The 57,671-nt window shown below is 56.4% G+C and carries 37 protein-coding genes and 6 pseudogenes; 23 read left to right on the top strand and 20 right to left on the bottom strand.

The features are described from left to right. The first annotated feature begins 358 nt into the window (after positions 1-358). Entirely contained in the window at positions 359-1,642 is a 1,284-nt protein-coding gene (locus DPA2511_RS12895) for a nitrate regulatory protein (protein WP_015854191.1), read from the top strand. 127 nt (positions 1,643-1,769) lie between these two features. On the opposite strand, the gene DPA2511_RS12890 is transcribed toward DPA2511_RS12895, so the two are convergent. The 4 genes and pseudogenes from DPA2511_RS12890 to DPA2511_RS12870 form a co-directional block, all read right to left on the bottom strand. Continuing rightward, a complete protein-coding gene (locus tag DPA2511_RS12890; RefSeq protein WP_015854190.1) occupies positions 1,770-2,285 on the bottom strand; it encodes a GrpB family protein in 516 nt (171 codons plus the stop codon). 251 nt (positions 2,286-2,536) lie between these two features. Then, the gene (locus DPA2511_RS12885) at positions 2,537-4,021 is read right to left on the bottom strand and encodes a hypothetical protein (protein WP_015854189.1); all 1,485 of its coding nucleotides are present in this window, start codon (positions 4,019-4,021) and stop codon (positions 2,537-2,539) included. 374 nt (positions 4,022-4,395) lie between these two features. Next, positions 4,396-4,569, bottom strand: a pseudogene (locus DPA2511_RS21750) (GNAT family N-acetyltransferase); the annotation flags it as partial. 356 nt (positions 4,570-4,925) lie between these two features. After that, positions 4,926-5,822, bottom strand: a complete 897-nt coding sequence (locus tag DPA2511_RS12870) for a LysR family transcriptional regulator (RefSeq protein ID WP_015854188.1) — start codon at positions 5,820-5,822, stop codon at positions 4,926-4,928. A 641-nt stretch (positions 5,823-6,463) separates the two neighbouring features. On the opposite strand from DPA2511_RS12870, the gene DPA2511_RS12865 reads away from it, so the two are divergent. The 12 genes and pseudogenes from DPA2511_RS12865 to cobA all read left to right on the top strand — a co-directional run bounded on the left by DPA2511_RS12865 (position 6,464) and on the right by cobA (position 24,054). Next, positions 6,464-7,774, top strand: coding sequence for an OFA family MFS transporter (locus tag DPA2511_RS12865; RefSeq protein WP_015854187.1), 1,311 nt, complete (start codon positions 6,464-6,466; stop codon positions 7,772-7,774). Between the two features lie 54 nt (positions 7,775-7,828). Beyond that, on the top strand, positions 7,829-9,574 hold the full coding sequence (gene oxc, locus DPA2511_RS12860) for an oxalyl-CoA decarboxylase (protein WP_015854186.1): 1,746 nt from the start codon (positions 7,829-7,831) through the stop codon (positions 9,572-9,574). A 38-nt stretch (positions 9,575-9,612) separates the two neighbouring features. Next, a pseudogene (gene frc / locus DPA2511_RS21745) lies at positions 9,613-10,889 on the top strand (formyl-CoA transferase). Between the two features lie 5 nt (positions 10,890-10,894). Continuing rightward, positions 10,895-11,326, top strand: coding sequence for a PAS sensor domain-containing protein (locus DPA2511_RS12850; protein ID WP_015854184.1), 432 nt, complete (start codon positions 10,895-10,897; stop codon positions 11,324-11,326). A gap of 126 nt (positions 11,327-11,452) precedes the next feature. Then, positions 11,453-12,691 carry a formyl-CoA transferase gene (frc, locus tag DPA2511_RS12845; protein ID WP_015854183.1) on the top strand — a complete coding sequence of 413 codons (1,239 nt, stop codon included), beginning with the start codon at positions 11,453-11,455 and terminating at the stop codon, positions 12,689-12,691. 247 nt (positions 12,692-12,938) lie between these two features. Further along, positions 12,939-13,052, top strand: a pseudogene (locus tag DPA2511_RS23515) (IS630 family transposase); the annotation flags it as partial. Positions 13,053-13,447: 395 nt separating this feature from the next. Then, complete coding sequence (locus DPA2511_RS12840) at positions 13,448-14,704, top strand: CmpA/NrtA family ABC transporter substrate-binding protein (protein WP_015854182.1); 1,257 nt, start codon at positions 13,448-13,450, stop codon at positions 14,702-14,704. Positions 14,705-14,716: 12 nt separating this feature from the next. Continuing rightward, positions 14,717-15,631 (top strand): nitrate ABC transporter permease, encoded by a 915-nt coding sequence (ntrB, locus tag DPA2511_RS12835; RefSeq protein ID WP_015854181.1) that lies wholly within the window; start codon positions 14,717-14,719, stop codon positions 15,629-15,631. 10 nt (positions 15,632-15,641) lie between these two features. Further along, positions 15,642-16,436, top strand: coding sequence for an ABC transporter ATP-binding protein (locus DPA2511_RS12830; RefSeq protein ID WP_015854180.1), 795 nt, complete (start codon positions 15,642-15,644; stop codon positions 16,434-16,436). 14 nt (positions 16,437-16,450) lie between these two features. Continuing rightward, positions 16,451-20,573, top strand: a pseudogene (gene nirB / locus DPA2511_RS12820) (nitrite reductase large subunit NirB). Continuing rightward, on the top strand, positions 20,570-23,212 hold the full coding sequence (locus tag DPA2511_RS12815; RefSeq protein WP_015854178.1) for a nitrate reductase: 2,643 nt from the start codon (positions 20,570-20,572) through the stop codon (positions 23,210-23,212). The pseudogene nirB and the gene DPA2511_RS12815 overlap by 4 nt, the downstream one beginning before the upstream one ends. Before the next feature lie 23 nt (positions 23,213-23,235). Next, entirely contained in the window at positions 23,236-24,054 is an 819-nt protein-coding gene (cobA, locus tag DPA2511_RS12810) for a uroporphyrinogen-III C-methyltransferase (RefSeq protein ID WP_015854177.1), read from the top strand. A 213-nt stretch (positions 24,055-24,267) separates the two neighbouring features. Here cobA and DPA2511_RS12805 read toward each other — a convergent pair whose 3' ends face one another. After that, a complete protein-coding gene (locus DPA2511_RS12805) occupies positions 24,268-25,044 on the bottom strand; it encodes a transporter substrate-binding domain-containing protein (RefSeq protein WP_015854176.1) in 777 nt (258 codons plus the stop codon). 140 nt (positions 25,045-25,184) lie between these two features. After that, positions 25,185-26,360: a pyridoxal phosphate-dependent aminotransferase gene (locus DPA2511_RS12800; RefSeq protein ID WP_015854175.1), complete on the bottom strand. Its 1,176-nt coding sequence runs from the start codon at positions 26,358-26,360 to the stop codon at positions 25,185-25,187. Between the two features lie 131 nt (positions 26,361-26,491). Here DPA2511_RS12800 and DPA2511_RS12795 point away from each other — a divergent pair, with 131 nt between their 5' ends. Both DPA2511_RS12795 and DPA2511_RS24170 read left to right on the top strand, forming a co-directional pair. Continuing rightward, on the top strand, positions 26,492-27,373 hold the full coding sequence (locus tag DPA2511_RS12795) for a LysR substrate-binding domain-containing protein (protein WP_015854174.1): 882 nt from the start codon (positions 26,492-26,494) through the stop codon (positions 27,371-27,373). 223 nt (positions 27,374-27,596) lie between these two features. Continuing rightward, positions 27,597-29,135, top strand: coding sequence for a methyl-accepting chemotaxis protein (locus DPA2511_RS24170; RefSeq protein ID WP_015854173.1), 1,539 nt, complete (start codon positions 27,597-27,599; stop codon positions 29,133-29,135). Between the two features lie 95 nt (positions 29,136-29,230). Here the strand turns inward: DPA2511_RS24170 and fbpC are convergent, their stop codons facing one another. The 10 genes and pseudogenes from fbpC to DPA2511_RS12740 form a co-directional block, all read right to left on the bottom strand. After that, positions 29,231-30,292 carry a ferric ABC transporter ATP-binding protein gene (gene fbpC, locus DPA2511_RS12785; RefSeq protein ID WP_015854172.1) on the bottom strand — a complete coding sequence of 354 codons (1,062 nt, stop codon included), beginning with the start codon at positions 30,290-30,292 and terminating at the stop codon, positions 29,231-29,233. Between the two features lie 15 nt (positions 30,293-30,307). Continuing rightward, positions 30,308-32,385 (bottom strand): annotated as a pseudogene (locus DPA2511_RS21740) (ABC transporter permease). Between the two features lie 245 nt (positions 32,386-32,630). Then, positions 32,631-33,662 (bottom strand): ABC transporter substrate-binding protein, encoded by a 1,032-nt coding sequence (locus tag DPA2511_RS12775; RefSeq protein ID WP_015854170.1) that lies wholly within the window; start codon positions 33,660-33,662, stop codon positions 32,631-32,633. 107 nt (positions 33,663-33,769) lie between these two features. Next, positions 33,770-35,083: an MFS transporter family glucose-6-phosphate receptor UhpC gene (gene uhpC, locus DPA2511_RS12770; RefSeq protein ID WP_015854169.1), complete on the bottom strand. Its 1,314-nt coding sequence runs from the start codon at positions 35,081-35,083 to the stop codon at positions 33,770-33,772. Between the two features lie 100 nt (positions 35,084-35,183). Further along, entirely contained in the window at positions 35,184-36,686 is a 1,503-nt protein-coding gene (locus DPA2511_RS12765) for an MASE1 domain-containing sensor histidine kinase (protein WP_035050218.1), read from the bottom strand. A 45-nt stretch (positions 36,687-36,731) separates the two neighbouring features. Beyond that, entirely contained in the window at positions 36,732-37,361 is a 630-nt protein-coding gene (locus DPA2511_RS12760; RefSeq protein WP_023638372.1) for a response regulator transcription factor, read from the bottom strand. 186 nt (positions 37,362-37,547) lie between these two features. Further along, positions 37,548-39,311, bottom strand: coding sequence for a gamma-glutamyltransferase (gene ggt / locus DPA2511_RS12755; RefSeq protein ID WP_015854166.1), 1,764 nt, complete (start codon positions 39,309-39,311; stop codon positions 37,548-37,550). Positions 39,312-39,623: 312 nt separating this feature from the next. Then, a complete protein-coding gene (locus tag DPA2511_RS12750) occupies positions 39,624-40,874 on the bottom strand; it encodes a glycosyltransferase (RefSeq protein ID WP_015854165.1) in 1,251 nt (416 codons plus the stop codon). Positions 40,875-41,381: 507 nt separating this feature from the next. Further along, a complete protein-coding gene (locus DPA2511_RS12745; protein ID WP_015854164.1) occupies positions 41,382-41,717 on the bottom strand; it encodes a hypothetical protein in 336 nt (111 codons plus the stop codon). Positions 41,718-42,125: 408 nt separating this feature from the next. Then, a complete protein-coding gene (locus DPA2511_RS12740) occupies positions 42,126-43,148 on the bottom strand; it encodes a LacI family DNA-binding transcriptional regulator (RefSeq protein WP_015854162.1) in 1,023 nt (340 codons plus the stop codon). A gap of 327 nt (positions 43,149-43,475) precedes the next feature. On the opposite strand from DPA2511_RS12740, the gene DPA2511_RS12735 reads away from it, so the two are divergent. Further along, positions 43,476-44,672, top strand: a complete 1,197-nt coding sequence (locus tag DPA2511_RS12735) for an L-talarate/galactarate dehydratase (RefSeq protein WP_015854161.1) — start codon at positions 43,476-43,478, stop codon at positions 44,670-44,672. Between the two features lie 100 nt (positions 44,673-44,772). Continuing rightward, a complete protein-coding gene (locus DPA2511_RS12730) occupies positions 44,773-46,089 on the top strand; it encodes an MFS transporter (RefSeq protein WP_015854160.1) in 1,317 nt (438 codons plus the stop codon). 140 nt (positions 46,090-46,229) lie between these two features. Here DPA2511_RS12730 and DPA2511_RS12725 read toward each other — a convergent pair whose 3' ends face one another. After that, complete coding sequence (locus DPA2511_RS12725) at positions 46,230-47,888, bottom strand: methyl-accepting chemotaxis protein (protein WP_015854159.1); 1,659 nt, start codon at positions 47,886-47,888, stop codon at positions 46,230-46,232. Between the two features lie 781 nt (positions 47,889-48,669). Beyond that, a pseudogene (locus DPA2511_RS24345) lies at positions 48,670-49,015 on the bottom strand (hypothetical protein). 256 nt (positions 49,016-49,271) lie between these two features. On the opposite strand from DPA2511_RS24345, the gene DPA2511_RS21735 reads away from it, so the two are divergent. Then, the gene (locus DPA2511_RS21735) at positions 49,272-49,652 is read left to right on the top strand and encodes a class I SAM-dependent methyltransferase (protein WP_226376661.1); all 381 of its coding nucleotides are present in this window, start codon (positions 49,272-49,274) and stop codon (positions 49,650-49,652) included. 150 nt (positions 49,653-49,802) lie between these two features. On the opposite strand, the gene DPA2511_RS12710 is transcribed toward DPA2511_RS21735, so the two are convergent. Continuing rightward, positions 49,803-50,456, bottom strand: coding sequence for a CPBP family intramembrane glutamic endopeptidase (locus tag DPA2511_RS12710; RefSeq protein ID WP_015854157.1), 654 nt, complete (start codon positions 50,454-50,456; stop codon positions 49,803-49,805). Between the two features lie 795 nt (positions 50,457-51,251). On the opposite strand from DPA2511_RS12710, the gene DPA2511_RS12705 reads away from it, so the two are divergent. From DPA2511_RS12705 to DPA2511_RS12685, 5 genes are all read left to right on the top strand, one after another. Further along, positions 51,252-52,226, top strand: a complete 975-nt coding sequence (locus tag DPA2511_RS12705; protein ID WP_015854156.1) for a chemotaxis protein — start codon at positions 51,252-51,254, stop codon at positions 52,224-52,226. 356 nt (positions 52,227-52,582) lie between these two features. Next, the gene (locus DPA2511_RS12700; RefSeq protein WP_015854155.1) at positions 52,583-53,035 is read left to right on the top strand and encodes a MarR family transcriptional regulator; all 453 of its coding nucleotides are present in this window, start codon (positions 52,583-52,585) and stop codon (positions 53,033-53,035) included. A 120-nt stretch (positions 53,036-53,155) separates the two neighbouring features. Further along, positions 53,156-54,334, top strand: a complete 1,179-nt coding sequence (locus DPA2511_RS12695; RefSeq protein WP_023638370.1) for an HlyD family secretion protein — start codon at positions 53,156-53,158, stop codon at positions 54,332-54,334. 5 nt (positions 54,335-54,339) lie between these two features. After that, positions 54,340-55,866 (top strand): DHA2 family efflux MFS transporter permease subunit, encoded by a 1,527-nt coding sequence (locus DPA2511_RS12690; RefSeq protein ID WP_015854153.1) that lies wholly within the window; start codon positions 54,340-54,342, stop codon positions 55,864-55,866. A 99-nt stretch (positions 55,867-55,965) separates the two neighbouring features. Then, on the top strand, positions 55,966-56,895 hold the full coding sequence (locus tag DPA2511_RS12685; protein WP_226376598.1) for a helix-turn-helix domain-containing protein: 930 nt from the start codon (positions 55,966-55,968) through the stop codon (positions 56,893-56,895). A 431-nt stretch (positions 56,896-57,326) separates the two neighbouring features. Here the strand turns inward: DPA2511_RS12685 and DPA2511_RS23940 are convergent. Beyond that, the coding region (locus DPA2511_RS23940) for an integrase core domain-containing protein (RefSeq protein ID WP_023638368.1) at positions 57,327-57,671 on the bottom strand (345 nt) is incomplete at its 5' end.

Below are 57,671 nucleotides of genomic sequence, written 5' to 3'. Positions count from 1 at the left end.
CATCCTCCGTGATGAATACAACAAGAATATATCGGCATGGTTTACTTCTTCATCATTACTTTTTTATTTCAACGAGGGAATAACAGTGGGTATTTATTGGGTTAAGCAATAAATGAAATGACAATCCGATAAACCCGTACCTCAACTCATTCGCGTGATAATCGGCAAGCAAGTGAGCGGATCCCGATGCGCGGGGCGATGGCCTAACCGATCACCGGCATAGCCAAAACCTGCGCGTGTTTGCCGCCGTGTGGCGGCCGGCGACGTGTCGCGCCGTAGCCTGTGTCCGCTCAAATTATTTGGGGTATCGATTGCTGCACAGGCATACTGTCGAACGATGTCTTGCCGGGAGAGAACTATGACAGTCGCGGATCCTTCAACCACCATTCGTTTCCTGATGGCGTCACGCCAATGTGAACTGAACAGTTTGCGGGGGTTGCTGCAGAGCGGCGAGCTGGTCGGACGTATCAGCCAATTGGTGCATATGCTGCAACGTGAACGCGGTACCACCAATCTTTTTTTGTGCTCCGGCGGGCGCCTGTGCGCCGATGAGCTGTCGCTGCGCGAACAGGACGTCACTCAGGCGCAGGCGCAATTTATGGCGCAGGTGGGGGTATTGGAACAACGCGCGGCCAGCCTGCCGCAGGCCAGCAGATTGTTCAGCCGCACCGCGAGTGTTTTGTACTCTCTCGGCTTGTTGCCGGGGTTGCGTCAGCAAATTCGCCAGCACAATCTGCCGCAGCCGGACGCGATGGCGGCGTTCAGCGAAGCGATCCGCCATTTGCTGACGCTGGTGTTCGAGGTGTCGGATACCGCAGCGGAGCCGGTGATTGCCCGGGCGTTGATCGCCATGTTCAGCTTTATGCAGGGTAAGGAGCTGGCGGGGCAGGAGCGGGCGCTGGGGGCGGCCGCCTTCGCCGCCGGCGGTTTTTCACCGACGGAACAGCAAACGTTGCTGGATCTGATCGAGCGGCAGGAGCGTTGTTTCGATACCTTCGTCAGCTTTGCGGATGACGACAACCGCGCCGCCTGGCAGGCGTTGGTGACGGATCGTGAGTTTGAGCGCCTGCGTCGGCTGGCCTGCACTCGTCTGCCGGGGAATATGCCGCCGGACGGCAGTCTGCATTGGTTTGCGCTGGCAACGACCCGTATTGATGCCATGAAGCAGATTGAGGACAACCTGGAACAGGCGCTGATGCGTCTGTGTCGGGAGCGTATCGCGGCGGCGGAACAGGCTTGCCTCGACCAGCAGGCGGATGTATCCGGCCTGCTGCCGACGCCGGACGGCGATGATCACGGCTATTCGGTGTTTATCGCCGCGCCCGATATGGCGGAGGCGGGCGCCGGCTGGCTGGATAGCGACGGCGTGCGGCCGCAGCTGGGGCGTTCGCTGTTGTCGCTGGTGCAGCAACAGGCGCGGCGTTTGCAGTCGTTGGATAATGAACTGGCGGAGATGCGTGCCACGCTTAGCGAGCGCAAACAAATCGATCGTGCCAAAGGGTTGCTGATGCAGCATCGCGGCCTGAGCGAAGAAGAGGCGTATAACACCTTGCGGCGTATGGCGATGAACCAGAATAAGAAGCTGGTGGAGATCGCCGCCGCCATGTTGGCGGTCGCCGATGTGCTGGGGGATCCCGATTGAGGGGGGGTAAGAATGCAACGGCCACCTGTGTCGCTTTCTGAAAACACCGGAGTAAGACCAGCCGCATTGTTATCACACGGGCATTCGGGCGCCCGGTGGATGTACCTAAAGGCGTAAAACACCGCTCTTATGATCGCGCTACATCCATGAGCGCCAGCCTAAGGTGATATTCAATAAAGTCTGCCTTAAGGCGGCTATAAATATGGCTATTGCGGTTACTGGTGAGTATTGCGGCACGTTTTATTTCAGCGTATTGCTCTGCGGCTTTAGGGTTTTTTCTCAGATAGTCACGAAATGCCAGATGTTTGATAATTTGCTTATCGCCAACGACGAAAGCATGCACCTGATGACTACGCTGATCCCCACCTTTGGTGAAATATCGGCGATGGGGGATCCCATTTTCACCACGAGCGGTATACCCAATACATTCCATGACCGCGTTAAATTGATCCAACGCATCGAGACTTTCTACTTCCAGCAATATATCTATCACGGGTTTTGCTGCCAAACCTGGCACTGACGTGCTGCTAATGTGGTGGATGCGCGAAACGACCTTGCCAATAGTTTGCTGCAACCGCGCACGCTCGGCCGTGAAAACATCAGGCCATTGCGTGTCGTAATCAACCACTGTCACTATCCGCATTGTATTTTCACCCTTTTTTTATAATGGTTTGCCCATCATAAACCGGCACGTTTTCCCGAACCATCGACAGAGCCATTATGGCGATCAACGAGGGGAAATAGTCACCACGCCCAGCGGTCAGCGTTAGTGATGTTCTACCGCAGATAATCGCCAGCATGGAGTGGGCGCATGCAATGTAAATAACCGGCGGTTGATTGGCGACGGGGAATGGCTTGCGTAGCCATTCCCCGTATTGGGAGGCTCAACCTGGTCTATTTCGTCCCAGAATGACTGGCGGCGGATATGGCGTTCCAAATGAATTTGCCTGTATCCGGGCGGTAAATATCACTATGGGCATTGCCGCCAGTATTGGGCTGGTTGAAACGGATCAGGCGCGAGGCGTCAATATAGGTAATCGGGCTGTTGAGCGCAGTAACGGGTTTGGCTGTGCCGCACTGTCCCGCGGCATCGACGATGTCGCCATTCGCGCATGCTGTCTTGCAGGATAGGCGGTCGTTCTTGTTGTCGTCGCAAGTGCGTTGGTAAACGAAGGCATTACCGATCATCTCGACCCACAGTGATGAGGCCACGGCGGAATCATAGCGGCTGGCGGTCATGACGATATGTTTTGCCGCAGCGCAGTCATTGTATTGAATCTTTTCGACGCTGCCGCTAAGAAACCGGCGGAGTGACACCGCCGGTTCAAGCCCGATAAACAGATCGACCACCGGGCTGCCCTGAGTGCGTACCGGCGATGCGGGAACACGGAATTGAGGCCCCTGACAGACCGCCATGGAGACGGCTCTGGCGCCAAAACTGTGGCCGATGGCGATCAGCGGTATCGCCTCGGGACGGTTCTGGCCGCGTTGATTGATGGCGCCGTGTACGGTATCCACAATACTCCCCAGCCAACTGGCGCCTATTTCATCCGCGTCATCCGCTTTGTTGGGATAGCTGGCAAGACGAACCGCGACGTCAAACCAGTTTTCGTCCCAGTAACTTGACCAGGTCACACCGACGAATAATGGATTAAAGGGTTGATTCTGCTGGCGAGCGACGGCATCAAGATGGGACATGATGCTGTTGAAATTCCGTATGGCTTCGATTTGCGGCGTATTCCATCCCATGACGATGACGATAGCGTGAGTATAAGGACGGCCCGACCGGTTGTGTTCATCGATACTGGCGAGCAAGGCGGTCTTAAGCGCCTGTAATCCTGCTCTGGAACCCTCAAACGCCTGGTGGGGGGGAACCTTGTGGTTGATGGGGGAAGCGTCGCTGGCTTGTGCCGGCGGGCAGAAAGAGAATAACGGACTGGCGGCTCTTTCGTCGGATGCTACGCCGCGGGGGAATAAGGGCGACGGATTGTATACCGAGTAAACGGCACAGTTTTCCCGGCCATACGGCAGTCCACGGTCATGAATGATGTGCGAGATATAATGTGTTTTGTAATCCTTATCCAGACGGCGAATCACCCGGGACATCCCCTCCTGCGGCTGGGGGCGGTAATTGTCGTCGCCGGCGCCGATAAGGGTGCGGGGCGATTTATCCAGGCCGACGATAAACCCGTCGAAACTCAACGCCACCGACTCCGGATTATAAAGCACGTCATGATAAATACCGTTGTCGCCTAATACGCCGCCGCGAGTATGCAGGGTACTTTCGTCTGCCGAATAGTAATGAATATCTTTGTTACTGCATCCCAGTAACAACAGGGCGAGCATGAGAATAATGGCTGGGCGATTTTTTATTTTCATCACGGGAACCTCTTGCTGTGTATTGAGAATGGTGTGTTGATTTTTTAATTATGGGAAAAGCGTTTTATTTTTATAAAATAAAAAGATGAGATGTGAAATATAAAGCTATCCGTTTTAATCCGGGGAAATATATCAAACAGTGATATCTAAATAGTGCATTCGCCATGCGGTATGTCGGCGGCCTTTATTTGCCCCCGCTGCCTGGCTATCTGAACATTCGGGAAATCACGCGCTGGCCATTTCCCAACGGCCGGCATGATTTAGCGGATAGATAAAACAGGGCGATCTGCGCTTTCAAGTTTAGAAAGCGGTTGCTCTTCTGGCAATATCAGGCGATAGCGCGCGGGTATTGACGTTGCAGAGCGGATCGCAACTCAGCCTGCCGTCCCGGTGCTGTAGATATCCTGGCGGACAAACGTCCAGGCATAATCCTGACGGTTAACCGGCTCGTAGCCCACTTTCTGGTACAGCCACGGCGCGGTAGAGGTCAGCAGCAACTGACGGCGCAGGCGCTGCAATCGCGGGTGGTTGACCGTGCACTCCACCAGACCACCCACCAGAACAACGCCGACAACAACGCCGACAACAACGATAACGTCCACCCTTGTCTCACACAGCATCACCTGTCATGCCAGTAGCAAAAGCAACGCCACCTGCGTCCACGCGAATAAAACGCTTACCCACCTGATGTATTGACCTTCCCTGATATTGACGCAATGAAATATGACGAATAGCCGGTCTGACGCGTTCCTGACGTCCAGCATGGTCAGATCCGCTGTTCTGGAAAATGAAAAGTATCGACCGGCGAATGACTGATGGCAAAGCGGGTTAGCCGCCTCTGCTGCTCATCGTCAATCTGTTTTATGTATACGGTATGAGCCCGTTGACTAAGGCCGGTAAAAACTTAGGCCTGACACAGCGTCTGAATTAACGTCCATATTGCGGTTGCCGCAGTGGAGAGCGAATGATTACGACGGCGTACCAACTGCAATCGCCGGTTCTCGATTGGCCATAACTGACGTACGGCCAGACCAGAGCATTCAAGGGAAGATAACGCCAGTTGCGGGATGACCGAAACCCCGATACCCGACTGTAAAATGCGAAATATTGTAGTGACATGCCCAAGTTCCTGAATGACATGCGGCGTGACGCCATGACGAATTAATGCATTGTCGATTAAGGGGCGGCTACCTGAGGCATAGTCAAGTAACACCATTTCTTGATTCTGCAGATCATGCCATGTCACCTGTTTCAGACGTGCAATCTGGTGGTTCTCAGGCAATACCAGACAAAATGGTTCCTCCATAAATGTCTCCGTGTACAGGTCGGACGGTACGGAGGGTTCGATAATCACGCCAAAATCAACTTCGCCGTTCAATACCATCTGCATCGCCTGCTGCTGTACCCGATCATGAATAATCAGATTGACCTGCGGATAATTCTCCGCAATCTGCGCGATGCAGTCAGGCATGATCCCTGCCGAAATCGTCGGACTGGTCGCGACGTGAACTAACCCACGTCGTCGCTCCGCCCGGCTTTGAGTGTTACACAGCGTCGTTTCCAGTTCACCCAGCACACGACGAAGTGCCTCAGACAACTCAGCCCCCTCTTGCGTCAACAACACCTCCCGGGTCGTACGTTCAAATAACCGGATCCCCAACTCATTTTCCAAGTCACCGATACTGTGACTCATCGCAGATTGTGTCAGGGACATCATGTTGCCTGCACGGCTAAAGCCATGATGCTCGGCAACGGCTAAAAAAATGCGTAACTGTCTTAACGATATATTTGAAATATTCATGATTTAAAGTCATCGATAGATTAAAAAAAACATTTCCACAACCAGCGGCTTGTGGTTATTAATAAATACCAGAAAAAGAACGAAGCGCAATTTTATTATGATGACGACAAATTCGTTATCATAATGGATGCAAATACCGGCACGAAATTATTAAAGAGACGGCGTTCAATGCAAACAAAAAACAATGAGTTATTAACTGGTAACAATAATGCTTCATCTTGCTTTATCGTCGATAACATTGAATAGCGCAGATGGCCTATTCATGATGAGTGGTATAAGCATTTTATTAATCATTCTCGACTTTAATACCATCACCCACTGTATTTAGAAAATACATTGTAATTTACATCGCCATCATGTTTCGCCGGTAACTAGGAGAAATAATTAAAAATCGAATCAATTAGCCGAGTGAACAGTAACCCATCCGACACATAAATTGTCATCGTGTAAAGTCATATCATAGGAACACGTAAGAAATGGAGGCAAGCAAGACAATAAATACACCTGCAAATAAAAGAAATCATAAACAGATAGATCAAGTAAACATGTTGTGAATAAGTGGCCATGGTGATGGCCACATTATTCCCTTCCTGTTTCGCTCAACTCTTATTTTCAGATTCTCTAAATCAGGAGAGTGTATTATGAGTGAATTAATCACTATGCAAAAGCGAACGGATAAGGACATACTCGGTTTCAACCGATGGTGGCTTTTTGTATTAGCCTTTCTGGCGATGTCGGTTATTAGCCCTTATGAATATGCCTGGTCGGTAATTGCACCGCACTTTGCAAAAACATATGGCTGGGAGCCGACAAAAATATCGCTCATGTTCAGCATGTTCGTTATTTTCCAGGCCTTCGGCACCCTGCCAGGCGGCATCTTTCGGGACAAGTTTGGGCCGAAAATAGTGTCCGTCGTGGCGGGGATTTTTTCAGGCATCGGCCTGCTGGTATGCGCATTCGGGCAGACGCTGTCGTATAACATCGTGCTCACCGTCTGGTGTATCGGCTGTTTTTTCTGCGGATTTGTCTACAACGCGGCAATCACCACCTGCAACAAGTGGTTCCCTGACTACAGGAACATCACCATCGGTCTTGTTTCTGCGGCGTTCTCCTGGGGAGCATTGCCTTTTATTTTCCCTATTCGAAATATTCCGGAAGATGCCCCGGACAGTGTCTTTTTCAATGTGATTTTTATTATGGCAGCGGTTATCTCCGGTGTGATTATTATTACCGGTTTGCTTATGAAAGACCCGCCGAAAGGCTGGAGTCATGTCACATCCTCATCTGCAAAAAAACATGCCGTAGCAAAACGCCCTTGTGAAAAACAATACAGTATGGGAGAAGCAATGCATACCTGGCAGTTCTGGGTGTTAATTGCTTCTTTCGTTTTAGTCTCTGCATCCGGTTTAACGTTTATCTCAAATAGCATTAAATTTGCGTCTGCGTTTCATTTCAGTCTGACGGCTGGCACCGTCATCACCGTTGGAATGGCAATCACCAGCGGCCTTAGCCGGGTGGTCGGTGGCTGGATTGCAGATAAAATCGGCATCGATAAAACCATGACTATCTTTTATATCCTGTGCGGCGTGTTTTCTCTCGTGGCGTTATTTTTCGCTAAAGCCAATAGCGCAACAGGTTTTATCAGTAGTTGTATTATCTCGATATTCTTCTGGGGGGCATTATATTCACTGTTTGCGTCAATCGTGGGTTATTACTACGGTGAAGTCGCTTCCGGCTCCAACTACGGCATGCTGTATGCCTCCGCGAAGGGAATAGGCGGAATTTATGGTGGCGTACTCTCCGCCTATTTAATTACCACCTATGGTCACCCCTTCACCATTATTGCGTCCTCCATTATGGCGTTACTTTCCGGGATCATTCTTATTCCTCTTTGGAAACATCCTCCCGTCTGGAAAGAAACGGATGGAATGCTAATAACCACCACGCACTAACAACGCAAATCTATTACAGAAATTCATGATATTGGAAATGAAAAGCGAGGTTTTATGTCTGCTATTACCGAAATCGATACTGCCAATGCGGCAGCATCAGAAAAAACAACACTGATTGATGGCTTTCACCTTTTTCTGGAGGCGCTCAAACTCAACGATATCGATACCCTTTTCGGCTTACCCGGTATCCCGATTACCGACCTGTTGCGCATGGCCCAGGCAGAAGGGCTGCGGGTGATTTCGTTCCGTCATGAGCAGCATGCCGGTAACGCGGCGGCGGCGGCCGGTTTTCTTACCGGTAAACCCGGTATTTGTATGACGGTGTCCGCACCGGGCTTTCTGAACGGCCTGACCGCGCTGGCTAACGCGACAACCAACTGTTTCCCGATGATCCTGATCAGCGGTTCCAGCGAGCGTGAAATCGTCGACTTACAGCAAGGCGATTACGAAGAAATGGATCAACTGGCTATCGCTAAACCGCTGTGCAAGGCCGCCTTTCGCGTATTGCGAGCCGAAGACATCGGCGTTGGTATCGCCCGCGCCATTCGTGCCGCCGTCTCTGGACGCCCCGGCGGGGTTTATCTGGATTTGCCGGCTAAACTGTTCTCGCAAACCCTACCACAGGATGCCGGACGCCAGTCACTCATCAAGGTTGTCGACCCGGCCCCTCGCCAGCTCCCGGCCCCGGATTCGGTTGCCCGTGCGCTTACGTTGCTCAAAAACGCCAGAAAACCGCTGATTCTGCTGGGCAAAGGGGCGGCCTACGCCCGTGCCGATGCCGAGATTCGCACCCTGGTCGAAAAAACCGGTATTCCCTACCTGCCGATGTCGATGGCTAAAGGCTTGCTGCCGGATACGCATGAATTGTCAGCCGCCGCCACACGCTCCTACGTTTTGAAAGAAGCGGATGTGGTGGTGCTGATCGGCGCTCGTCTGAACTGGTTGCTCTCACACGGTAAAGGCAAAACCTGGGGGCAGGAAAACGGGCCGAAGAAATTTATCCAGATCGATATCGCGCCGACTGAAATCGACAGCAATGTCGCCATTGATGCACCGCTTATCGGTGATATCGGTTCTTGCGTCACTGCGTTGCTAAACGGCATCGGCAATGACTGGGCCAAGCCGTCGAATGACTGGACCGGCGTTATCGCCGAACGCAGAGCCAAAAACATCAACAAGATGGCCGACATGTTGGCCGCCCGTCCATCACCGATGAATTTCCATAGTGCATTAAGCGTGGTGAAAGCGGTCGTGAAGGATAACCCGGAAGCGATTGTCGTCAGCGAAGGGGCCAACACGCTGGATTTTGGCCGCAGCATCGTCGACATGTACCTGCCGCGCAAACGTCTGGATGTCGGCACCTGGGGGGTGATGGGTATCGGCATGGGCTTTGCCGTCGCTGGCGCGGTGGTCACGGGCAAACCCGTCATCGCCATTGAGGGCGATTCCGCCTTCGGTTTCAGCGGCATGGAAGTGGAAACGATCTGCCGTTACCACCTGCCCGTCTGCATTGTGGTGTTCAACAACAACGGCATCTACAAAGGGACCGACACCAATGCCGCGGGCGGCACGGACATGGCGCCCACCGTGTTCGTCAAAGACGCACGCTACGAAATGATGATGCAGGCGTTTGGCGGCGTCGGCGTGCATGTCACCACCACGGATGAACTGCATCGCGCCATGAATGAAGCCATTGCCTCCGGTAAGCCAACCCTGATCAACGCGGTTATCGACGAGACGGTCGGCACCGAAAGTGGCCGCATTACCAACCTGAACCCAACCAAAGCCATCAAAAAATAATCGCTTTGGTCATTCATACACAAAATGGAGATAATTCTATGAATAACAACAAAGATTTGCCGTTGGCTGGCGTCAAAATCATCGATTTCACCCACGTACAGGCAGGCCCGGCATGTACACAAATGCTGGCGTGGTTCGGCGCAGACGTGATCAAAATCGAACGTCCGGGTTCAGGCGACATCACCCGTAACCAATTACGCGACATCCCGGATGCGGACGCCCTGTATTTCACCATGCTCAACAGCAATAAGCGCTCACTCACACTGGATACCAAAAAGCCCGAGGGCAAGGAAGTGCTGACCCGGCTGATCAAAGAATGTGACGTGATGGTGGAAAACTTCGGCCCCGGCGCGCTGGATCGCATGGGGTTTACCTGGGAGCACATTCAGGAACTGAACCCCCGCATGATCCTTGCCTCTGTCAAAGGCTTCAGCGAAGGCCACCACTACGAACACCTGCGAGCCTATGAAAACGTGGCGCAATGCGCCGGTGGGGCGGCTTCAACCACCGGCTGGTGGAAGGGAGAGAATGCCGTGCCGACCATTTCGGCCGCCGCGTTAGGCGACAGCAATACCGGTATGCATTTAGCCATCGGTATTCTGACTGCCTATATCGGTCGCCAGAAAACCGGCAAAGGGCAGAAAGTCGCCTGCGCCATGCAGGACGCCGTGCTCAACCTCTGCCGCGTCAAAATGCGCGATCAACTGCGTTTGGACAAAGTCGGCTATCTGGAAGAGTACCCGCAGTATCCGCATGAACCGTTCTCCGATGTGGTACCGCGCGGCGGGAATGCCGGCGGCGGCGGCCAGCCCGGCTGGATCCTCAAGTGCAAAGGCTGGGAGACCGACCCCAATGCCTACATCTACTTCACGGTACAGGATCTGGTCTGGACGCCGATTTGCGATGCGATAGAGCGCCCTGAATGGCGGGAAGACCCGGCGTTTACCACCCCGAAGGCGCGCCAGCCGCACATCATGGATATTTTCGGCGCCATTGAAAGTTTCATTCTGAGGACCGGTAAAACAAATTCGACGCGGTGGAATACTTCGGTAAGTTCGGCATCCCTTGTGCGCCGGTGATGTCGATGAAGGAACTGCTGCACGACGAATCGCTGCGTAAAAGCGGTTCCATCGTCGAAGTGCCGCACAAAGTGCGCGGAAGCTACTGGACCGTCGGCTGCCCGATCAAGTTCTCGACTCTCAAACCTGAGATTACCGCCTCGCCGCTGCTCGGCGAGCATACCGACGACGTGCTGGCGGAACTGGGCTACTCGACAGAGCAGATTGCGCTCATTCACACAGCTAAAGCGGTGTAAGCACGATGGCGCTCACGCTACAGCAGTTCCTCTCAGCGGTGGGTGATGCCGTGATTATTTGCGATGCCGACGGCATCATCACCGCCTGGAACCCCGCAGCCGAACGTCTGTTCGGCTTCACCCAGGGCGAGGCGCTGGGCGCCTCGCTCGACATCATCATTCCCGAGCGGCAACGCCAGCGGCACTGGTCTGGCTACCACCAGACCCTGCACAGCGGCACCACCCGATACGGCACCTCGTTACTTAACGTACCGGCCCTGACGCGTGACGGCGGCACGATTTCCATCGCCTTCACCGTGGCCTTGCTGCCTGGGGAGGCGGGGCAGCCAGCCTCCATCGCCGCCATCATCCGTGACGACACGACACGCTTCAACGAAGAACGCACGCTGCGCAAGCGTCTGGCTGAGGCAGAACAGCAAGCAAAGCGACCGACATAAACCGCCCTAAAAAGTCGACTGACGACACGCCCTGACCGTCGCCTCTGACGCTCAGGGCAAACAGACCGAGGAAGGATGAAGCGCGGTGAATCGCGTCGAGGTGAATGAGAGTCGAGGAGAATTATCATGAGCAAGGCATTAGACGGGATCAGAATTATCGATTTTACCCATGTTCAGTCTGGCCCAAGCTGTACCCAGCTACTCGCCTGGATGGGCGCAGACGTTATCAAGATCGAACGTGTCGGCGAGGGTGACGCGACACGCAAGCAATTACGCGACATTCCCGGCGTGGACAGCTTGTATTTTACGATGCTGAACCACAACAAACGCGCCGTCACCCTCAACACCAAAACACCCGAAGGCCTGCAGGTACTGGATAGCCTGATCAGGCGTTGTGACGTACTGGTTGAGAACTTTGCACCCGGCGCGCTGGATCGCATGGGACTGACCTGGGAGCACATCCACGCCACCAATCCACGCCTGATCCTCGCCTCGGTCAAGGGCTTCGGGCCAGGTCGTTACGAGGACTGCAAATCTTACGAGAATGTCGCCCAATGTGCCGGCGGCGCGGCGTCAACCACCGGCTTCAACGATGGCCCGCCGATGGTTACCGGCGCGCAGATCGGCGATTCAGGCTCAGGCTTGCACCTGGCGCTGGGTATTGTCTCCGCGCTTTTCCAGCGTCATACCACGGGGCGCGGACAAAAAGTCTCGGTGTCGATGCAAGACGCCGTGCTCAATCTATGCCGGGTCAAACTGCGTGACCAGCAACGGCTGGAACGCACCGGCGTATTGGATGAATATCCGCCATTCCCGCATAGCGACGCGGTGCCGCGCGCAGGCAATGCGTCGGGTGGCGGCCAGCCGGGTTCTATCCTCAAATGCAAAGGGTGGGAAACCGACCACAACGCCTACCTCTATTTCATCGCTCAGGCGGCGGTCTGGCCGGCGATATGCAACCTGATCGGCGAACAAAACTGGATCGAGGACGAACGTTTCAACACCCCCGCCGCCCGCCTGCCAAGACTCAACGCCATCTTCCAGCGCATCGAACAGTGGACGATGACCAAGAGCAAATTCGAGGTGATGGAAATTCTCAACCATTACGACATCCCCTGCGGCCCGGTGCTTTCAATGAAAGAGATCGCCAGAGACGATGCCCTGCGCGCCAGCGGCACCATCGTCGAGGTTGATCATCCAATGCGCGGCAGGTACACCACTGTTGGCATGCCGATAAAAATGTCCGACAGCCCGGTGGATATCACCCGATCCCCTCTGCACGGCGAACATACCGACGAGGTTCTGCGTGAACTGGGCTATGACAGCACAGCCGTGACGGCCCTGCGCGACAAGAACGTCATTTGATGGCCTGATACCGCTTACCGACGCTGACGGGTGAATGCCGGTGACATGACATCCCGTCTGTCACCATGTACCGGCACCTCCCCAGCGTCGGGGGGCATGGCAACGGAATGCTCAGCCGGTATGCAATCCATTCAGTAAACAAGCCATTCAGTAAACAAGCCATTCAGTAAACAAGCCAGTCGGTACACAGCTCTAATGGCGTCACGGCGTCAACAGTGAACGTGCGCTGAGGCGCGACCCGTTACGCATTGCTCGTTTTTTCATCGAGATACGTAAACGTTACCTCGATTACCGACAAAAAATCCATGTGATACTGGACGGAGCGGGTTATCACCGAACCCAGTTGATTAAGGGTTGGGCTTTATGCACATAAAGCGTGCGTGATCTGCCTGACGACGGTGCAGGTGCCGTGAACGTATCTGCAGTGGATGTGCTGCCTGTCCATGCGGTTGCCTGCGGTGTTCGAGTTCTGCCCAACCCCCTATTTCTATTGATATTCATCACATTTTTTCATTTCTATGCCGAGTCTTTCATCGCATTGCCGCGGTGTGCAGCACGGTAAAACGCAGAGTTTTTTACTCTGGCACAGCTCTTGCTATATCCCTGCTAACAATTTATCGCGGTTTTTCCCCGCTAATGGCGGCGCGGGAGGAACCTTCGGGCAAAGGCGTCCATAAGCATGCGGATTTCGCATGTCTTGTGGGCGCCTTTTTTATTTTTCGCCGCGGCAGTGGCGTAATGGCTGAGGTGTCGTCAATGAGTGATTCCCAATCCCCCAAAACCTTTTCCCGTCGTCAGTTTCTGGCGGGCAGCGCCGTAGTAGGCGGAACGCTGTTACTACCGGGGGTGATGAACCACGCCTGGGCGGCGGGTTCTGATGCGCCGGAAAAGAAAGAAGTCCGGGTGGGCTTTATTCCGCTCACCGATTGCGCTTCCGTGGTGATGGCGGCGGTAAAAGGATTCGACAAAAAATACGGCATCACCCTTGTCCCCAGCAAAGAGGCCAGCTGGGCGGCGGTGCGGGACAAACTGGTTTCCGGCGAACTGGACGCCGCCCACGTACTCTACGGCCTGGTGTATGGCTTACAGGTCGGCGCGGGCGGCCCGCAACACAACATGGCTTCGCTGATGACCATCAACAACAACGGGCAGGGCATCACGCTGGCCAACACGTTGCGCGAAGCCGGCGTAACGGATGGCGCCAGCCTGAAAAAATACATCGCCGCCAGCCCGGCGGGCACCTATACCTTCGCCCAGACGTTTCCCACCGGCACTCACGCCATGTGGCTCTATTACTGGCTGGGCGCCGCCGGCATCAATCCGTTTGACGACGTGCGCACGGTGGTGGTGCCGCCGCCGCAGATGGTCACCAACATGAAGATCGGCAACATGAGCGGTTACTGCGTGGGCGAACCCTGGAACCAGCGCGCCATCATCGAAGGGTTGGGATTCACCGCCGCCACCTCGCAGGACATCTGGCCGGATCATCCGGAAAAAATTCTCGGCACCACCGCCGACTGGGTCAACGCCAACCCTAATACCGCCCGCGCGCTCACCGCCGCGGTGCTGGAGGCGTCGCGCTGGATCGATGCCTCCGACGATAACCGGCGGGAAACCGCCCGCGTCATCGCCGGCCGCGCCTATGTCAACACCCAGGAAGAGGCCATCGTCGGCCGCATGCTCGGCCAGTACGACAACGGCGCCGGGCGGGTCTGGCAGGATGCGCACGCCATGCAGTTTTACCGCGGCGGCGAGGTGAACTACCCCTGGTTGTCCGACGGCATGTGGTTCCTGACCCAGTTCAAGCGTTGGGGGCTGGCGGCGCAGGAGCCGGATTATCTGGCGGTGGCGCGTCAGGTCAACCGTAGCGATATCTACCGGCAGGCTGCCAGCGCGGTGGGCAATGTGCCGCTGCCCGGCAGCGACATGCGCAGCAGCGTACTGATCGACGGCAAGCGCTGGGACGGCAGCGATCCCGCCGGATATGCCAACAGTTTTAGCGTGAAAAAATAACGGAGCACGACGATGAAAATGCAGACCAATGTCATCCCTCTTACGCCGGAGCCAGACGCGCCGGTCGTCAGCGCGGAGATCGTCTCTCTGCCGGAAAATGCGGCCAACACGGTCGACGTCACACCGGTAGCGCCGGCGGTTGCGCCGTGGTCGCGTCTCACTCGCCTACTGAGCCTGGTTTTACCGGGCATGCTGGGGCTGTTGCTGCTGTTGGGCGTCTGGCAGTTGGCGGCGTTGAACAGCAAAGGCTTTCCCACGCCGTGGCAGACCTGGCAGGCGGCATTGACCCTGTTCGCCGATCCGTTTTACGTCGCCGGCCCGAATGATCAGGGTATCGGCTGGAACGTGCTGGCGTCGATTCGGCGCGTCGCGGTCGGCTTCGGTCTGGCGGCGCTGGTGGGTATTCCCGCCGGTTTTCTGATCGGCCGTTTCCGGTTTATGGCGGCGATGTTCAACCCGCTGATTGCGCTGCTGCGCCCGGTCAGCCCGCTGGCCTGGCTGCCGATCGGGCTGCTGCTGTTCCAGCGCGCCGAACCGGCGTCCAGCTGGACCATTTTCATCTGCTCCATTTGGCCGATGATCCTGAATACCGCCGAGGGGGTACGCCGTATCCCGCAGGATTACCTCAATGTGGCGCGGGTGTTGCGCCTGTCTGAATTCACCATCATGTACAAAATTTTGCTGCCGGCGGTGTTGCCGAGCGTATTGACCGGCGTGCGTCTGTCCATCGGCATCGCCTGGCTGGTGATCGTGGCGGCCGAAATGTTGACCGGCGGCGTCGGCATCGGCTTCTGGATCTGGAACGAGTGGAACAACCTCAATGTGCCTAACATCATCATCGCCATCTTCATCATCGGCGTGGTGGGGCTGCTGCTGGAACAGGGGCTGATGCTGCTGGCCCGCCGCTTCAGTTATGAAAACCGTTAAGGAGATCACCATGCGCCAACAACCGATTATCCGCATTCAGCAGGTCAGCCAGCGCTTTACCACCGCCAGCGGGCCGTTTCTGGCGCTGGATAACGTCAGTTTTGATATCCATACCGGCGAAACCCTGAGCCTCATCGGCCACTCCGGTTGCGGCAAGTCCACGTTGCTGAACCTGATCGCCGGGCTGACGCTACCGAGCAGCGGCGGCCTGCTGTGCGACAACCGCGAAATCGTCGGCCCCGGCCCGGAGCGGGCGGTGGTGTTCCAGAACCATTCGCTGTTGCCGTGGCTCACCACCTACGACAACGTGGCGCTGGCGGTGCGGCAGGTGTTCCGCGGCCAGATGAGCAAGGCGGAGATGCATGAATGGATCGTGCACAACCTGGAGCTGGTGCATATGGGGCACGCGCTCGACAAACGCCCGCACGAGATTTCCGGCGGGATGAAACAGCGGGTGGGCATCGCCCGCGCGCTGGCGATGAAGCCCAAAGTGCTGCTGATGGACGAGCCGTTCGGCGCGCTGGATGCGCTGACCCGCGCCCATTTGCAGGATGCGGTGATGGAGATCCAGCAGCGGCTGAACACCACCATCGTCCTGATTACCCACGACGTGGACGAAGCGGTGCTGCTGTCCGACCGGGTGCTGATGATGACCAACGGCCCGGCGGCGACGGTCGGTGAAATCATGACGGTGGATCTGGCGCGACCGCGCTCGCGCGTGGCGCTGGCGGATGAGCCTCGCTATCACCAGTACCGTCAGCAGGTGCTGCATTTCCTTTACGAGAAGCAGCCGCACGCGGCATAGGGTCAGGAGGCGGCATGAGCATTCGTCTGGTGATTATCGGCAACGGCATGGCCAGCGCCCGTCTGGTGCGGCGTTTAGCGGAGCTGGCGCCCCGGATCTACCACGTTGTGGTTATCGACAGTGAGCCGCGCGCCAGTTATAACCGCGTACTGCTCTCCCCGGTACTTGGCGGGGAAAAAACGTTCGCCGATACCGTGCTGGCATCGCCTTCGCCAGCGCTGCGGGTGGACTACCTGACCGGCGAGAAAGTGCTGCGCATCGATCGTTGCGCCCGCGAACTGACGACAGAACGTCGTCGCCTGCGCTACGACCATCTGGTGATCGCCACCGGTTCACGACCTTTCATGCCGCCGCTGCCGGGCATCGATCTGCCGGGCGTGCTGGGCTTTCGCACGCTGGATGATGTGGAACAGATGCTGACGGCGGTACGTCAGGGGCGCCCCGTGGCGGTGATCGGCGGCGGCCTGCTGGGGATCGAGGCCGCGGCGGCGTTGCGTCAGCGCGGCGCCGACGTCACCTTGCTGCATCGTCATCCGCACCTGATGGAGCGCCAGTTGGACGGCGCCGCCAGCGCGTTGTTGCAGGAGAACCTCGCGGCGCGCGGGATCCGCTGTCTGACCGGCGTACAGGTTTCGGCACTGGCGGGAACCGCGCAGGTGGACGCGGTCGTGTTGGCGCAGGGAGAGCGCGTTTCAGCCGGTCTGGTGGTGATCGCCACGGGGGTGCAACCCGTGGTTGAGCTGGCGCGGGACGCCGGTTTGCCGTGTGGTCGCGGCATTCTGGCGGATGGCCAGCTGCGCACGGTGGATGACGCCGTCAGCGCGCTGGGGGAGTGCAGTGAAGTGAACGGCGGAAACCGTTGGTCTGGTGGCGCCCTGTCTGGCGCAGGCGCAGGTATTGGCGCACCGGCTGGCAGGACAGCCGATCGCCGACTATGTGCCGACGCCGTTGGCGACCCGTCTCAAAGTGAGCGGGGTGGATGTGGTCAGCGCCGGTACGCTGGAGCCGCAGGCCGCCGATCGTCAATACACCCTTTCCGACCCGCTTAGCGGTCACTACCGCCGACTGATTTTCCGCGATGGCCGCCTGTGCGGCGCATTGCTGTATGGCTATGTCGGCGATAGCGCGTCGTTGTTGTCGGCCATGGAGTCCGACAACGTTCCGGTTCCCGCCTCGTTGCTGCTGGCAAGCCCTTTTTCTGATGAACAGCCTGAAGCTGTAAGGACGTCTGTGATGAACAAACCCGTATTGGTGGTGATTGGACACGGTATGGTCGGACACCATTTTCTTGAGCAACTGGTGGAACGCAACCTGCACCGGGATTACCACATTGTGGTGTTTGGCGAAGAACGCCACCCCGCGTATGACCGGGTTCATCTGTCGGAATATTTTGCCGGACGCAGCGCCGCATCGCTGTCGATGGTCAGCGCCGGATTTTTCGAGCAGCACGACATTGAACTGCGCACCGGTTGCGCCGTAGCGGCGATTGATCGGCAGCGCCGCTGCGTGCGTGACGCCGCCGGTCGTGAGACCGCCTACGATCGGCTGGTGCTGGCGACCGGTTCTTATCCGTTCGTCCCGCCGATTGACGGCAGCGATCATCCCGGCTGTCTGGTTTATCGCACGCTGGATGATCTCGACGCCATCGCCGCGCAGGCGCGTGAAGCCCGTAGCGGCGTGGTGATCGGCGGCGGCCTGCTGGGGCTGGAAGCCGCCAACGCGCTGCGTCAGCTCGGGCTGGAAACCCATGTGGTGGAATTCGCGCCGCGCCTGATGGCGGTACAGCTGGACGACGGCGGCGCGGCATTGCTGAAGCGCAAGATTGAAGCACTGGGCGTGCGGGTGCACACCGGCAAAGAAACCCGCGCGATACAGACCGGGGAACAGGCTCGCTATCGGCTGGCGTTTGCCGACGGCAGCCAGCTTGAAACGGACATGGTGTTGTTCTCCGCCGGTATTCGGCCGCAGGATCGGCTGGCGCGTGACGCCGGGTTGACGCTTGGCCCGCGCGGCGGCGTGTTGATTGACGATCGCTGTTGCAGCTCCGACGCGGATATTTTCGCCATCGGCGAGTGCGCGCTGTGGCAGGGGCAGATCTTCGGCCTGGTGGCGCCGGGCTATCAGATGGCGCGTGTCGTGGCGGATGGGCTGGCGGGCCGGACGAGCGCGTTTACCGGCGCGGACATGAGCACCAAGCTCAAGCTACTGGGGGTGGAGGTGGCGTCCATCGGCGACGCCCACGGCGCGACGCCGGACAGCCAGAGTTACCAGTGGAACGACGGCCCGCGGGAGGTTTACAAGAAAATCATCGTCTCGGCGGACGGGAAACGGCTGCTGGGGGCGGTTCTGGTGGGCGACAGCAGTGATTACAGCACCCTGTTGCAGATGAAACTCAACGATATGCCGTTGCCCGCGCAGCCGGCGTCGCTGATCCTGCCGGCGCTGGACGGCGCGGCGCCGAAAGCGCTCGGGGTAGCGGCGTTGCCGGACAGCGCCCAAATCTGCTCCTGCCATAACGTCACCAAGGCGGATATCTGCGCCGCGGTGGACGCGGGTTGCACCGATCTGGCGTCGTTAAAAGCCTGTACCAAGGCGGGCACCGGCTGCGGCGGTTGTGTGCCGCTGCTCAAGCAAGTGATGGAGTACCAGCTTGCGCAATCCGGTATTGAAGTGAAAAAGGATGTCTGCGAGCACTTCGCCTATTCGCGACAGGAACTGTATCACCTGATCCGCGTGCACCAGATTCGCAGTTTTGACCAATTGCTGGCTCGATTCGGGCAGGGGTTGGGCTGTGAAATCTGTAAGCCGCTGGCGGGCTCCATGCTGGCATCCTGCTGGAACGATTATGTGCTCAGCCCGGATCATCTGCCGTTGCAGGACACCAACGATCGCTTCCTGGCCAATATTCAAAAAGACGGTACCTATTCGGTGGTGCCGCGCGTGCCCGGCGGCGAAATCACCCCGCAGGGGTTGATCGCCATCGGTGAGGTGGCGCAGCGCTATCAGCTTTACACCAAGATCACCGGCGGGCAACGTGTCGATTTGTTCGGCGCACGGCTGGAACAGCTGCCGGATATCTGGCAGACGCTGATCGACGCCGGGTTTGAAACCGGCCACGCCTACGGCAAGTCGTTGCGCACGGTGAAATCCTGCGTCGGCTCGACCTGGTGCCGCTACGGCGTGCAGGATTCCACCACGCTGGCGATTGCGCTGGAGCACCGCTACAAAGGCCTGCGCTCGCCGCACAAAATTAAAATGGCGGTTTCCGGCTGTACCCGCGAGTGCGCGGAAGCGCAGGGCAAGGATATCGGCGTCATCGCCACCGACAAGGGCTGGAATCTGTACGTGTGCGGCAACGGCGGCATGAAACCGCGTCATGCCGACCTGTTCGCCAGCGATCTGGATACCGCCATGCTGATCCGGCTAATCGACCGGGTGCTGATGTTCTATATCCGCACCGGCGACCGGCTGCAACGCACCAGTACCTGGCTGGATAATCTGGAAGGCGGCATCGACTACCTGCGGGCGGTGATCATCGACGATAGCCTCGGTATCGCGTCGGAGCTGGAAAGCGAGATGCAGCAGGTGGTCGACAGCTATCAGTGCGAATGGCGCACCACCGTGACGCAACCGGATCGTCGGGCGCTGTTTCGCGCCTTTCTCAACAGCGATACGCCGGACGAATCGGTGGTCATGGTCTCGGAGCGGCATCAGCCGCGTCCCGCCACCGCAGAGGAAAAAACCGTATCGGCGATGCCGCAGGATGTCCCTGCCGCCAGTTGGCTGCGGGTCGGGCGCCTGAGCGATATCCCGGCGCACACCGGCATGGCGGTACGTGTCGGCGGGCATCAGGTTGCCGTATTCCATGTGCCGGGACAGGATGCCAGGCTGTTTGCGCTGGATAATCTGGAGCCGGCCAGTCGCGCCAATGTGCTGGCGCGCGGTATCGTCGGCGACACTGCGGGCGAACCGGTGGTGATTTCGCCGCTGTACAAACAGCGTTTTCGCTTACGTGACGGCGTCAGCCCGGATGATGACCGCCTGGCGGTGCAGGTGTGGCCGGTACGCCTTGAACAGGATGACATCTGGGTAGCGAGCCAGCCGCTGGGCGTGACCGTGCTGGCGGAGGCATTATGAGCGGCTGCCGCACCACCTGCCCGTATTGCGGCGTCGGTTGCGGGGTGATCGCCGATCGGCAAGCGGACGGCCGTGTCGCCATCACCGGCGATCCGGAACATCCGGCCAACCGGGGGCGTTTGTGCGTCAAAGGGGCGGCGCTGGGGGAGACGCTGGATCTACAGGGCCGGCTGTTGTGGCCGATGGTGGGCGGGCGGCGCGTCAGTTGGGAACAGGCTCTGGACGGCGTCGCCGCACGCCTTGGCGCCGTCATCGCCGAACATGGGCCGCAGTCGGTGGCGTTTTACGGATCCGGCCAACTGCTGACCGAGGATTACTATGTCGCCAATAAACTGATGAAGGGGTTTATCGGCAGCGCCAACATGGACACCAATTCTCGGCTGTGCATGGCGTCTGCGGTGGTGGGGTACAAACGGGCGTTCGGCGAAGACGTGGTGCCGTGCAGTTATGAGGATATCGAACTGGCGGATTTGGTGGTGCTGGTCGGCGCTAATGCCGCCTGGGCCCACCCGGTGGTCTATCAACGGCTGGCGCAGGCAAAACAACGCCGGCCCGAGATGCGGGTGGTGGTCATCGACCCGAGACGTACCGCCACCTGCGATGTGGCGGATCTGCATCTGCCGCTGCGTCCCGGCAGCGATGCCGGGTTGTTCAACGGGTTGCTGCGCTATCTGGCGCAGCAAGGCGCGCCGGGTGGCGAGCACTTATCCGGCGTAGCCGACGCGCTACAGGCGGCGCAACAGTGGACGCCCGCGCAGGTGGCGGAGTTTTGCCAGCTCGACGAGCGCCTGGTGACGCAATTCTTTCACTGGTTCGCCGCCACGGCGCGGACGGTGACGCTGTACTCACAGGGCATCAACCAGTCTTCGTCCGGCAGCGACAAGTGCAATGCCATCATCAACGCGCACCTGCTCAGCGGCAACATCGGCGCGCCCGGTTGCGGGCCGTTTTCGATTACCGGTCAGCCGAATGCCATGGGCGGCCGCGAGGTCGGCGGGTTGGCGAATCAACTGGCGGCGCATATGGGATTCAGCCCGGAAGAGGTGGATCGCGTCGGCCGCTTCTGGGGCAGCGAACGGGTAGCGAGCCAACCGGGTTTGCTGGCGGTGGATCTGTTCCGGGCGGTGGAGGAAGGGCAGGTTAAAGCTATCTGGATCATGGGCACTAACCCGGTAGTGTCGATGCCGGACGCGGATCGGGTGCGGCAGGCGTTGCGGTGCTGCCCGCTGGTGATCGTCTCCGACGTGATGCTGCATACCGATACGGCGGACTGCGCCGATGTGCTGCTGCCGGCGCTGGCGTGGGGCGAAAAAGACGGCACGGTGACTAACTCTGAGCGGCGTATCTCCCGGCAGCGCGCTTTTTTGCCCGCGCCGGGAGAGGCCCGCGCCGACTGGTGGATCCTCTCGCAAGTCGCGCAGCGGATGGGGTTCGGCGCCGCCTTCGATTACCGCCATCCGGCGCAGATTTTCCGCGAACACGCGGCGCTGTCCGGGTTTGAGAATGACGGGCAGCGCGCCTTTAACATCCGTGCGCTGGCGACGCTGAGCGACGCGCAGTGGCAACAACTGGCGCCGGTACAGTGGCCGGTGGTCGAGACACCGCAGATGGGTACCGCACGGTTGTATACCGACGGCCGTTGCTGGCACCCGGACGGCAAGGCGCGGCTGCTGCCGGTGACGCCGCAGTTGCCGCGCCATCAGCCTAACGCCGCCTATCCGCTGGTGCTCAATACCGGGCGTATCCGCGATCAGTGGCACACCATGACGCGCACCGGCAAAGCATCCCGGTTAATGCAACACACGCCGGAGCCTTACTGCGAGCTGCATCCGCAGGAGGCGCAACGCTATGGCATTCAACCCGGCGATCTGGTGCGTATCAGCGCCGAAAGCGGCTGGATGCTGGTCAGGGCGCAGATTCAGCCGGGACAACGGCCGGGCAGTTTGTTTGTGCCGATGCACTGGAACCGGCAGTTCAGCCAGCAGGCGCGGGCGGATTGCCTGATCCCCGCCGTGACCGATCCGCATTCCGGCCAACCGGAGAGCAAGCAGGCGCGGGTTCGGTTGCAGCGCTGGCCCGCCGCCTGGCAGGGGGAGCTGTTTTTGCGCGGCGAGATGCCGCCGCCTGACAGTCATTACTGGAGTCGGTTGACGGCCGACGGGCTGACGCACTATGTGCTGGCCGGGCTTTATGCGCCGGACGATTGGCTGGCGTGGCTGACGCAGCAGTATGCGCTGGACGGCGTCACCTTCCAGCAGGCGCAGGGCGATGGGCTATTCCACGCGGTGGGCTGGCGTCAGCAACAGCCGATGGCGGCGCTGTATGTGCGCGACGGGCAAGTTCAACTGGATCGCGAGGCGGTGTATGCCGCCTTCGCGCATCCGCCGCAAACGGCGCAGCAGCGTCTGGCGTTGTTGGCGGGGCGTTCAGCGCAAGGGGTGTCGGACGGGCGGACGATATGCAGCTGTTTCGCCGTGGGCGAGCAGCGTATTGCCGAGGCGATTCGTCAGGGGTGTTGCAGCGTGGCGCAGTTGGGCGAACGGCTGCAATGCGGCACCAACTGCGGTTCCTGTATTCCTGAACTCAAGTCGTTACTGCAACGCCAGTCTGCATCGACAGCGCAGCGGCGGGCCGGATAACACCCACCAGAAGAGGTTGTACGATGAAAATCCAATCCATAGCACTGCCGGTGACGGCGGCAAATACCCTCGGCGCGGGTGAAGTCTGGCTGGTGGGGGCCGGGCCGGGCGATGTGGAACTGCTGACCATCAAGGCGCTGCGTGCTATCCGCCAGGCGGAAGTGGTGGTGTTTGATCGTCTGGTATCGGCGGAGGTGATGGCGCTGGTTGCTGTCGATGCTTTGCGTATTGATGTGGGCAAACGGCAGGGGTGCCATTCGCTGCCGCAGCCGGAGATTAACGCACTGCTGGCGGATCTGGCAGAGGCGGGGCAGCGGGTGGTGCGCCTCAAGGGCGGCGACCCGTTCGTCTTCGGCCGCGGCGGCGAAGAGATGGATTATTTACAGCAGCGCGGCATTCCTTGCCAGGTGGTGCCGGGGATCACCGCCGCCATCGGCTGTGCGGCGGCGGTCGGATTGCCGTTGACCCATCGCGACTGTGCCCAGTCGCTGCGTTTTATCACCGGGCATGCCCGCGACGGCGAACCCCAGCTCGATTGGCCCTCGCTGGCGACGGCCGGGCAGACGCTGGTGTTTTATATGGGCCTCAGCCATGCCGGCCGGCTGTGTCAGCAACTGTTGACGCATGGGCTGGCGGCCGCTACGCCGCTGGCGATTATTGAACGCGGCACTCAGCCGGATCAGCGGTTGCTGACGGCGACGCTCGCGACCTTGCCGGTATTGCTGGCGCGTTATCAGCCACAGTCGCCGAGCCTGCTGGTGGTGGGGGACGTGGTGCGTTTTTGCCGCCATCCGGCGTTGCGGGTGGCCGGTGATACGATGATGAGAACCGTGGCTGCGTAATCAACCACGCGGCCCGGAGAAGACAAATGCTGAATGAGAAGACCGGCATCGACAGGGTTGATGTCGGTCGGTGAAGGCCGACGTCAGTGGAACGCCCCTCGAGAGAGGCGCCTTTTCAGGCGCCTCTCTGGGTTTTTCCGTCGAATCACGTTTCACGGTGCGGCATTAGCGTTATAGCGGCCGGCCTGGCGGTGAAACAGGGATCTCTGCGGATTACTTCACGCGCACGTCAAACCCAGGGAAGTATTTCTTCGCCAGTTTTTCAACGGTGCCGTCTTCTTTCACCTGTTTGATGGCGTTATCCAGTTCGGTTTTCAGCGTTTCGTCGCCTTTACGCAGGCCGAAACCGATGCCGCTGCCCAGGATCTTATCGTCTTCCACCGCGTTGCCGAGGAACGCGAAGCCTTTGCCTTCCGGTTTGTCCAGGAAGCCGGATTGGCCGGCCGCCGCCATCACCAGCGTGCCGTCCAGACGGCCTGCCGACAGATCGTCATACACCAGGTTCTGGTCTTTGTAGGAGGTGACGGTGACGCCTTTAGGTTCCCAATGCGCCTTGGCGTACACCTCCTGAATGGAGCCCTGAAGTACGCCGATGTTTTTGCCTTTCAGCCCTTCGGCGGTCGGTGTCAGGCCAGAGCCCGCCTTACCCACCAGCTGGGTCGGAATGCGGTAGATCGGGTTGGTGAAGTCGATGGCTTCTTTACGCTTGTCGGTGATGTTCATCGCTGAGTTGATGGCATCGAATTTCTTGGCCTGTAGCGCCGGGATCAGGGCGTCGAAAGAGGTTTCCGACCAGGAACATTTGAAGTTTCCGGCTTGACAGATGGCGTTGCCCAGCTCGATATCGAAACCTTCCAGCTGGCCCTTGGCGTTTTTGCTTTCAAACGGCGGATATTCCGCTTCCAGCCCGTAACGCAATTCGGTCTGCGCCATGGCGAAAGAGGAAGACAGTAAACCCAGTGACAACATCAGCATGCTTAATTTTTTCATAGCGGGAACGCTCTCCGGTCAATCAGTGAATAGTTATCAAATCATCGTAACCCTGGATGGGGTTATCGCACGTTATTTTCAGCGGCCATCAATGCTTATTTGCGGGGGCAAGCCGTTGATGGCCGATTCTTTTCAACGCATCAGGCGCGGCGGCCCGTTACCTGGCACAGTGCCCTGGCGCCGGCACGGATGGTCTCCTCATCCTTCGAGAAGGAGAGGCGGATCAGTTTGTTATCGGTGCCGTCGGTATAGAACGCGGACAACGGAATGGTCGCGACGCCGTGGTCGACGATCAGGCGCTTGACCATTTCGCTGTCGCTTTCATCGCTGAAATGCGCATAGCTGGCGAGCATAAAGAATGAACCGTGCGACGGCAGCAGCGTGAAGGGGCTGTCTTGCAGTTCGGCAATCATCACATCCCGCTTCTGCTGGTAGAAATCGCCCAGCGTCATGTAGGTAGCCGGGTCCGCCATGTAGTCGGCGAATGCATACTGCATCGGCGTATCGGCGGAGAACATCATGAACTGGTGAATCTTGAGGATTTCGTTCATCAGCTCAGCCGGTGCCAGACAGTAACCGACGCGCCAGCCGGTGACGTGGAACGTCTTACCGAACGAGGAGACAATCACGCTGCGTGCGGCCAGTTCGCTGTGGGTCGCCATACCGTGGTGGCGCTGGTTGTCGAACACAATATGCTCATACACCTCGTCCGACAGAATCACGATGTCGGTATGGCGGGTGATGGCGGCCAGTTGCGCCAGATCGTTTTCACTCAGTACCTGCCCACTGGGGTTGTGCGGGCTATTGATGATGATCATCCGGGTGCGCGGCGTAATGGCGGCCTGCACTTCGTCCCAGTTGATGGCGAACTCGGGCACTGACAGTTTGAGGGCGACGGGGGTCGCGCCCTGCAGGCGGACAATCGGCGCGTAGCTGTCGAAGGAGGGCTCAAAATAGATCACCTCGTCGCCGGGATGCACCAGCGCGGAAATGGCCGAATAGAGCCCTTCGCTGGCGCTGGCGGTAATGGTGACTTCGCTGCCGGCATCGTAGTGCTGGCCGTAAATACGTTTAACCTTTTCCGCGACGATCTCTTTGAGCGAAACCAGCCCGGACATGGCGGCGTACTGGTTGTGTCCCTGCGTCATCGCACGGGTGACGCCGGCGATCAGTTCCGGCGAACAGGGGAAGCTGGGCGCGCCCTGCGACAGGTTGATGGCGTGGTGCTGGCTGGATAATTGACCGATAACGGTAAAAATGGTGGTTCCTACATCGGGTAGCTTGGAATGAAACTGTACCGGGGTTTGGATCGGCATGGTTATCTCCGTTGACGGCGGGAAAAATGAATAACTATGCAGTTATTAGACGGTGTTAGCGGTAGTGCCACAATCGAATTGTTGTCATAATAGCCATGAAAAAAACGCATGGCTCAACGGTAATCCACATCATGAATAAACACATTCCACCTCTGAATGCATTGCACGCTTTTGTGGTAACGGCGCGTCATCTCAATTTCACTCGCGCTGCCGAAGAGTTGTTTGTGACGCAGGGCGCCGTCAGCCGTCAGGTGGCGATGCTGGAAGAGTGGCTCGGGTTCGCCCTGTTTCAGCGCCACGCCCGCGGGCTGCGCCTGACGCCCCAGGGCAGCCAGCTGCTGCCGGAAATTCGCGAGGTGTTTGAACGTCTGTTCAAGGCGACAGAAAAAGCGCGTGAAAACGGAACGGTGCGCATGAAAGCGCCAACCTGCGCCATGCGCTGGCTGGTGCCGCACCTGATGAAAATGGAACAACGACGGCCGGAGTTGCATGTCTCGTTGAGCACCACCACGGATCACGGCGTTGATTTTCGTCACGAACAATTTGATGTGGCAGTGATTTTCGCACCTGACGCCGCGCCGTTGCAGCACGACGGCAAACTGTTCGATGAAGTGCTGTCGCCGGTGTTGGCGCCCCACTTGCTGCCCGCCGGGCAACATACCCTGACGCGGGAACAGCTCTCCCGCTTGACGCTGTTGCACCCCACCCACGACCGACGCGACTGGCGGCTGTGGCTGAGCGAGAACGGCATGAGCGAAACGCTGATGCGCCGTCATCAACAGTTCGACACGATGGATTTGGCGATCAGTGCGGCGATCCAGGGGTTTGGCATCGCCATCGCGGATGTCACGTTGGTGGCGGAAGATATTCAGCGCCAGCGGCTGGTGATGCCGTTTGTCGACACCGCGCAGACCGGCGCCGCTTATTATCTGGTGCACCGGCCGGATATGCAGGCTGATTGGTTGACGGATTTTATCGATTGTTTCGCCGGCGCCATGGCGGCGCCGATCTGATGCCGGTTTGCGCCGGGCGGTTCGCCCGCTATACGCTTAATCGAGACGTACCGCCACATATTATGTTGCTATTTTTTATTGATAAATATTGAATTTTTTTCATTTAGTTCAAAGTTTTACGATGTCAATACCACTTGCTGTGTAATTCAGTAAGTCGGTCACAGAACGTCCTACGCCGTGTCGATACAGTAAAGCCAGCTTCTCAAAAAAATATAGGGACATCATGAAAATATCGACAAAATTACTGGTACTGGTCTGTGCGGCTTTAGTGGGATTTATTTGTCTTACCCTCATTTCTCTGACGTCGTTAAAGTCTGCGCTGGTTGATGCACGCCGCAGTGAGATCTCCATTCTGCTCGACAAGGCGAAACACGTTGCCGAGTATTACAAAGGGTTGGAAAAAAGCGGCCAGCTGACGCGCGAACAGGCGCAGAAGCAGGCTCAGAATGCATTGACGCAAATGAATGCGCCCAAAGCCACCAGCTATTACTGGGCGACCACCGCCGACAGCATCAACCTGGTGCACCCCAATGAGCAATTGCTGGGGAAAAAAGCCGGCGGCAACCATACTGCGGACGGCGTCACGGATAACGACGCTTACCGTGAGGCGTTGTCGAAATCGGACATGGCGATGATGGATATCTACATCAGGCGCATGCCGGAGCTGGAGCCGGAGCCTAAATTGCAGGGCGTGGTGGCGGTATCTGACTGGAACTGGTGGATCGGCACCGGGTTCTTCTATCAGGATATCAACGCCATGTTCTGGAAACTGGCGACCACGCTGATCGTCCTTTCCGTGGTGATTCTGGCGCTGGTCTCCGCCATTGCCTGGCTGATGGCGCGCAGTATCTATCGGGCGTTGGGCGGCGAGCCTGCCTATGCGGCCGGGCTGTTGTCTGAGATCGCGGCCGGCAACCTGACGGCGGAGGTGCCGCTGCAAAGTAACGATACCTCCAGCCTGATGTACAGCCTGGCCAAAATGAAGGAGCAGTTGGTGTCGCTGGTGGGGGAGATTCAATACACCAGCGAGTCCATCAGCAATGCCACCAGCAATATTGCGCAGGGCAACTACGATCTCTCTTCCCGTACCGAGCAGCAGGCGGCGTCGTTGGCTGAAACCTCTGCCAGCATGGAACAGCTGACGTCTACCGTAAAACAGAATGCCGATAACGCCGAACATGCCCGGCACCTGGCGGTGCGCGCTTCCGAAGCCACGGAGCGGGGCGGGAATGTCGTCAATAGCGTGGTGCAGACCATGGAGATGATTTCGGAAGGGTCGCGTAAGATGGGCGACATTATCAAGGTGATCGAAGGGATTGCGTTTCAGACCAATATTCTGGCGTTGAACGCGGCGGTGGAAGCGGCGCGAGCCGGTGAAGAAGGTCGCGGCTTTGCGGTGGTGGCGGGAGAGGTGCGTTCACTGGCGCAGCGCAGCGCGTCGGCCGCCAAAGATATCAAGGTGCTGATCGACAACTCCATGGTTCGGGTCAACGACGGTTCGCAGCAGGTCGCCGATGCCGGCGAGCGGATGCAGGAGATTGTCGCCTCCATTACTCAGGTGCGCGACATCATGGCCGAGATTGCCACCGCCTCCAACGAACAAAGCATCGGCATCGGTCAGGTGAATCAGGCGGTGACGCAAATGGATACCGTGGTGCATCAGAACGCCGCATTGGTGCAGGAAGCGGCCACGGCGACCGCGTCGCTGGATGAACAGGCGGGGAAACTGCGCCAGACGGTGCAGGTTTTTGCGTTGCATTAAGGTGTGGGGCCGGCGAGATGGTCGCCGGCCTTTTGTTTTCGCCCTTCCGTTTCCGGCATGATGCCGGGTGCGGCACGGGCGCCGGCCGGCACCGGTCAGGCGGCATCTTCCAGCGTAAACATGCCGTAGGGATGAATCTGCAGGAACAGCTGGTCGCCCGCGCCGGGCTGCAACTGGGTGGCGTTGACCTGCAACAGCAGCGACTGCCCATGCCAGTCCACCGTGACCTCATACTGCGGCCCCATGTAGGCAACCTGTCGGATGGTGCAACGCTGGCTGTCCTGTCCTTCCTGATTCAGAGTGATGGCTTCCGGGCGAACCCCTACGGTGCAGGTGTCCCGACCTGGCGCGAACCCGTCCGGGCGCGGTACGTGATAACCGAAGATCTCCACGCTATCGCGGTGCAGACGCGCCGGAAAGACGTTGGCGTCCCCCATGAAGTTGGCCATGAAACGCGACGCCGGGTGGCGGTACAGCGCCTGCGGCGCGCCGATCTGCATGATTTTCCCTTTGTTCATCACCAGCACGGTATCGGATACCGCGAAGGCTTCGCTCTGGTCGTGGGTCACGTACAGCGAGGTGATATTGAACTGCTGCTGCAACTCACGGATTTTTTCCCGCATATTGCGACGCAGGTTGGCGTCCAGATTGCTGAGCGGCTCGTCGAACAGCAACACCTTGGGCTTGAGGATCAGCGCTCGCGCCAGCGCCACGCGCTGCTGCTGGCCGCCGGAGATTTGATCGACATAGCGTTCTTCGAACCCGTCCAAATCCACCAGCGCCAGTGCTTCGCGCACCCGGTCGCGGATTTCCCCCTTCGGGCGCCCCAGCATTTTCAGCCCGTAACCGATGTTCTCGCCGATCGACATATGCGGGAACAGGGCGTAGGACTGAAACACCATGCAGATATCGCGCTGCTGGATGGCGCGATCGGTCACGTCTTCGCCGTCGATAAAGATGCGGCCGTCGCTGGGTTTCTCCAGCCCGGCCACCAGTCGCAATACCGTCGTTTTGCCGCACCCCGAGGGGCCGAGCAATGTGACCATGTGGCCCTGCGGGATCGCCAGATTCAGGTTGTCCAGCACGGTATTGTCGCCGAACCGTTTGGTGATGCCTTTCAGTTCAACAAAGTTTTTTTCTGTGGATGCGTTATTCACGATGGTCACTCCGAATTACTGACGGTTTTGGGCTTTGGAGCGGGAGATGCGCGCTTCGCCAACCAGATAGTCGAACAGGAAGATGATGGCCAGCATCACCACGATCAAGATGGTGCCGTAGGCGATGGCGATGCCGTACTCGCCGTCCTCCACCCGGTTGAGGATATACGCGGTGGCGACGCGGGTTTCCGGCGTGACCAGAAACACGATGGCGCTGACGGTGGTGATGGCGCGGACAAAGCTGTAAATCAGCGCCGACAGGATCGCCGGGCGCAACAACGGCAGCAGGATGTACATCACCGTGCGCATGGAGCCGGCGCGCAGGCTGAGCGAGGCTTCGTCCAGCGATTTATCCAACTGGCCAACCCGGCGATGCCGGCGCGGATCCCGACCGGCACGTTGCGCATCACCATGGAGATAATGACGATCGCCGCCGTACCGGTGAGGTATACCGGCGCGCTGTTGAACGCCAGAATGTAGGAGATCCCCGCCACGGTGCCCGGCACGGCGAAGCACAGCATGGTGGTGAACTCGATGGTTTTCTTGCCCTTGAACTGTTGGCGCACCACGATGTAGGCGATCAGCAGGCCGAACAGCGCGGTAATCGGCGCGGCGATGCCGGCGTACAACAGCGTATCCAGCAGCGAAGGCCAGGCGCCGTCGCTGAACCCTTGCCCGAACAGCCGCACGAAGTTTTGCAGCGTCAGGGTATAGTCCACGCCCCAGTTCACGGTGAAGCTGCCGTAGAAAATACTGCCGTACAACAAGGTGTTGAACGCCACCCAGACCGCCAGGATCAGCGTGACGCCGACCACCATGCTGCGGGGCAGCGGCTGGACGTCGCCGCGGGTGAACTTGCCCGAAATGGTGACGTAGGAGCGTTTGCCGATCCACAAATACTGGATGCAGAACACCGCCAGCGAGAACACCAGCAGGATCACCCCCAGCGTACTGGCGGCCTGATAGTCCAGCTGTGCGCCGGTGATGTAGAAATAGATCTGGGTCGCCAGTACGTCGAAGTTGCCGCCCAGCACCAGCGGGTTGCTGAAGTCCGCCAGCGATTGCACGATGACGATCAGAAATGCGTTGGCCAGCGCCGGTTTCAGCAGCGGCAGGAAGACCCGGCAGAACGTCTGATAGCGGCTGGCGCGCAGGGTGTAGGAGGCCTCTTCCAGCGATGGGTGGATGGTTTTGATGGCGCCGTCGAGGATCATGAACGCCATCGGGGTAAAGGCCAGTACCTGCGCAATCCAGATGCCGGTAAAACCGTATAGCCAGTTGGTATTTTTCAGCCCGAACACCTCCGCCATAAATTCAGTGACGTAGCCGGAGCGCCCCATCATCAACGTCACCCCGAGACCGACGATAAACGGCGGCGTGACGATCGGCAGGATGGAGAAGACCCGGCCCAGAATGGCGGAGCGTTTGGCGATGCGGGTGGTGTAAATAGCCAGCACCAGACCGAAGAAGGTACAGCCGACCCCGACGGCGATAGACAACAGGAACGAGTTGGCGATCACCTGCAGAATGTGGGACTGGCTCAGTACCGTCATAAAGCCGAGCGGGACGAATTTCCCGGCGCTGTTGGTGAACATCGGCAGAAAGATGGCAATGCTCGGATAGAGAATAAAGACGCCGATCAGCGCGATAATCGCTACCAGCGAACCGATGACGAAGCGATCGCCGCCCAGCCATTCCAGCCGGGAAAAGGCAAGCGTCATGACGGCGCCGAGCGCGATAAGGATGCCGATGGCGGCGTAGCCCAGCCCGCGGTTGACTGCCACGGCGCTGGCTATCATGAACAGGGCGCAGAATAGCGCGTACCCGGCGTCGAACAGGTGGCGACCGCGCCGCTTGCGCGGGGCGGCCGTCGCCGGACGCAATAGTAATAACAGCGGCAGCAACAACCACAGCAGGCTGATGTTGCCCCCCGACCAGCCATAGGCATTCAGCAGTTCTTCCCGGGTGGCGCCGGTCAGACCGTAGTCAAGGCTCCAGGCGGGCAGCAACGCGAACGACAGCGCAATGACGCCGATCCAGATAAAAATGGCATCCCGGCGAGCTGGCGGCGCCGCAGAGAGTGAATGAGACATGGTGGTTTCCCTCGGTATTGACGAATAACAGGGTGCGATAGGCGCCTGACCGGCAACGCTGGCCGGCGGAACGCGCAAACCGGCGGGCGGCGTCGGGGCCATCTCCCCGGCGTCCCCGGTGTTGAAACGGTTTGCGGCGTACCTTCAGCTATGATGTACCATCGGCTATGACGTACCATCGGCTATGACGTATAACTGGCTATGACGTACAGCCGGCTATAGCGTGCGGTCGGCGCCGGTCGGGGTTATTTACCCATCTTCACTTCGCTCACCCACTTGGTGATCAACGCTTTGCGAACCTCTTCGGATCCGTATTTATCCATGTCGTAGTTAATCAGCTTCAGCTCGCTGAGTTTCAGCGAGTTCGGCGAGGCCTCCGCCGTGGTGTTGGTCAGGATCTGGTAGGATTTGCCTTTCTTCCAGGACAGTTCCTGCGCTTCTTTGGACAGCGCCCAGTCGATGAACAGTTTGGCGTTGTCCAGATTGCGGGCATTCTTCAGGATGCTGACGCCGCCGATTTCATAGCCGGATCCTTCGCACGGGGAGATCAGCTTCAGCGGTGCGCCGGCTTCTCTCTCTTGGGCGTAGTCGTGCAGGAAGCCGATGCCGATGGCGGTTTCGCCGCGGGCGGCGTTGCGGGCCGGCGCGATGCCGGATTTGGTGTATTGCGAGATGTTGGCGTTCAGTTTCTTCAGGTAGTCAAACGCCTGATCTTCCCCCCACAGTTGGGAGAAGGTGGCCAGCGCGGTGTAGGCGGTGCCGGAGCTTTGCGGATCGGCGATTTGGATCTCGCCTTTGTAGATGGGGTTGGTCAAATCTTTCCAGCAGGTCGGCTCCGGCAGGTTTTTCTCTTTCAGCCGGTTGACGTTGACGCCGACGCCGAGAATACCGATGTACACGGCGGAGGAGTAGTTGCCCTTGCGTTTAGCCGGGTCGCGGAACTGCGGCATGATCTGCGCCAGATTCGGCGATGCATAGGGTTGCAGCAGATCCATCTCTCCCGCCTGTGATTGCGGATCCAGCGTGCCGCCGTACCAGACATCGGCCTGCGGGTTTTTCTTCTCCGCTTCGATTTTCGCCAGCGTACTGCCGGAGCCGTTACGGATAAACGAAGTCTGGACGTCGTATTTCTCGCCGAAGGCTTTGGTTTCTTCCTCGCAGAATTCGTTGGTGGCGCTGCAGTAAACCACCAGACGGCCTTTCGCGTGCGCGCTGCCGGTGAATGCGGCGGCGGCCAGCCCGGCGACGACCAATGCGGAGAGCAGGGTAGGTTTCATGGTATGTCCTTCTTGTCAGAGAGTAACTATCTATCAGCAAGTAACTATTTATCAGCGAGTAACTATTTATCAGTGAATAACTAACTATCTATCAGCAAGTAACTACGTCAGGCGGGGCCTGACCTGGCTGGCCCCCGTTTTTGCATACCCGACATCATGAGCGGCATCAGCAGTAACCCGACACAGGCCGACGCCAAAGTCAGCAGGGCGAAAAAGCCCGACCAACCGTAAATCTGCATCCACCACGCCAGCGGCCATCCCGCCAGCGCTGCGCCCAGATAGGCAAACAGGCCGAGAAAACCGGTCACGGTTCCCGCGGCGTCCTTGTGGGCGTACTCCGTAGCCGCCAGACCAATCAGCATCTGGGGGCCGAAAATGAAAAAGCCGATGCTGAAAAAACTCAGCGCCAGCAGTGCGTAATGATGAACCGGCACCAGCCACAATGCGGTCACGCACAAAAACAGCCCCAGCGAAAACAGCAAAATCATCGGTGCGCGCTGGCCGCGAAACAGCAGATCCGATCCCCATCCGGCGAACAACGCGCCGAACAGCCCGCCCAGCTCAAACAGCGAAACGGTGGCGTTGGCGCTGAGCAGATGGACGCCGTGGCTTTCCGCCAGCCACAGATTGCCCCAGTCGTTGAGCGCGATCCGAATCAGGTACACCAACACATACGACACGCCCAACAGCCAGATGCTGTAGTTTTGCCATAGGGTGACGCGCAACAAGCTTCGCAGGCTCATCGGCGGGCTTTGTTGCTCCTGCCGCAGTTCCAGCGGGTCGCGCCGCCATTGTCCAACGCTGGGCAACCCTTCTTCCTGCGGCGTACCGCACAGCCGACGGCACAGCCATAACCCCAGCAGTATGGCGACGATACCGGGGATCAACAGCGCATACTGCCAACCCAGCGCCGTCGCCAGCCCGCCGGACAGCAACGGTACCGCCGCGCCGCCCAGGTTGATGGAGGTGTTCCAGCACCCCCACCAGAAGCCGCGCTCGTTGCGCGAGTACCAGTGCGTCAGCAGCCGGGCGCAGGGCGGCCATCCCCAGCCCTGAAAAAAACCGTTCAACGTCCAGACCAGCAGTAGCGCGGGCAGAGAGGTGCAGAAAGTGAACAGCACATTCAGCACCCCAGTCAGCAACAGGCCGACCCCCATAAACCAGCGCTCACCCAGCCGGTCGTGCAGCATGCCGGAGAGAAACTTGGAGCCGCCGTAACTCAGGTAGAACAAGGTACCCAGCAGGCCGATATCCGCTTTGTCGAGCGCCAGCGCCTGCTGCATCACCGGCATCGCAAACGTTACGCTGCGGCGGGTGAGATAAAACGCGGCGTAGCCGATCACCATGGATATCAGCAACTGTACGCGCCAGTGGCGGTAACGCTGATGGATGGATTCCGGCGCCGTAGAGGTCAGGCTCATGATGTTCTCCGGCTGTTGGCGTCAGTGTAGGGAGCCCCGTGCGCGACGGGATGAGACAAGGTTTTAGCCATCTAGGAAAAATTCCTGTTTTTGGCGGGCGCTATGTCAATTCTGTGGGCAACTTAACAATTACGCGGGTGCCGTTACGGCGTAGCAACATCCATTCACCGCCCAGCGCCTGCACCCGCTCTTCCATCCCGCGCAGGCCAAAACCTTCGCGGCGATCGTCCGGGATGCCGATGCCGTTGTCGCGCACCTCCAGCGTCAGCATCCCCTGCTGGTGGCTGATGCGTACCCGAATCCTGCGGGCATCGGCATGTTTGCTGATGTTGTTGAGCAACTCCTGCACCAGCCGATAGAGCGTGAAGACCAGGGTATCGTCCTGCGGCTGTTGCGGCAGGCGGTAATCCAGCCGAAAGTCGATGCCGCGTTCGGCGAAGGCGAATTCGTCCGCCAGATGGCGCAGCGCCTTTTCCAGCGACATTTCGTTGAGCACCGGGGGGCGCAGCTGGCGTAGCAACTGCCGGGTGGTGTGGTGGATGCGTTGCGCCAGTTCCGTGATTTGCGCGGCGGCGCTGTGGGCCAGCGGCGGCGAGGGCGCGCGGTCGATCAGCCGGGCCTGAATCTGGATGGCGGTGATGTTCTGGCCGATATCGTCGTGCAACTCACGCGCGATATCTTTACGGATCGATTCCTCGGTATGCACCAGCCGTTCCATCAACTGGCGGCGCACGCGCAGTTCCTGTTCCAGCTGTTGCCGGTAGCGATCAAGGTGCTGCGCCAGTTGCTGTTGGCGGCTGATGGCGATCCCTAACCCGATGCCGAGCAGCGCCTGGGTGGAGAGAAACAGTTCCAGCGACAGCAGGTCGCTAAACGCGCCCGCCACCTGACGGGCGATGGTGATCAACAGGCTGCCGAGCACTGCCGCCAGCACGCCGCCCTGCCAGCCGAAGGCATACGCCATCACCACATTGGGCAGGAAAATGGCGATGAGCAGCAGGCGTTCCATATCCGGCGATAGCGAGAGCTGGACGCCGATGGCCATGGCGCCGAACAGCGAGCACCACACCAGCAGCGAGGCGCGCAACGGCGGCGTCATGCTGTTGCCGTGCGGCAGTAGGTTTTGCAGGTGTTGTTGCTTGAGGTATTCGTAAATCAGGTAGATGAACGGCGTCAGCAGCACACCGCCGGTTACAGCGGACAACAGCGTCTGGCTAAGCGGCGTCATTAGCCAGATACCGGGGATCAGCATTTGCAATACGCTGTTAGCCAGAACGGCGGCCAGCAACAGCAATAACCGCTGCCAGTACAGGGTGTAACGCCGCCAATAGTGCAACACCAGCCCGGCCGGCGCCAGACTGACCCATACCGAGGCGAGGATGACCCAGTTGGTTTGCAATTGTTGGCTATATAGCCAGACCAGAATGGCGGTTTCCGAGAACAGAATCACCGGCCAATAACGGCGCGAAAGCAGCGTCAGACAAGCCAACCGCAGCCCCTGTGGCAGTAGTAGCGTGGCCTGCTGGCCGTTCTGGGTCAGGTAAAAACTGATGGTCCACAGCGCCAGCCAGCACAGGCTGTAAAACAGGGTGAGAAACAGCATCAGCGCCGGTCGCCGCCAGCGGCGCGAGGTATCAGCCGACACCGGTTATCCTTTGACCAGCAGCTGGTGCTGCAACGCGAAATGCACCAGCTCGACGGTGGTGGCGCAGTGCAGTTTATCCAGCACGTTGGCGCGGTGGACATGCACGGTTTTGTGGCTCAAATCCAACTGTTCGGCGATGGTCTTGACGCTTAACCCATTGACCAGCAGATCGAAAATTTCCCGCTCCCGAGGCGTCAACGCTTCCAGCGCTTTCGGCCGTTGCCGGCTGTGGCGCAGCGCCCGCATCGCATCGGCGCACAGGTAGCTGCCGCCGGCATGGACGGCGCGCACCGCCTGCACCAGCTCTTCTGGCCCGCAGCGTTTGGTGAGATAGCCGCAGGCGCCGGCGTCCAGCGCGCTCTGCACGAAGGCGGCGGTATCGTAAATACTCAGAATGATGGCGCGGAACGTCGGCCGTTTCTGGCGTAGCCGGGCCAGCAAGCTGAGGCCGCTTTCATCCGGCATGGCGATATCCATAACGGCGACATCCACATTCAGTTTCAGCAGCGAGACACCGGCATCGGCGGCGCTGGCGTACTGGCCGACTACCTGAATATCGCCCTCCAGCGAGAGCAGTTGCGCGAATCCGGAACGCACTACGATGTGGTCGTCTATCAAGGCTACGTTAATCATGACCATGCAATACCCGTGAGATTTTTTGCATCATGCGCAGAAGCCTGAACCTCAGGCAACCGGCAATGCGGAAAGTGTTAGCTGGATGGCAAAATCGGGACGCTGATGTTACCGCCGCGAGGCGGGGTGCGCAGAAAAAAGAGGCGTCACTCGGACGCCTCTTCGGGTGGCAAGGGGGATGTCGGCTCAGTAGCCGATGGCCGCGCCCGCCGGGCGGCGTGAGTCGTTGGCGCCGTACAGGTAGCCTTCGCGCACTTTACCGGACACGGCGGCGTCGTTGCCGGAGTTGGCCGGCAGCACGCCTTCAACGCCGGGCAGACCGACCATAATCAGCTCGGCGGCGCCCCAGGGGATCTGTTCCACCATTTTGTAACCGCGTTCTTTGAGCAGTTTGAGCGTATCGGCGGACAGCCCGCGCTGCTCATAGTACACCTCGTCCGGCAGCCATTGGTGATGGATACGCGGCGCATCCACCGCTTCCTGCGGCACCATGCCGAAGTCGAGGATGTTCAATGCGGTTTGCAGCGTGATGCTGATGATGCGGGAGCCGCCCGGCGAGCCCAGCACCAGGAAGATCTTGCCGTCTTTGGTGACTAACGAAGGGCTCATGGACGACAGCGGACGTTTGCCGGGCGCGATGGCGTTGCGTTCGCCCTGCACCAGTCCGTACAGGTTTTTCTCGCCGACCTTGACGGTGAAGTCATCCATTTCGTCATTCAGGAAGAAGCCGGTGCCGGGGGCGATCACCACCGCGCCGAAGCGGCCGTTAACGGTGTAGGTGGTGGAGACGGCGTTACCCTGTTCATCAACGATCGAGTAGTGGGTGGTTTCCGGTTTTTCATGCGGCTCCATGCCCGGTTTGACCTGATCGGACGGCGTGGCGTTTACCGCATCGATTTTTTTGCGGATTTCCGCCGCGTACTCTTTGCTCAGCAGACGGTCGACCGGGTTGTTCACAAACGCCGGGTCGCCGAGGAACGTGTTGCGATCCATATAGGCATGACGCATGGCTTCGGTCATGACATGCACCGCCTGCGCGGAGTTGAAGCCCATGCTTTTCAGGTCGTAGCCTTCCAGAATATTCAGCGTTTCGCACAGAGTGATGCCGCCGGAACTCGGGGGCGGCGCAGAAATGAACTTGTAACCGCGGTAGGTACAGCTCACCGGCGTAGTTTCGGTGATTTTATAGTTGGCGAAATCGGCTGCGGTCAGGATGCCGCCGCCTTGCTTTGACGCAGCTTCAACCGCCTGCGGAATTTTCCCCTGATAGAAAGCATCAGCCCCTTTATCTGAAATGGCCTGCAAGGTATTGGCCAGATCAGCCTGTACCAGTCGATCGCCAGGTTGCAGCGCGGAGCCGTCCGGGCGCAGGAAAATACGTGCGGCTTCCGCATCCTCTTTAAAACGCTTAACCGTGGTGTCCAGAATATCGGTATCGCCGCGGGTTAATACAAAACCCTCACGCGCCAGTTTGATGGCGGGAGCCAGCACCTGAGCGCGGGTCAGCTTGCCGTATTTTTCGCGGGCGGTTTCCAGCCCCAGCACGGTGCCGGGCACGCCGGCCGCCAGGTAGCCATATAAGCTGGCGCCTTTTTTCACTTTACCGTCCGCATCAAGGTACATATTGGCGGAGGCCGCCGCCGGCGCGGTTTCGCGGAAGTTGATGAAGGTGTCTTTGCCGTCCGCCAGATGGATCGTCATAAAACCGCCGCCGCCGATATTGCCGCAGCACGGGTTGACCACCGCCTGCGCGTAACCAACCGCAACGGCGGCATCGATGGCATTGCCGCCCATCTTCAGAATATCGACCCCGATTTGCGAAGCCAGATATTGCGAGCTCACTACCATCCCGGTTTTCGCCTCAACCGCCGGAATCGAAACGGCCTGCGCCATACCGCCGTACAAGGCTGAAGCCAGCCCAAGCGGTAGCAGCCAGTGTTTATACGCCATAAAAACTCCTGTCATTGTTGTCTGTCTCGTTATTGTGGCCTGCATCATCATGCGGTGCAGACGAATACATAGTTAGCACATAGCGGGACAGAAAGGGCTTAAGAAAAAGTGATGGGTGTCTTGAAGGTGCGAAGGCAGTGCGCGCAGCGGGTATTAGCGCGAGTTCGACAGCCTGGTATGGCGGCACGTTTTAGCACCCGCGCGGGGGGGGGGGCGACGATCCGGCGTTTTAGCGCATGACGACCACCGCTGACCTGATGCCTTATCGTGGTAACGACCTGGGCTGCACCATGGCGCCCAGGTCGGGGCGAATCAGGCCGTGTGGCTGAGATGCCGGGCGTGCGCGGTTTGTATAATGTTGACGATGCGCGTGTCGACGGCGGGTTCCGCCAGAAAACGTGCGCGGATGCGCTGGCAGTTTTCAGCAATATCCGGGTCGTTCAGCAGGCGCTTTAATCGACGATCCATGTGCCCGGCTTCCGCTTCCGTCAGCGATAGCCCGCATTTCATCGCGGTGACGCGGCGGGCGTTGTCGAATTGATCGAACGCGCTGGGCAACACCATCTGTGGAATACCCGCCGCGAACGACTGAGCGATGGTGCCGATGCCGCCGTGATGGATGATGGCTTTGAATTGATGGAGGTATTGGGCCAGATTAATGTGTTTTTCAAACCGAATGCCGCTGTCGTCGCCGAATTGCGGATTGGGCGCGCCGACCACCAGACATTGGTAGCCCAACCGGCGGATCTTTTTCGCCAGCGCCACGATCAACGTAGTGTTGACCTGCAACGCCCAACTGGGCATCAGAATCACGGTTTTGGCCTGCGCGATAAATGCGCCGGTTTCATCCTGTTCTTGCTGATTGAGCAGGTTGAACAATGGGAATCCGACCTGATGAAGGTTGGCTGGCCAATCCGGCAAGGGTGACGCGAACCATTGTGGAAACAGGCAGAGTAATTCCGCGTCGGTTTTGTGTGTCCAACGGGTGATCACACGTTCGATATGCGGCAGCCCCAGCCCGTTTCTGAATTCATTCAAAAAGGGCGCCAGTTCACGGTCGAGCAGGTGTTTTTCCGCCATATGCAGCAGGAAGCGCCGCAGGCCGAGCGGCAAATGACGAATCCACGCCAGCTTTTTGTGGTAGGGCGGGTCGTAGCTGGAAATGAACGTAGAAGGCGTGACGCGGACGGGAATAATGCAGCAGCCTTTGGTTTCTCCCAGCATTTTGGCGGAAAACGCCCACAGGGACGTGAGAATGACCGACGTATTATCGACGTGAGGCGCCAATGCGTCATACATCATTTTCTGCTGGGTATTGATGAAATAACACATCTCTTTATAAGACGATTTATGGTGCCATAGCCGTTGAGAATTCACGGCCTGATAATAACTGTCTACTGAACCGACGGGAATAAAATGCAGTTTTCTGTCTCGCGCGGTTTTTTCGAAATAGGGATTGGTACAGAGATAGACATCGTGTCCAGCCTGTATCAATGATTCGCCAATAGCAATAAATGGATAAACATCTCCTGCGGATCCCAGTGTTGCCAAAAATATTTTCATCTATCCCTCCTTAGAGTGGAAAATATCCAGAAATGAAATATCACGATTGTAGATAATTCATCGTGATAGTACGCCGATAGCGGAAAATAATAAAAATTTTAACTGAATTTGTGGTGAGTATATGAGAATAAAATCAGCCTGTACAGCAGCGAAATTGGCCGCAAAAATATTACCGAACCGGTATATTTAGGTGGTATGGATAATTAACGAAGGAGATTATTGGCTTTCAGTTGGGTTATTTAGGTATTACCAGTTTCAGAATGTTTTTATTGAAATAAGTTGTAGTGATAATTCATCGTTATACCCCAAGTAATTCGAGTCGCCGATGCATTCAGCGGCAGTGTTAATGCTAAATCGATATTTGACGCGCATGCATTGAGTGCATAGGCATCGAGATCGTGACCTGTTCCCCCCAGGGGGGGGATGCGCAGAAGGCGAGGAATGTGCTTCACCCCTGGTTTGACGGCTGACGGTATTGTCGTGCCAATTATCGACGGATAAGCCGGATTACATACAGCCGGCACAACTGGTACAACGCCAATCCTGTGGGTTAATCGCGCGATAAAAGTGGCGAAAATAAAACTCCTCAATAGGTACGTTATTTTGCTCAAAACAGTCGGCAAGCCATTCTACGTTTTTCAAGATCCAGTCATCTTCATCCAGACCCTCTTTATATAATTCATCTTCCGGGTCGATGATGGAATAAATACCCAATGTATTCATATGCTGTTCCCGATAGGATTCCGGTAATGTGAAATCTTGCCCTAAATAGGTGATTATCCAATGACCATGACACAATAAATTACCGTTTCGGCTCCATGCGGCAGTGAATGGGTTATTCATATTAAATCTTCATTTAGTGTTATAATTCAGCGAAAAATATCACGAAAAAAATAACAAGTAAACGATTTGAGAAATAAAAGCAGGCAATATGCATATTAGCGGTGAAATAAGTATCTACCCCATTAGGGCTATTTTTTATGGTGTTTTAGCCCTGGGTTGCGCTCGATATTATCAGGTGCTTGTATATATCGATATTCCCGTCATGCTTCAAGTTACGGGGGTATTGGCTGCCTTGCTGCAACCCGAATTATTTGGGGTATATACCACTTAATAAGTAAATAATAAATGCATTGCAGTGGCGCCATGCCTGAGGGGGTATTAAGACTTAATCGGTTGACGTTATTGATTGCCAATGAAACACCACAGGCTGTGGTGTTATGCAACACCGTGAATATTATGCCAAAGGCATTATGCCGATTCCCGTTCGACCAGGGAAAAACCGATATCCCGTATTGGCGTATCAATGTTTTCTCCCGCCAGTTTATCCGCCAGCAGCGTGGCGGCCTCTTTGCCGATTTGCCAGCGATCTACCCTGACGGTGGTAATGGCAGGCTTGTTGTCGGCGGCAAAGTCGAGATCGCCGAAACCGATCACCGCCAGATCATCCGGGACACGTAGGCCGTGGTATTCCGCCTCCATGATGGCGCCTTGTGCCAGCGTGTCGGAACTGCACACCAGTACGTCGAACTCGCGTTTCAGACTGAACAACTTCTGAGCGCTCTGTCGCCCCAGCGATAGCGTAGCGGGCAGGGGAATGACCACTTCGTCGATACGGGGCTGCCCTTGCTGCCGCAGGCGATCCAGCATGCCTTGTTTACGTTGCGCCGCCCGTCGATCTTCCGTCCATATCATGCCAATGCGCGACAACCCCTTTGTCAGCAGAAACTGGCCGATAGCGTCGCCGATTTTTTCATGGGAGAACCCGACCAGCATATCCAGCGGCGTCGGCGTCAGATCCCAAATTTCAACCACGGGAATATTGGCGTTAAGCAGGGTTTTCTTCAATTCCGGCGAGTGATGAATGCCGGTCAGCACAACGCCGTCTGGCCGGCGCGACAGAATGGCGGCTACGATTTCCGTTTCAGATTCATGGGTATACCCCGCCACGCACAGCAACATGTGGTAGCCGCGGGCAGAGAGTTCATCACTGATGGCCTGAATGGTGTCGGCGAACATACTGTTGTTGATCTGCGGTACGGCCACCGCGATCAGTTTACTGCGCTTCGACGCCAGCCCACCCGCCAGCATATTGGGGATATACCCGGTGGCGCGAACCGCCTCCATCACGCGCGCAACGGTATCCGGTCGCACTCTCTGCGGGGTGTTCAGCGCTCGGCTCACTGTCATGGATGAGAGTCCGGAAACCCGTGCGACATCCTCCAGCGTGGGGGCGCGCGCGGCAGTATTGCGGGAGATTTTTTCGCTTTTCAATCAATGGACGCCTTGTGAATCGAGCTGAACGTAACGGAGGTATTATCGTGAAAAATCGGCTTTTTTTCCAGTTGAACCCGGCACTCCGGCGCTGTTGGGCCGGTTTTTCCACCGGTACGACCCTATACCGTTCAATTTGTTTGTTTGCGATAACAATATTGTGCAGTTGCAGAAGGGGCTGTTATGCAGTTCGCATTGTTTATCGGCCATTTTCTTCTTTTTCTTTATTCTATTGTGATCGAATGTACAAAATGAGAACAGACCATTTGATCATTTCTTGATGTTAAAACATAAATGTTAGCGCAAACATTATTGAGGAGAGTGGAGATGACCATCAGTGCAAACTCAGATGCCGTAAGCTACGCCAACGCCGGCAACGCCAAAACCGCCGCCGAGAGTGGCGACCGTATCGAATGGGTAAAGATGTCGCTGGCGTTTTTGCCGTTGGCGACACCGGTGAGTGATGCCAAAGTGCTGACCGGGCGGCAAAAACCGCTGACCGAGGTGGCGATTATCATTGCCGAAATTCGGACCCGCGACGGTTTTGAGGGGGTGGGTTTTAGCTATTCCAAACGTGCGGGCGGGCAGGGCATTTATGCGCATGCCAAAGAAATTGCCGATAACCTGCTGGGCGAAGACCCCAACGATATCGACAAAATCTACACCAAACTGCTGTGGGCCGGTGCATCGGTGGGCCGCAGCGGGATGGCGGTGCAGGCTATTTCGCCGATCGACATCGCGCTGTGGGATATGAAAGCGAAACGCGCGGGGCTGCCGTTGGCGAAACTGCTGGGCGCGCACCGTGATTCCGTGCGCTGCTACAACACCTCCGGCGGTTTCTTGCATACACCGCTGGAGCAGGTGCTGAAAAATGTGGTGATTTCACAGGAAAACGGCATCGGCGGCATCAAGCTGAAAGTCGGGCAGCCCGATACGTCGGAAGATATCCGGCGTTTGACCGCAGTACGTAAAGCATTGGGCGACGCTTTCCCGTTGATGGTGGACGCTAACCAGCAGTGGGATCGGGAAACCGCGATCCGCATGGGCCGCAAAATGGAAGAGTTTAATCTGGTATGGATTGAGGAGCCGCTGGATGCCTACGATGTCGAGGGGCATGCCGCACTGGCGGCGGCGCTGGATACGCCGATCGCTACCGGAGAAATGTTGACCAGCTTTCGCGAGCACGAACAGCTGATCCTTGGCAACGCCAGCGATTATGTGCAGCCTGACGCGCCTCGTGTCGGCGGTATCTCGCCCTTTCTGAAGATCATGGATCTGGCGGCGAAGCACGGTCGCAAACTGGCGCCGCACTTTGCTATGGAAGTCCATCTCCATTTGGCCGCTGCTTATCCGCTGGAGCCCTGGCTGGAACACTTCGAGTGGCTCAATCCGTTGTTCAACGAACAGCTGGCGCTGCGGGATGGGCGGATGTGGGTTTCCGAACGCCATGGGTTGGGGTTCAGCCTGAGCGAACAAGCACGCCGGTGGACCTCGTTGTCCTGTGAATTCGGCAAGCGTCCCTGATGACCGTCGGCAGCCGACTCGCACGGAGTCGGCCGCTTCACGCATTCTGTATCCTACCCATAAATAAAAATGCAACCCTATTAATCAGGAGTTGTTGTATATGAATACGTTAATAGCAGTAAAACGGACACGAGTCCGTTATGTCATTTTATTGTTTCTTTTCCTTGCCACGGTATTTAATTATGCCGACCGGGCCACGCTTTCCGTCGTGGCGCCAATAATGAGTAAAGAATTGAATTTTGATCCGGAAACGATGGGATTAGCATTTTCCGTATTCGGCATTTCTTATGTCGCGATGCAAATTCCCGGTGGCTGGCTACTGGATCGTTATGGTTCTCGTCTGGTCTACGGTTGGGCATTAATTGGTTGGTCGTTAGTGACCTTATTCCAGGGCACCATCTACCAGTTCGCCAGCCCTATTATGGCGCTGGTTGTACTGAGATTATTAATGGGGGCGATTGAAGCGCCTGCCTTCCCGGCGAATAGTCGTCTTAGCGTACAGTGGTTCCCCAATAAAGAACGCGGGTTTGTGACCTCGGTTTATCAGGCGGCGCAATATATTTCGCTGGGGCTGATTACACCGCTGATGACGATTATTTTGCATAATCTCAGCTGGCATTATGTTTTTTATTATATCGGCGCCATCGGTATTATTTTGGGGGCGTTTTGGCTGATGTATGTGCAGGATCCTTATCGCCATAAGAAAATCAACCAGGAAGAACTCGATTATATTCGCAACGGCGGCGGCGAGCCTGAATTGGGTCGCAAGGAACAGAGCACGAAACTGACGCTGTCTGATATCAAAAGCGTGTGTATCAACCGCATGATGATTGGGGTCTATATCGGTCAGTTTTGTCTGACGTCGATCACCTGGTTTTTCCTGACCTGGTTTCCGACCTATCTGTATCAGGCTAAAGGCATGTCGATACTCAAAGTCGGCTTTGTCGCCTCTATTCCGGCGCTCGCTGGTTTTATCGGCGGGCTGCTCGGCGGGGTGTTTTCGGATTACCTGTTACGCAAAGGATACAGCTTAACCGTGGCGCGCAAGCTCCCTATTATTTGCGGCATGTTGTTGTCCTGCACCATTGTGGCGGCGAATTACACCGGGTCGGAGTCGATCGTTATCGCGGCGATGAGTCTTGCGTTCTTCGCCAAGGGGTTCGGTAATTTGGGCTGGTGCGTGCTGAGCGATACCTCGCCCAAAGAACTGCTGGGGATTGCCGGCGGGGTGTTTAACATGTGCGGCAATCTGGCAAGTATCGTGACGCCGCTGGTGATCGGTTTCATTCTGTCTGCGACTCACTCGTTTGATTACGCCATTCTGTACGTCGGTTCCATGGGGTTGGTGGGGCTGGTGTCCTACGTCTTCATCGTGGGGCCGCTGGAGCGGCTTGCGCTGCCGGGCAAAGCGGAATAAGCGGGTGTCGTATCGGTTTTGTGCCCTGTGGCATAACGATGCTGTTCCGGCTTGTTGAACTCCTTACGGAACAGCATTTTTTTCTCACCATCACGAAGGGGCCAAGGCCCCTTCGCTGTTTCTGCCGTGTTTGTCAGGGATCAGAAGGATGTCCAGTCCTGCGAGCTGCCGCTATTTTTCGTGGATGACAGCGCCAGCGTGACTTCGCGGTTTTCCGGACGCTCAGGTTGTCGGGTGGCGCCGGTAGCAGGGCGCTGGCCCAGCTTGAAGGTATTGACGGTTTGCGTCAGCGCGTCGGCCTGCGCCTGTAACGACAGGGCGGCCGCGGCAGATTCCTCCACCAGCGCGGCGTTTTGCTGGGTGGTGGTGTCTATCTGCCCGACCGCCAGGTTGATCTGGTTGATACCGTCGCTCTGTTCACGGCTGGCTTGCGATATCTCACCGATGATGCTGTTAACGTCCTGTACATGTTCGACCAGCCCCGTCATGGTGGTTTCGGCGGTATCGACCAGTTGCATACCGTCCTGAATTTTTCCCACCGAGTCGTCGATCAGATCCTTGATCTCCCGCGCGGCGGTGGCGCTGCGTTGCGCCAGCGAGCGGACTTCCGAGGCCACCACGGCGAATCCGCGGCCTTGTTCTCCGGCTCTGGCCGCTTCGACCGCCGCGTTCAGCGCCAGAATATTGGTCTGGAAGGCGATGCTGTCGATAACGCTGATGATCTCGGCCATACGTTGGGATGATTCGCGGATACCGCGCATCCGCTGTGTGACCGATGCCATAACGTCGCTGCTGTGTTTGGCGGTATCCGTCGCTTTATCGGCGATCTGTGTTGCCTGCTGGGTATTGTCCGCCGTGTTTTTGACGGTGGAGGTCAGCTGTTCCATTGACGATGCGGTTTGTTCCAGCGAGCTGGCCTGTTCTTCCGTCCGGGCGGAGAGATCCTGATTTCCGGCAGCGATCTGGGACGCTGCCGTGGCGATGGTTTCCGCGCCATCGCGCACCTGGCTGACGATGTGGCGCAGACTGTCGTTCATTCTTGCCAGCGCCGCCAGCAACTGGCCGGTTTCGTCGTTGCCTTTGGTGACGATCCTTGTGGTTAGGTCGCCTTGCGCCACGCTGTTGGCGACGGTTAACGCTTGTTGGAGCGGGTGGGTGACGCTACGGGTGATAAGCCAGGCGATGATGCAACCGGCGATCGCGCTGAGCGCGGAAATAAACAGCAGCAATGCCCGGGTTTGGGTGTAACTATCGGTCATCTCATCCACCATGCTGTGCATGATGTCGTCCTGATAGTCGACCAACTGGCGCACTTGCTCGCGGTACTGGCGTTGCACGTTGTTCATCGTCGTGGTGAACTCGCCGATGGCGCCATCGCGATCACCGGCATTGAGCTGTGCGATAAGTCTGTCGCCGGAGGCTAAAAAGAGTGGGCGAATTTTTTTTATTTTATCCATGACGCCCCGGCCTTTTTCCTCATAGGCATCGCCATCCAGCTTATCGATCAGTTCTCCGACCTGTTTGCGAAAGCCGTTGATCATGGTGAGCGTCTCGGCAACTTGCTTTTCATCCGACACCAGCAATAAGCGCTGATAAGCCACCAGGGTACTGTTTACCGCGTCGATCAGATCGTTAGCGGCGACAGTGTCGGGGTAGACATCAGTGACAATTAATTTGGCATCTTCATGAAAATCAGAGAGTTTTGATGTTGATAGTATGCTGACAAAAAACAGCATCAACACCAGAAAAGCGAAACCGCTCCCCATGCGATAGCCAATACGCCAGTTTGATATATTCATTTCTGCTCCTTTGCTATTGCAGACAACATGTGAAAATCAAGTTGTTTTCTGTGAGGAAAACTGCATCAGCATTGAGGTGAAACGTTATCTACTGATGCGATATGTCAGGGGGGAAATCATCAATGTAATGCTGAGTGAAATAAGCATCGTGGCCTACAAGGTAAGAGTAGATTATTAACCAGAGCAGTGAATGATCTGCCTGTAATAATAAATCCCCTCTTTTATCTGACTGACTATCTATTGAGGCACGCCGTCAGACCCCGTACACAGGCAATAATGCAAGAGGGCCGAAAGGAGTGAACATGATGAATGAACCTCGCGTATTTGAATACGTTCGGTTTTTTGCCTGAACACCCAGAGTAAAATGGCTGGTGTACAAAGTTACACCGCACAAAATATATGGAATAACGGCTAAACTAATCAGCCTGATAAAAGTCATTATCATAAGTGGGCTAATATTGGCTTTAATGAATAGTCATGTCTTCACTCATTTTCTATCTCAATCATTTTTCCCTGACACTTTTTTTATTATCGTCAATCAGACGAATAACTTTACACATTTGATCGTTTTCATCACTCGAAAAAAAATAATGATAGTTTTCTCCGATTATAAAAGTCATATCGATCGTCACAACCATATGAAATACAAAAAATTCATGAATGATTGTCGGCCGAGAGATAAGTCATTATCTGTTGCTACAGGTAAATATGGCGGCTGATGACGGAAATTCTTCGATAACATGTCGTATCTGAGGGGAGAAAATAGTGTGGGCAGTGTCCCTTAACTCAACGGCTGCTTTAAAAATAACCTGATAGCCTCCAGTTTTCGCACCTTCAAGTCGCTTCTGGTTGTTTTTTCCGAGCGGGTGGCAATACGGCGATTTTCGTTGAGTATCGCAAAGCAACACTCCACACATTGCGTTTTTTATACCGGCGCGTGTCGAGGGGCCGACGTCCGTCCTGACTGGCTTTCTCTTCGATCACTGACGATAACGCTCAAGTAAATCCCGCCAGGGCGCGCCAGAGCAAAGAACCCAGGATATGTCATGCATGACATGTCTGTGCGTAAAGTAAGGATGCCCACCTGGGGAAGATCCTCTTTCAGGTGGCAGTATGGGAGAAATCAGTGCCTATACTTCATCGGGAAAATTGTAGCGGGCCGAATTAAAGAACTTTTTATGGTGAAATCAAGTCCCTGATTGTAAAGAAAATCGTTAAGGGACACACTAATGAAACAACACATGTGGCGGTGCTATATAACACAGTGAATATTATGCCAAATGCACGATGCCGGTTCCCATCCGACCTATGGCATCAACCAGTCTATTATCCGGCAATAGGCCAGGGGCGGCTAACGTGTAGTGAGATTAAGCACGCCGTCTTATTAGTATCGATCCTATGGAGTTACCCAATCAGGAGAGTGAACTGCGTTTTTATCATGAACGCCTATTTCCTGAGGTTCACTTGATTCGCGGCTATTCCGAGTTAAGCATCGAACGTGTGTTGGTGCTTAATCCACATACTGTAATGTTGCATATTGATGGTGGCCATAGAGGCCGTAATGTACTGCTCGACTTCTTGTTATATTCCCCCACCGTAGTAAAAGGCGGTTTTATTGTGTTTGATGATTACCGCGACCATGAATTCTCACCAGAAGTAGGGCCTGCTGTAGACCTGCTACGTGCCGGTGGTTATTTCAATGGTTTTGATGTGATCGGCAGTCTGCCCGGTTTTGAAAATAGTTACTTGTTGCAGAAACGTTGAATGGATAAGTCTTTGCTGGAAACGTGCCGGTCTCAGCCTATCGGTGTTGGTTTACCAGGCGTGAAAATGATACTGGCATGTGACGGAATAAATTGAATTTTCAGGGAAACGTGCCTGTTTATGGGCATGAGTGCGGCGTGGGGGATGATGTCATCGCCCAACCGCCAGTACCGCTGTGATTGACAACATGTTATTCAGCGCATGCAGCACGATGGGCGCCAGCAGGCTGTTGGTGTGCAGCCGCAGTTGGCACAGGATGACTGAGAAGACGAATAGCCAGACGAAAGTGGTGGGCGACAGGTACTGAGCATGGCTGAGAGAGAAGATCAGCGATGTCAGGATGACGGTAATCTGGGTCGCATGTTTTCCCCACCCTAACCGGGCATTGAGTAGAAAACCGCGAAAGATAACCTCTTCAATCACTGGCGCCAGCAGGCACATGGTGGGGATCAGCAGATAGAGGCTAAGCGATGGCATCTGGGGGAGGCTCATCATCCAGCGTTCCGGCTTGCCGAACAGGCCGTGTATCAGTGCCAGCAATAACAGCGCCAGCATCGGCAATAACGATTTTCCAGGATGGAGTTTACCCAGCGGCATCAGTCCGTAATGTTTCTGGTACTGCCGCCAGGCGATCAAAACAAAAGGCAGCCAGATAGCGAGATACAGCAACGGCGTAGCCAGACCTGCACGATATAGCGCGCGGTAGCCGGGAAGTACGGTAAACAGCAATGAAAGCGCAAACCAGGCGAGGAAAACGGCCAGGCAGACTAACGAATGGATGACTTTGTCTGACGGTGGGTTCATTCAGGCGTCCCGCAATTGGCAGCCATCGATAGCTGCAAAATAGGCACCGGACAAGGCCCGCCGGCGCAACCTGTTCGGCAATAGTGCCGCTTGAAGGCAGTATACCTACTGTCGCTGAGGCGAAAATGAAGTCCGGCGCTTTCTTGATGATGTTGCGTGCGCAGTCTCAAAAATGGGGGCTGGCGTAGGGCGTTTCGTCGGAGGATGACATGATTCGAGGCTACGCCGATGCAGGTTTTTTTACTCAGGCATCGGGGATGACTTTTTTTTAGGCAATGCGCTTATCTGGATCGTTTATACCGGCGGCGTCATGTTCTTTACCCATCTTGGTCGATGGAAACTTCGATACGCCTCGTGTTTAAAGTGTTCGTCGTTTATGGGGTGATATTGCCTCTGCCGATATTTACTCAATAGCTTAACCGATGCATTTTGATTGATGCGATTTGCCGTGATCCGGAAAGAAAGACAACGCTCAATAATGTGATAACAGTCATGATTATCTGTTATTGAATACAACGATAACGGAGAAAGACAGTGACCGATTAGTACGGCGAATGTCATCGACAGTAGAAAAATGGTGGATGTCGAGCGGCTGGTCTATGCTTTTTAAAAACAGGAAGATGCAACAGACAATATGAGACAAATATTTTCTTTTTCATGGCAGATAAGAACCAAGAGTTATTTGAAGAGTGCTATTAATCGCGTACAGTGAGTGGCTATGGGATTAATCCCAATTTGCTGTCACTAATTTGCCTTGTTACCGTACATTAAATAAATATTCGTATTGAGGACAGAATGGATAAATTTCAAAGAGAGATTGAGGAAAGAACTAATCTTACCTCATCTAACAAGTTTGAACTGCTGCTGTTCCGTTTGGGGTCTCCTACTGGTAAAGAAGAATCAGAGCTATACGGTATCAATGTGTTTAAACTCCGGGAAATTGTTCCGATGCCGGAGTTGACCAAAGCCGCGGGTATGGTGCCGCCGATGTTGGGTATGATCAATATTCGCGGTCAAATCATTCCCGTCATCGATCTTCCCAAAGTGGTGGGCAGCGTACCAAACACCGGGCTGAATATTCTTCTGGTCACGGAATATGCGCGTAGCACTCAGGCGTTTGCCGTGGAATCGGTGGATGATATCGTTCGGCTTGACTGGAGCCAGGTCAATACGGCCGAGGCCGGCGTCGGCAGCAGTTATATCACCAGTATTGCCCGTCTCGATAACGATCCGAACACCAACCGTTTGGCGCTGGTGTTGGATGTTGAGCAGATTCTGCATGACATCATCCCGACCGAGCGTGAAATCAAGATTGAGAAAGTCGAAGATAAGACGTTCGATATTAAGCCGGGGGCCGTCGCTATTGTGGCTGAAGATTCTAAAGTGGCGCGCACCATGCTTGAACAGGGGCTTAAGATCATGAGTATCCCCTATATCATGCACGTCACCGGTCTGGAAGCCTGGAACAAAATTAAAGCCATGGCGCTGGAAGCGCAGTCAGAAGGCAGGCCGATTTCCGATAAAATCGCCTTTGTGCTGACAGACCTGGAAATGCCTGAAATGGATGGGTTTACGCTGACGCGGAATATCAAACGCGAAGAGTTTCTGAAAAATGTTCCGGTGATCATCCATTCTTCACTGTCCGGCAGCGCCAACGAAGACCATGTGCGCAACGTCGGGGCGGATTCTTATGTCGCCAAATTTGAAGTCAACGAACTGGCGGCGGCGATTCATGGTGTGCTCGACAAGGTAAAACCCGCCGCACGGTAATGTTGCAATGCCCTTGTCTGCAAACGGAATGTGGGCAAGGGTAATGATGTATCTCCCTTCCAATATTTTTTTGATGCCGTTCGGGCACTGCGTTTCTCCCACACTGGTCATGTACGAATCACCCGTTCTACGACCGATGTGCTGAGTAAAACGAAGCACATACTCCATTGAGTTATGCATTCCTCCTCGGTTCCTTTTTTACCGTCGGGCGCATGTGTTTACCTCTATCCCGGTTGATAAGGGCGGGATAGCACGCATTGCCACATAAAATCTGGATGCAAACAAGAATCGATATTGTGATTTAGTTGACTAGGCAGTAAAGTCATTTGAAATTAATGCCTGGTCAATTTTGTGATATGAAAAAAACGACGGAAGAACTCCAAATGCTCGGCCTGCTGATTCATTTGGCCAACCAGTTTAAGGATCACCTTCTCAACGACTATTTTGCGGATAGCGATATCACGGCGCCGCAGTTCAAGGTGTTGATCTGCATACATAAAGGGTTCACCAGCCCAGTGGATGTAAGCAAAAACGTCATGATGGACGGTGGTGCTTTGAGCCGCATGATTGAACGGATGGTGAAACGGGAGCTGATTCTGCGCCAGCCGCATCCCAATGATAAACGTCAGATAATTTTGGCTTTGACGGACAAGGGGCGGGCGATTTGCCAACTGTTCGAGCAGGAAGGCATGCAAGTGTTGCCGGTGCAACTGACGACCCGTTTGACGCAGGAAGAGGCGGAGCAACTGGTACGTTTACTGACCAAAATGCTGCCGGATGACGTTACCGCCCGTTATTTGCCCTACTAAACGGTTTACACCGTGGGTAGGAGATTGGCAGGGCGCCGCCAATGAGCGGCTGGATTGCGTAAGCGCCAGGAACGCTTCAGAGCAACAAACTGGCTGGATACATAAAAGGTTAATGACATGATGGATACCACCTCCACTTCCGTTTCTCCGGCACCCGGACGACGTAAACGTCAGTTTGCCATTCTGTTCATTGTGCTGTTGCTGGCTGCTGCGGGATGGGGCGCTTACTACCAGTTTTATCTGCGTTTTTATGAAGCCACCGACGATGCTTATGTGAACGGCAACCTGATCACGTTGACGCCTCAAATCAGCGGCACAGCGACAACAGTCAGTGTTGATGACGGCGATTATGTGGAGAAAGGGCAGGTGCTGGTGCAGCTCAGCCCGAGCGACACGCTGATCGCGCTGCAACAGTCGGAAGCCTCGCTGGCCAAGACCGTGCGTGAGGTTCGGGGGCTTTACAGCACCGTCGACAACTATCAGGCCCAAGTGGTGTCCAGGCAGGTGGCGCTGCAACAGGCGATTGGCGATTACAATCGCCGCCGGGGCCTGGTGGCCAAAGGCGCTATTTCCACCGAAGATTTGGCGCATTATCAGGACGCGGTCAACAGCGCGCGTAGTGCGCTCGATGCAGCCGAGCAGAGCTTGCGCACCAATCAGGCGATGGTGGACAACACCGTGATTGACGATCATCCGGATATCAAAAGCGCTGTAGCCGATTTACGCAGCAAATATCTGGACTGGGCGCGGAGCACTATTGTCGCGCCGGTCAGTGGTTATGTCGCCAAGCGTGCGGTGCAGGTGGGGATGCGGGTCAGCGCCGGTGCGACGCTGATGTCCATTGTTCCGCTCGAACAGGTCTGGGTTGATGCCAATTTCAAAGAAAGCCAGATGCAACAGATGCGGTTAGGGCAATCAGTGACCCTGACGGCGGATATCTATGGCGACAACGCGCAGTATCACGGCACGATACAGAGCCTGGGGATCGGTACCGGCAGCGCGTTCTCGCTGCTGCCCGCGCAAAATGCCAGCGGTAACTGGATCAAGATAGTACAGCGATTGCCAGTACGCATCGCGCTGGATCCCGAGGCGCTGAAGCAGCACCCGCTGCGTATCGGGCTGTCGATGCAGGCTCGGGTCGATCTCCGCGACAACCACGGCGAATTGTTGCCGACGGCCACCGTTAATACGCCGCGCTACAGTACGGATGTGTATGACGATCCGTTGCAGCAGGCCGACAAGCTGGTGGCGAAAATTCTGCACGACAACAGCCTGCCGCTAACGGGCAGCCGGGGCTAGCCGCGATGAACGATAAAGCCGCCTTTACGCCGCCGAGCTTGGCGCTGGCGACGCTGGCGATATCGCTGGCGACATTTATGCAGGTGCTGGACTCCACGATAGCCAATGTGTCGCTGCCGACGATTGCCGGGAATCTGGGCGTCAGTTCGGATCAGAGTACCTGGGTGATCACCTCGTTTGCCGTGTGTAACGCCATTTCCCTGCCGTTGACGGGCTGGTTTTCGCGCATTGTCGGTCAACGTCGGTTGTTTATTGTTTCGGTGCTGTTATTCAGCCTGGCGTCGTTTCTCTGCGGTTTTTCGCACAGCATGACGGAACTGATCGTCTTCCGCGCATTGCAGGGTTTTTTCGCCGGCCCGATGTACCCCATGTGTCAGACGTTGTTGCTGATGATCTTCCCGCCTTCTCGTCGCAACATGGCGCTGGCGTTGTTGGCGATGGTGACGGTCGTCGGCCCGATCGTCGGCCCCATTACCGGTGGGTGGATTACCGACAATTATTCCTGGCCGTGGATTTTCTATATCAATGTGCCGATCGGCATATTCGCCTCGTTCGTGGTCTGGATGCAGCTGCGCGATTGGCAAGACAGTACCGAACGCGCCAGCGTGGATTATGTCGGCATCGGGCTGCTGGTGCTTGGCGTCGGTTTGCTGCAAGTTGTGTTGGATAAAGGTAATGATCTGGACTGGTTCGGCTCGTCGGAAATTGTCGTCATGTCCATTATTTCGGCGGTTGCGTTGGTGTCGTTTGTGATTTGGGAATTGGGAGAGAGCAATCCAATCGTCAATCTGAGGCTGTTCGCCGATCGCAATTTCACCGTCGGCACTTTGTCGCTGATGCTGGGATACGCTGCGTTTTTCGCCATCAACGTGATCCTACCGCAGTGGCTCCAGACCTGGATGGGATATACCTCCACCTGGGCCGGCCTGGCGGCGGCACCGATGGGGATGTTGCCGATGCTGCTGACGCCGATCATCGGCCGTTATGGCAACCGGGTTGATCTGCGTCTGCTCGCCACTGTGTCGTTTGTGATCATGGGGCTGTCATGCCTGATGCGGGCGCAATTCAATACCCATGTGGATTTTGCGACTGTGGCGGGCGTGCAGCTGTTTATGGGGAGCGGGGTGGCGTTTTTCTTTGTGCCGCTGACCTCCATCCTGCTATCCAGCCTGCACGGCAAAGACGTGGCGGAAGGGTCAGGTCTGGCGACGTTTCTGCGTGTGCTGGGCGGCAGCTTCGCCTCGTCGCTCACCACCTGGCTCTGGTCGCACCGTGAGATTTATCACCATGCGATCCTGAGTGAGAGCGTGTCGGTCTATAACCCATCTGCAGTGAGCTATCTCAACCTGATGGGGGGGATCAGCCAGGCCAATCTGGCGCAGGTGGACAAGACGTTGCAACAGCAGGCGTGGATGGCCTCCACCATCGATTATTTTTATGTGCTGGGCTGGGGGTTCATGGGGTTGATCGTGATCATCTGGTTTGCCCGTCCCCCATTCACCCGAACGGGGCCGGCATCGGCAGGGCATTAGTCATCATGGCATTGATACGCCGGCATTTTAATCTGCCGGGTTGTTCAATCAGTAGGTGTTTTACCCTTCTCAATGGGAGTTAAAATCATGTTATCCATCATGCCGCCTATTATGAGATTTATCGCCGATCTGGTCGGTTGGATTGAAAGCCATCTTGAAAGCCCCCTGATGATCAGCGACGTGACGGCGAAATCGGGTTACAGCAAATGGCATTTGCAGCGGATGTTCAAGAAAGAAACCGGTATTTCGCTCGGAACCTATATTCGTAACCGGCGTCTGAGCCAGGCGGCGGTAGAACTGAAGCTCACCAGCCAGACCATTCAGGAAGTGGCGTTGCGTTACTGTTTTGATTCCCAACAGTCCTTTACCCGCACGTTCAAAAAACACTTCGGCACGTCGCCGGGCCATTACCGTAAGCAGTCATCATGGGATTTCTCCAGCCTGCAACCGTCTCTGCGGCCCAATGTGAATGCGGTGCCGGTTCCTGAGGTGGTGGCGTTGCCCCGGCTGCCGGCAAACCGCTGTCATTTCGAATATACCCAGGTGGTCGATGATCTGGTTCAGGTGAATGATATCGCCCGTCGTCCGGTGTTATGGGAGAAGGCATGCGGCCGTAGTCATGCTGCGGATGTGTCTATCTATGTGTCTTCGACGGTTTATCCGGACGATAACCGCATCAAACGCCAGGTGAGGGTGAACTATGATGTTGGTGTCATCACTCATGCGGAAGAACTGCTTGCGGATGACGACGGTATTGGGGAGCAGGGCACTGATGTGGATAGTTATCTGCGATTCCGTTTTATCGGCAATTTGCAGGAGTATCAAACCTTTCTTCGGGCAATATATCACCATATTCTCCCTGGCCGGCCCTATACGAAGATGGGAAACAATGATGTGGAGATCGTGCGTTGTCGGCGCAAGCCTGATGGCGCGATAGATACCAGCCAGTTTGAAGTTGACTATTTTATTCCGTTCAACCAAATAGCCCGACCTTCACAATCTCATGAACAACGGGTAACTGCGGCATAACGACGGGATAAACCAACAACGACAAGCCATGCGAATCGGAAACGTTGACGGGGTTTGCGGAGGGTTTTACGTTGCGGATTTTCGTGTTGTTAAGCGACATATGCGGGTCACGCCATTATCGAACCGGAAAGACCCCAAATCTGACCACCAAATTCTCCCGATGCAGAGGGAAAACTGAAAATGCATCGGGAAGATTTTTCACGCCAACTTATTGAATCGGTACCACATAAAGATTCGCAAGGATGCATGAAAACAAGAATTTGGCTCCTCTGACTGGGATCGCCTTTGCCAGTAACTGGCTAATATGTAAGCTAAACCTGAATCTTCATTCTGTCAAGACCACCAGAATGACCACCTTTTTGATAATTTAAAGTGTATTAGCTCAGACTTGATCTGACAGTTACCGGTTATTTATACAGGTGTCTGTCAGATTACATCTGGCTTAAATTTTTCTCAGCCCAGATGCGTTTTCCATCAAGTAATGTTTCCATCGGCGTCCGCCCACAGCACATTTTTCCCTGATGAGTTCGTTCATTATTGTAATAATGCAACCATTCATCAAGATCCGATTGCAGAGTATCAATGTCTCCGTACAGTTTTTTACGGAATGTCATCTGATAAAACTCCTGCAATATCGTCTTATGGAACCGTTCGCAGATACCGTTGGTTTGTGGCGACATCGCTTTGGTCTTCGTGTGGTCTATATCATTAATCGCCAGATAAAGCTGGTAATCATGATGTTCAATCCGTCCACAATATTCCGTTCCGCGATCGGT

The sequence above is a fragment of the Musicola paradisiaca NCPPB 2511 genome (assembly GCF_000400505.1).
Classification (GTDB): Bacteria; Pseudomonadota; Gammaproteobacteria; order Enterobacterales; family Enterobacteriaceae; genus Musicola; species Musicola paradisiaca.
Note: the sequence above shows the minus strand (reverse complement) of the source record. Positions and strands in the feature narration are given on the sequence as shown.

What these genes read in the sequence shown, in the direction of transcription:
- DPA2511_RS12895 (WP_015854191.1), top strand. Translation starts at nt 359, where the DNA reads ATGACAGTCGCGGATCCTTCAACCACCATTCGTTTCCTGATGGCGTCA.
- DPA2511_RS12890 (WP_015854190.1), bottom strand. Translation starts at nt 2,285, where the DNA reads ATGCGGATAGTGACAGTGGTTGATTACGACACGCAATGGCCTGATGTT.
- DPA2511_RS12885 (WP_015854189.1), bottom strand. Translation starts at nt 4,021, where the DNA reads ATGAAAATAAAAAATCGCCCAGCCATTATTCTCATGCTCGCCCTGTTG.
- DPA2511_RS12870 (WP_015854188.1), bottom strand. Translation starts at nt 5,822, where the DNA reads ATGAATATTTCAAATATATCGTTAAGACAGTTACGCATTTTTTTAGCC.
- DPA2511_RS12865 (WP_015854187.1), top strand. Translation starts at nt 6,464, where the DNA reads ATGAGTGAATTAATCACTATGCAAAAGCGAACGGATAAGGACATACTC.
- oxc (WP_015854186.1), top strand. Translation starts at nt 7,829, where the DNA reads ATGTCTGCTATTACCGAAATCGATACTGCCAATGCGGCAGCATCAGAA.
- DPA2511_RS12850 (WP_015854184.1), top strand. Translation starts at nt 10,895, where the DNA reads ATGGCGCTCACGCTACAGCAGTTCCTCTCAGCGGTGGGTGATGCCGTG.
- frc (WP_015854183.1), top strand. Translation starts at nt 11,453, where the DNA reads ATGAGCAAGGCATTAGACGGGATCAGAATTATCGATTTTACCCATGTT.
- DPA2511_RS12840 (WP_015854182.1), top strand. Translation starts at nt 13,448, where the DNA reads ATGAGTGATTCCCAATCCCCCAAAACCTTTTCCCGTCGTCAGTTTCTG.
- ntrB (WP_015854181.1), top strand. Translation starts at nt 14,717, where the DNA reads ATGAAAATGCAGACCAATGTCATCCCTCTTACGCCGGAGCCAGACGCG.
- DPA2511_RS12830 (WP_015854180.1), top strand. Translation starts at nt 15,642, where the DNA reads ATGCGCCAACAACCGATTATCCGCATTCAGCAGGTCAGCCAGCGCTTT.
- DPA2511_RS12815 (WP_015854178.1), top strand. Translation starts at nt 20,570, where the DNA reads ATGAGCGGCTGCCGCACCACCTGCCCGTATTGCGGCGTCGGTTGCGGG.
- cobA (WP_015854177.1), top strand. Translation starts at nt 23,236, where the DNA reads ATGAAAATCCAATCCATAGCACTGCCGGTGACGGCGGCAAATACCCTC.
- DPA2511_RS12805 (WP_015854176.1), bottom strand. Translation starts at nt 25,044, where the DNA reads ATGAAAAAATTAAGCATGCTGATGTTGTCACTGGGTTTACTGTCTTCC.
- DPA2511_RS12800 (WP_015854175.1), bottom strand. Translation starts at nt 26,360, where the DNA reads ATGCCGATCCAAACCCCGGTACAGTTTCATTCCAAGCTACCCGATGTA.
- DPA2511_RS12795 (WP_015854174.1), top strand. Translation starts at nt 26,492, where the DNA reads ATGAATAAACACATTCCACCTCTGAATGCATTGCACGCTTTTGTGGTA.
- DPA2511_RS24170 (WP_015854173.1), top strand. Translation starts at nt 27,597, where the DNA reads ATGAAAATATCGACAAAATTACTGGTACTGGTCTGTGCGGCTTTAGTG.
- DPA2511_RS12775 (WP_015854170.1), bottom strand. Translation starts at nt 33,662, where the DNA reads ATGAAACCTACCCTGCTCTCCGCATTGGTCGTCGCCGGGCTGGCCGCC.
- uhpC (WP_015854169.1), bottom strand. Translation starts at nt 35,083, where the DNA reads ATGAGCCTGACCTCTACGGCGCCGGAATCCATCCATCAGCGTTACCGC.
- DPA2511_RS12765 (WP_035050218.1), bottom strand. Translation starts at nt 36,686, where the DNA reads ATGCTGTTTCTCACCCTGTTTTACAGCCTGTGCTGGCTGGCGCTGTGG.
- DPA2511_RS12760 (WP_023638372.1), bottom strand. Translation starts at nt 37,361, where the DNA reads ATGATTAACGTAGCCTTGATAGACGACCACATCGTAGTGCGTTCCGGA.
- ggt (WP_015854166.1), bottom strand. Translation starts at nt 39,311, where the DNA reads ATGGCGTATAAACACTGGCTGCTACCGCTTGGGCTGGCTTCAGCCTTG.
- DPA2511_RS12750 (WP_015854165.1), bottom strand. Translation starts at nt 40,874, where the DNA reads ATGAAAATATTTTTGGCAACACTGGGATCCGCAGGAGATGTTTATCCA.
- DPA2511_RS12745 (WP_015854164.1), bottom strand. Translation starts at nt 41,717, where the DNA reads ATGAATAACCCATTCACTGCCGCATGGAGCCGAAACGGTAATTTATTG.
- DPA2511_RS12735 (WP_015854161.1), top strand. Translation starts at nt 43,476, where the DNA reads ATGACCATCAGTGCAAACTCAGATGCCGTAAGCTACGCCAACGCCGGC.
- DPA2511_RS12730 (WP_015854160.1), top strand. Translation starts at nt 44,773, where the DNA reads ATGAATACGTTAATAGCAGTAAAACGGACACGAGTCCGTTATGTCATT.
- DPA2511_RS12725 (WP_015854159.1), bottom strand. Translation starts at nt 47,888, where the DNA reads ATGAATATATCAAACTGGCGTATTGGCTATCGCATGGGGAGCGGTTTC.
- DPA2511_RS12710 (WP_015854157.1), bottom strand. Translation starts at nt 50,456, where the DNA reads ATGAACCCACCGTCAGACAAAGTCATCCATTCGTTAGTCTGCCTGGCC.
- DPA2511_RS12705 (WP_015854156.1), top strand. Translation starts at nt 51,252, where the DNA reads ATGGATAAATTTCAAAGAGAGATTGAGGAAAGAACTAATCTTACCTCA.
- DPA2511_RS12700 (WP_015854155.1), top strand. Translation starts at nt 52,583, where the DNA reads ATGAAAAAAACGACGGAAGAACTCCAAATGCTCGGCCTGCTGATTCAT.
- DPA2511_RS12695 (WP_023638370.1), top strand. Translation starts at nt 53,156, where the DNA reads ATGGATACCACCTCCACTTCCGTTTCTCCGGCACCCGGACGACGTAAA.
- DPA2511_RS12690 (WP_015854153.1), top strand. Translation starts at nt 54,340, where the DNA reads ATGAACGATAAAGCCGCCTTTACGCCGCCGAGCTTGGCGCTGGCGACG.
- DPA2511_RS12685 (WP_226376598.1), top strand. Translation starts at nt 55,966, where the DNA reads ATGCCGCCTATTATGAGATTTATCGCCGATCTGGTCGGTTGGATTGAA.